Source organism: Burkholderia sp. Ax-1724, assembly GCF_011752995.1.
In the GTDB taxonomy this organism is placed as follows: Bacteria; Pseudomonadota; Gammaproteobacteria; order Burkholderiales; family Burkholderiaceae; genus Paraburkholderia.
Genome location: NZ_VWWL01000017.1, coordinates 1 through 57,671 on the forward strand (window position 1 = coordinate 1; position 57,671 = coordinate 57,671).

A 57,671-nucleotide genomic window follows, 5' to 3' on the forward strand; every position below is an offset into this window, starting at 1 on the left:
TTGGCGCCCGCGCCGGGCGAAGCGGTCGTCGCGCTGCGCGTAACCCAGGATAGCTGGTTCAGCGTGCGCGACAAGGACGGCAAGGAACTGTTCTCCGGTCTCGTGCATGCGGGGGACCCGAAGCAGGTGACGGGTGTTGCGCCGTTCAAGGTGACGCTCGGCAACAAGGCTGGTCTCGAATCGCTGACGCTCGACGGTCAGCCTGTCGATCCGGCGAAATATGCGGCAGCCAGGGGCAACGTGGCGCGTTTTGCGTTGCCTTGACAGATACGGTGTGCGCCGCGGCCAACCGGTCCGCGGCGCTTTTTCAATTCAGGCGCTGCGTTTTTGCGTAGCGTGTGCGGCGTAAATGGGTTTTTCGATGCAATCCGAAGCTCAATCCCAATCCAGTAGCAAGATCGTTTCAGACGAGCCGGTGTTCGGCGGTTCCGCGATGCGGCGCAAGTCGCACGCGGTCAACGTCCGTTGGGGCGGCCAGCTCGTCACCATCGGCGGCGACGCGCCCGTGCGCGTGCAGTCGATGACCAACACCGACACCGCCGACGCGATCGGCACCGCGATCCAGATCAAGGAGCTGGCGCAGGCCGGCTCGGAACTGGTGCGCATCACGGTGAACACACCGGAAGCGGCGGCGGCCGTGCCGGCGATCCGCGAGCAGCTCGACCGCATGGGCGTGATGGTGCCGCTCGTCGGCGACTTCCATTACAACGGCCATCTGTTGCTGCGCGACTATCCCGGCTGCGCGGAAGCGCTGTCGAAGTACCGCATCAACCCGGGCAACGTCGGGCACGGCGCGAAGCGCGACACGCAGTTCGCGCAGATGATCGAAGCGGCGGTCAAGTACGACAAGCCGGTTCGCATCGGCGTGAACTGGGGCAGTCTCGACCAGGACCTGCTCGCGAAGATGATGGACGAGAACGGCTCGCGCGCCACGCCGTGGGAAGCGCAAAGCGTGATGTACGAAGCGCTGATCCAGTCGGCGATCGGCTCGGCCGAACGCGCGGTCGAACTCGGCCTCGGGCGCGACCAGATCATCCTGTCATGCAAGGTCAGCGGCGTGCAGGACCTGATCGCGGTGTACCGCGAACTCGCGCGCCGCTGCGACTTCGCGCTGCATCTGGGCCTGACCGAAGCGGGCATGGGCTCGAAGGGCATTGTCGCGTCGACGGCGGCGCTGTCGGTTCTGCTGCAGCAGGGCATTGGCGACACGATCCGTATTTCGCTGACACCGGAACCGGGCGCGTCGCGCACCGGCGAAGTGATCGTCGGCCAGGAAATCCTGCAGACCATGGGGCTGCGTTCGTTCACGCCGATGGTGATCGCGTGCCCCGGCTGCGGCCGCACCACGAGCACGCTGTTCCAGGAACTCGCCTCGCAGATCCAGACCTATCTGCGTCAGCAGATGCCGGTGTGGCGCGACCAGTATCCCGGCGTCGAACAGATGCACGTCGCGGTGATGGGCTGCATCGTCAACGGCCCGGGCGAGTCGAAGCAGGCCAATATCGGCATCAGCCTGCCGGGCTCCGGCGAAAACCCGGCCGCACCGGTGTTCATCGACGGCGAGAAGGTGAAGACGCTGCGCGGCGAGAACATCGCGCAAGAATTCCAGCAAATCGTGAGCGACTACGTCGAGCGCCGTTATGGCCGCGCCGACGCGCTCAACTAAATAGCGGCGATCGAAATACAGATGACTGAACAGAAGAAAAAGCTCGAGAAGCTGTCCGGTGTGAAGGGCATGAACGACATCCTGCCGCAGGAAGCCGGGCTCTGGGAATTTTTCGAAACCACCGTCAAGTCGATGCTGCGTTCGTACGGATACCAGAATATCCGCACGCCGATCGTCGAGCATACGCAGCTGTTCACGCGCGGTATCGGTGAGGTGACCGACATCGTCGAAAAAGAGATGTACAGCTTTACCGACGCATTGAACGGCGAAAACCTGACCATGCGCCCGGAAAACACGGCGGCGGTCGTGCGTGCGTCGATCGAGCACAACATGCTGTACGACGGTCCGAAGCGCCTGTGGTACGTCGGCCCGATGTTCCGTCACGAGCGTCCGCAGCGCGGCCGTTATCGGCAGTTCCATCAGGTCGGCGTCGAGGCGCTCGGCTTCGCGGGTCCGGACGCGGACGCGGAAATCATCATGATGTGTCAGCGCCTGTGGGACGACCTCGGCCTCACCGGCATCAAGCTCGAAATCAACTCGCTCGGCCTTGCTGAAGAGCGCGCCGCGCATCGCGTCGAACTGATCGCGTACCTCGAAAAGCACATGGACGTGCTCGACGAAGACGCGAAACGCCGTCTCTACACGAACCCGCTGCGCGTGCTCGATACGAAGAACCCGGCGTTGCAGGAAGTCGCGCAGAACGCGCCGAAACTGATCGATTTTCTCGGCGAAGAATCGCGCGCGCACTTCGAAGGCCTGCAGCGTCTGCTGAAAGCGAACAATCTGCCGTTCACGATCAACCCGCGTCTCGTGCGCGGTCTCGATTACTACAATCTGACCGTGTTCGAGTGGGTCACCGACAAGCTCGGCGCGCAAGGCACGGTCGCGGCGGGCGGCCGCTACGATCCGCTGATCGAGCAGCTGGGCGGCAAGCCGACGGCGGCGTGCGGCTGGGCGATGGGCGTCGAGCGCATTCTCGAACTGCTGAAGGAAGAGAACCTCGTGCCCGAAGACGAGGGCTGCGACGTGTACATGGTCCATCAGGGCGACGCGGCGCGCGAGCAGGCCTTCATCATCGCTGAGCGTCTGCGCGATACCGGCCTCGACGTGATCCTGCATTGCAGCGCGGACGGCCAGTCGGCGAGCTTCAAGTCGCAGATGAAGCGCGCCGACGCGAGCGGCGCCGCGTTCGCGGTCGTGCTCGGCGAAGACGAGATCGCCAACGGCACGGTCGGCGTGAAACCGCTGCGCGATACGTCCAACGGCGGTAAGAACGAGCAACAGAACGTGCTGGCCGAAGACTTGACCGAATATCTAATCAATGCGATGGTTGCAACCGCCGAAGACGGCGACGACTGATCGCGATGTCGTCGGGCCGGCTGGCTCGACACGCACACGTAGCAAGAAAGAGGAAATCGCCGGGCGATGAGTTACCACGACGAACAAGAATCGATTGAAAGTCTGAAGGCATGGTGGAATCAGTGGGGCAACGCGACCACGTGGATCGTGCTGGCGGTATTGTTGGCGGGTGCGGGCTGGAACGGCTGGAATTTCTGGCAGCGGCGTGAGGCAGCGCAAGCCGCGGTGCTGTATGACCAGGTGCAGCAGGCCGTGGCAGCGGGCGACAAGGACAAGGTCACCCGCGTGGCCGCCGACATGGAAGACAAGTTCGGCCGCACCGCTTACGCGCAGATGACCGCGCTCGGTGCAGCCAAGGCGCTCTACGCGGCCGGCGACGAAGCTGGCGCGAAGGCGCAACTGCAATGGACCATCGATCACGCGAAGGACGACGAGTTCAAGCAGATCGCGAAGCTGCGCATGGCTTCGCTGCTGCTCGACGACAAGGCTTACGACCAGGGTCTCGCGCTGCTCGCCGAGCCGCAGTCGGATGCCTTCAAGGGTATCGTGGCGGACCGCCGCGGCGATCTGCTCGCTGCTCAAGGCAAGCACGACGATGCGCGCGCGGCCTACAAGATCGCGCTCGACTCGCTGTCGAAGAGCGACAGTTCGGCGCGCCAGTTGATCCAGTTCAAGCTCGATGCGCTCGGCGGCTGAGCGTCTTGCGCGACGCGCCGTGAGCCACGACCGCAAGACGGTTTCCTTTAATTAATCTCCTGAATGCTTCGTCCACCGATGAATCTGCTGAAACGTTACGCTGTGCCCGTTATCTGTGCGATGGCCGTTCTCTCGCTGGCGGCTTGCTCATCCACGAAAGACGTGCGCCGTGTGCCGACGCCGCTCACCGAGTTCAAGCCTGTGCTCGACGTGCAGCAGTCCTGGTCGGCGAGTGTGGGCAAGGCGGGCCGTTACCTGTTCTCGCCGGTCGCGGTCGGCAATGCCGTGTACGCCGCCGGCGCGAACGGCACCGTCGCGAAGATCGACGCGCAAACCGGCAAGGACGTGTGGCGCACCAAGCTGCACGACGACCTCTCGGCGGGCGTCGGCAGCGACGGCACGCTGACGGCGGTCGGCGGCCTGAAGGGCGACGTGTACGTGCTCGGCGCGGACGGCAAGGAACTGTGGACTGCCAAGGCGCCAGGCGAGATCATTTCGCCGCCGCTGGTCGGCAACGGCCTCGTGGTCGTGCGCACGATCGACGGTCAGATTGTCGCGTTCAACGGGCAAACGGGCGAGCAGAAATGGAACTACCGCAACCGCGCGGTGCCGCTCAACCTGCGCGTGTCGTCGGGCATGACGTTCGCGGGCGACGCGGCGGTGCTGGCCGGTTTCCCGGGCGGCTCGTTCTCGGCGATCAATCTGCAAACCGGCGACAACTACTGGCAAACGCCGGTGTCGTATCCGAAGGGCGTGACCGAAGTGGAGCGCATCAACGACGTGACCGGCCCGCCCACGCTGGTCGGCTCGCAGACCTGCGCGGTGACGTTTCAGGGCCAGATTGGCTGTTTCGACGCGAACTCGGGCCGTTCGCTGTGGAGCAAGGCATTCTCGAGCACGAGCGGCCTCGCGCAGGATGATCGCAGCGTGGTCGCCGCCGACGACTGGTCGATCGTCTCCGCGTTCGACGGGAGTAATGGCTCGGTGCTGTGGAAGAACGAGTCGCTGAAGAACCGCGATCTGAGCGTGCCGATGCTGCTCGGCCGCGCGGCCGTATTCGGCGACTACCAGGGTTACGTGCACTTTCTGTCGAACGCCGATGGCGCGCTCGTCGCGCGCATGAAGACCGACGGCAGCGCAATTAGCGCGGCGCCGGTGCTGGCCGGCGACACGCTGGTCGTGCAGACACGCGACGGCGGTCTGTTCGGTTTCCGCCCGCGCTGATCGCAGGGCATGCTGTTTGGCGCGCAGGCCGGTTTTGCCGGCCGCGCGCGTTTTAACTGAGAGTCGGGCTGGGAATCTGGCTGAAAAGCGAGGTTTGAACCGGCGCCTGAACGTGCTGGCGAGTGTCGGGCGCCTTGGGTCGATGGATCGGTCTGTTTGCCGGGTTGCTCGCGCAGACTCAAAAGAAGAAATCCGCCGGACGGGCTGGTCCGGCAAGTCGGATCGGAAGCTGTCCCGCTCGTCATGCGCGGTGGCTCGCGCGCCTCTTTTGCGGCATCGTGAAGAAGAGCGCGATCGCATGCGCAGGCGAGCCGTTGCGCAGCGAAGTCTGAATCCGGCGGCTCCCTGGTGCCGCCCGCAGCCCACCGCCGTCCGCCCGGATGCGCCTATCGAACGCACATCCGGAGCTGGCTGAATTCGTGATAATTTCGTCAAAACGCCGCCGCGCGGCGGCCTGACGTCGCTACGCGTGCGATCGGCTCCGATCCCGCGTTTCACCGTGAACAATATCTGATGAAACCCGTTATTGCCCTCGTCGGGCGCCCCAATGTGGGGAAATCCACGCTGTTCAACCGCCTCACGCGCTCGCGTGACGCACTGGTCGCCGATCTGCCAGGTCTCACGCGCGATCGTCACTATGGCGAAGGGCGCACCGGCGAGCGGCCGTATCTGGTCGTCGACACCGGCGGCTTCGAGCCGGTCGCGAAGGACGGCATCCTGCACGAGATGGCGCGGCAAACGCGCCAGGCGGTCGAGGAATCGGACGTGGTCGTGTTCATCGTCGACGGCCGCAACGGCCTCGCGCCGCAGGACAAGTCGATTGCCGACTATCTGCGCAAGGTCGGCCGGCCGATCTTCCTCGTCGTCAACAAGGCCGAGGGCATGAAGTACACCAACGTCGCCGCCGATTTCTACGAGCTCGGCCTCGGCGACCCGCGCGCGATTTCGGCGGCGCACGGCGATGGTGTTACCGACATGATCGACGAGGCGCTCGAAGTCGCCTACGCCGGTCAGCCTGAAGAGAGCGAGGAAGGCAAGGAAGCGCGCGGCGTGAAGATCGCGATCGTCGGCCGGCCGAACGTCGGCAAGTCGACGCTGATCAACGCGCTGGTCGGCGAGGAGCGCGTGATCGCGTTCGACATGCCGGGCACCACGCGCGATTCGATCTACGTCGACTTCGAGCGCAACGGCAAGCCGTACACGCTGATCGACACGGCCGGTTTGCGCCGCCGCGGCAAGGTGTTCGAAGCGATCGAAAAGTTCTCGGTCGTGAAGACGCTGCAATCGATCTCGGACGCGAACGTCGTGATCCTGCTGCTCGACGCGCGCCAGGATATCTCGGACCAGGACGCGCACATCGCCGGTTTCGTCGTCGAGCAGGGCCGTGCGCTCGTGGTCGGCGTGAACAAATGGGACGGCCTCGATCCGCATGTGCGCGAGCGCACCAAGGGCGATCTCGAGCGCAAACTAAAATTTCTCGACTTCGCCAAATTCCATTTCATTTCCGCCGCGGAAAAAACCGGAATCGGGCCGCTGATGCGCTCGGTCGACGACGCCTACACGGCCGCGATGTCGAAGCTGCCGACGCCGAAACTGACGCGCGCGCTGATCGAGGCGGTCGAATTCCAGCAGCCGCGCCGTCGCGGGCCGGTGCGTCCGAAGCTGCGTTACGCGCACCAGGGCGGCCAGAATCCGCCGATCATCGTGATTCACGGCAATGCGCTCGATGCGATTACCGATACCTATAAGCGCTACCTGGAAAACCGCTTCAGGGAAACTTTCAAGCTGATGGGCACTCCATTGCGAATAGAGTTCAGATCCTCGACGAACCCTTACGCGGACAAAGGCTAAAAGAACGCCGGGTCTCGCGGCGAGCCGGAGCCAGGCCTCGCCGCGAAGCCGGGAGCAGAGCCTGAAACCCGCGTGCGTGCTGGGTTTGGCCGAATGGCTAGGCGCCGCGCGTGGAAATGAAAATCAGCTATAGTGTAGCGGTTGGTGGCGGATCTCTTTTTCTTCGTCGCCAATTCAGTCAACCTGCAAAAAAATACGGAGTTTGCTATGAGCAACAAAGGGCAATTGTTACAAGACCCGTTTTTGAACGCACTGCGTAAAGAGCATGTGCCGGTGTCGATCTATCTGGTCAACGGCATCAAGCTTCAAGGGAACATCGAATCGTTCGACCAGTACGTCGTGTTGCTCCGGAATACGGTCACCCAGATGGTCTACAAGCACGCTATCTCGACAGTCGTGCCGGCCCGTCCGGTGAATTTCCACCCGGATTCCGAACAGTCCTAACCCTCGCCGCGGCCGGCACGATGTCGCCCGTTGGCGATTCTCTTCCGGCCGCGTCATTTTGATACCCTCCAATTTGATCAATGCAGCGCTTGTTGGCATCGACTTCGGCAAGATCGATTTCGAAGCCAGTCTCGAAGAACTCAGCCTGCTCGCGCAAAGCGCGGGCGCGAATCCCGTAGTCACCCTCACCGGACGCCGTTCCAGTCCCGACGCGAAGATGTTCGTCGGCAGCGGCAAGGCGGAAGAACTGCGCCTTGCGTGCGAAGCGAACGACATCGAACTCGTGATCTTCAACCATGCTCTGGCGCCTGCGCAGCAGCGCAATCTGGAGCGGGCGCTTAACCGGCGCGTGGTCGATCGCACGAGTCTCATCCTCGATATTTTTGCGCAGCGCGCCCGCAGCCACGAAGGCAAGCTGCAGGTCGAACTCGCGCAGTTGCAATATCTGTCGACCCGGCTGATTCGCGCGTGGACCCACCTCGAACGCCAGAAGGGCGGTATCGGTTTGCGCGGCCCCGGCGAAACGCAGCTCGAAACCGACCGCCGGCTGATCGGCGAGCGCATCAAGGCGCTCAAGATCCGTCTCGACAAGCTGCGCCGCCAGCATGGCACGCAGCGTCGCGCGCGCAATCGCAACCAGACGATGTCGGTGTCGCTCGTGGGCTATACGAACGCGGGCAAGTCCACGCTCTTCAACGCGCTGACCAAGGCGCAGGCGTACGCGGCCGACCAGCTGTTCGCGACGCTCGACACGACTTCGCGGCGCGTCTATCTCGGCGACGAAGCGGGGCAGGTCGTCGTGTCCGACACGGTCGGCTTCATTCGCGAATTGCCGCACCAGCTGGTCGCGGCGTTTCGCGCGACGCTCGAGGAAACCATTCACGCCGATCTGCTGCTGCACGTGGTCGATGCGTCGAGCGCGGTGCGGCTCGACCAGATCGACCAGGTCAACGAGGTGCTGCACGCGATCGGCGCGGACACGGTCCGGCAGGTGCTCGTGTTCAACAAGATCGACGCGGTGCCCGAGCTGGCGGCCCGTGGCGAGGCGGTCGAGCGGGACGAGTATGGTAATATTTCGCGCGTCTTTTTGAGCGCGCGCACGGGGCAGGGGCTTGATACGTTGCGCGCAGCCATCGCTGAAATCGCTACAGCCGAACCGCTTGCCGACATGCCGTTCGACCCGTCGGAAGACATCCGTACGACAGAACCGCGCGAGAACCACAAGATTCCAGAACTCGGGCACTGACCCGTTCCAATTGCACTGATCCGCTGTCTACTCTGGTGAACGAACACAGGTGAACGATTACAACGAGCGGAGTATCTGGCTGCGTATGCGCGCCTTGCTTTCACTGAACGATCCGCGTTGGGGCCGGGGCGACGGCAATGGCGACCGGCAGCGTCCGAACGATCCAAAGCGTCCGGCTCGCGACGGTGAAGGTCCGCCCGATCTCGACGAAATGTGGCGCGATTTCAACCGCCGCTTGAGCCGGATGTTCGGCCGCAAGGGCGGCGGTGTCGGCGGCGGCCGTCCGGACAACGGGCGTGGCGCACGCATCGGCGTCGGCATCGTGATCGGCGTGCTGATCGCGATCTATCTCGGCAGCGGCGTATTCGTCGTGCAGGACGGTCAGGCCGCCGTCGTCATGCAGTTCGGCAAGTATCGCTATACCGCGGGGCAGGGCGTGCACTGGCGTCTGCCGTATCCGTTCGAAGCGCACGAGTTCGTCAACGTCGGGCAGATCCGCCAGATCGAGATCGGCCGCAGCAACGTGGTGCGTCTCGCGAACGTGAAGGATGCGGCGATGCTCACGCACGACGGCGATATCGTCGACGTGCGCTTTGCGGTGCAATACCAGGTGCGCAAGCCGACCGACTTCCTCTTTCGCGGTGTCGATCCCGACCAGAGCGTGGCGTATGCCGCGCAGGCGGCGGTGCGCGGCATCGTCGGCGCACAGAGCACCGCCGATCTCCTCGCTCAGGATCGCGAAACATTGCGTCAGCAGTTGATGGCCGCGATCCAGCAATTGCTCGACCAGTACGAGTCCGGTCTCGCCGTGACGGGCGTGACGATCCAGAGCGTGCAGGTGCCCGAGCAGGTGCAGTCCGCGTTCGAAGATGCCGCTCGCGTGCGCGACGAAAACGAGCGCGCGAAGCGCGATGCCGAGGCCTATGCGGCCGATCTGCTGCCGCGCGCGCAAGCCGACGTCGTGCGTCAGATCGAGGACGCGAAAACCTATAGCCAGAATACGGTGGCGCAGGCGCAGGCCGAGGCCGAGCGCTTCGGGCAGGTCTACGCGCAATACTCGAAGGCGCCTGCCGTGGTGCGCTTCCGCCTGTACATGGAAACCATGCAGCAGATTTATTCGAATGCGACCAAGGTGTTCGTCGACGCGAAGAACGGCAACAACGTGCTGTATCTGCCGCTCGACAGACTGGTCGAACAGAACCGCGAACGCCAGGCAGCGGCAGCGGCTGCAGCCGCTTCGGCCGCCACCGCTGCGAGCGCGCCGCCGGCGGCGAGCGCGGCGGATGGGGTCGCCGCTTCGGCTGCCTCGGCTCCGGCCGATACCGGCGCCTCGGCCGATACCCCGGCGGCTTCGCCGGCTTCTCCAGCTTCCCCTGCCGCCGCGGCCACGCCCGCGAGCCGAGCCGCCGGTGTGTCGCTGCGTTCGCGCGAAGCCTTCCGCAATCGCATGCGCGAAGACGACGTTCAATAAGGAGCGCGATACATGAACAGAATCATTGCGCTCGTCGTCGCGGTCGTCATCGTGCTGCTCGCGGCTTCGTCGATGGTATTCGTCGTCGATCAACGCCATATGGCCGTGCTGTCTGCGCGCGCCGACGCGGCGCCCACCCTGCTTGGCCCGGGCCTGCACGTCAAGCTGCCGCCGCCGCTGCAAACGGTCACGCTCGTCGACAATCGCATCCAGTCGCTCGACGCGCCGGACGAAGATCATTACGTCACGTCGGATAAAACCGAACTGCTCGTCAACCCGGTCATCAAGTTTCGCGTGACCGATCCGCTCAAGCTGGTCGCCGAAACGAAGGGCGACGTGCAAAGCCTGCCGGACCGGCTCGCGCTGCTGTCGCGCGGCGCGCTCGGCGACGCGTTCGGCAAGTTCACGCTGTCCGATGCGCTTGCCAAACAGCAGGCCGTCGCCGACGAGGCGCGCGGCGCGCTCGATAAGGGCGCTGCATCGCTCGGCGTGTCGGTGGTGGACGTGCAGCTCACGCGCGTGGATTTTCCGGCGGCCATGGCCGACTCGGTCTTCAAGCGCATGATTGCCGCACGCGAACAGGCCGCGGCCGACGAACGCGCGAAGGGCACGGCGCAAGCGGACCAGATCCGCGCGGACGCGCTCGCGAAGCAGCAGGCGGTGCTCGCGGACGGTCTTGCGCAGGCGCAGGGCATTCGCGGCGAAGGCGATGCGAAGGCCGCGGAAATCGCCGCCGAGGCGTTCAACAAGGACCCGCAGTTCTACCAGTTCTATCTGAGCATGCAGGCGTACCGGAAGACCTTCAAGCCGGGCGATCTGATCGTGGTCGATTCGAACAGCGAGTTCTTCCGCTTCATGCGCAGCCCGAGTGGCGGCGCCGCTCCGGACGCTGCCGCGCCGCCCCGCAAACGCTGATTACCGAAGGCCGCGGCATCCGCATCGCGGCCACTTCATTCGCATGGACATAGCCGGCTCGTTACTGCTCGCGATCGCCTTGATGCTGATTATCGAAGGCATGTTTCCCTTCGTTTTTCCGGCCGCCTGGCGCGACACGTTCCGTAAAATAGCGGAGCGGCCACCGCATCACATTCGTGTCGGCGGACTCATCGTGATGCTGCTCGGGCTGATCCTGCTGCTTATCGCGACCTGAAGTAACGGAAGTTTTGCAGGACGTCTGCCGCGCGAGCGGCGGCGCACGAAACGCGGCGCGTCAGCCTCGCACGCCGGCCATGCCGCCGTCCCGTCGATTCTTCACGCGCTTGCGAAACGGGCGCGCTAAGGGACCTAACGAGGGACATGACGGGGGGCCGCCGAGCACCGCCCGAACGCTTGCCCCAGCCGCCAGAATCGAGCCGCTGGACGCCATTCACACTCACTTACCCGGCGCTTCAAGACGCCGTGTTCAACGCCGTAGGACTGTATCGATGTCGACCTGGTTGCTTCCCGAGAATATTGCCGACGTGCTGCCGTCGGAGGCCCGCAAGATCGAAGAATTGCGGCGTCATCTGCTCGATCGTTTTCGCTCGTACGGCTACGAGATGGTCATGCCGCCGCTGCTCGAATACCTCGAGTCGCTCCTGAGCAGCGGCGGCCACGATCTGAACCTGCGCACCTTCAAGCTCGTCGATCAGCTGTCCGGCCGCACGCTCGGCCTGCGCGCCGACATCACGCCGCAGGTCGCGCGTATCGATGCGCATCTGCTGAACCGTCAGGGCGTCACGCGCCTGTGCTATGCGGGCAATGTCGCGCATACGCGGCCGCGCGGTCTGCATGCGACGCGCGAGCAGATCCAGATCGGCGCGGAAATCTACGGTCACGCCGGTCTCGAAGCGGACCTCGAAATCCAGCAACTGATGCTCGACGCACTGCGTCTTGCCGGTCTCGACAAAGTGCGCCTCGACCTCTGCCATGCAGGCGTGCTCGCCGCGCTGATCGAAGCCGAGCCGGCCGCGCAAGCCCTGGGCCAGGCGCTCTACGACGCGCTCGCGGGCAAGGACGTGCCGCGTCTCGTCGAGATGACGGCGCAATTCTCGCCGGTGATTCGCGACGCGCTGCGCGCGCTGCCCACGTTGTACGGCGACGCGTCGGTGCTCGAGGAAGCGCGCGCGCGTCTGCCGAACTCGCCGGCCATCGCCCGCGCGCTCGACGACCTCGCGTTCCTCGCGAGCCAGGTCGAGGGCGCCGAAGTGATGATCGATCTCGCCGATCTGCGCGGCTACGCGTATCACAGCGGCGTGATGTTCTCCGCCTACGTGGACGGCGTGCCGAACGCGGTCGCGCGCGGCGGCCGTTACGACCACGTCGGCCAGGCCTATGGCCGCGCGCGCGCGGCAACCGGCTTCTCGCTCGATCTGCGCGAAGTCGCGCGCATCTCGCCGATCGAAGCGCGCAGCAGCGCGATCCTCGCGCCGTGGCGGCATGACGAGGCGCTGCGTGTCGCGGTCGCCGCGCTGCGCGATACGGGCGAAGTCGTGATCCAGGCGCTGCCTGGCCACAAGCACGATTTCGATGAATTCGCATTCGATCGCATGCTGGTCGAGCGCAACGGCGCCTGGGTTGTCGAACCGCGCGCTTGAGGCATACCTGAGCCGTACCTGGGCGGCGCCCGAGAGCCGTCGCCTGGGTGCGTGCCGAGGGCTCGTCCCCGCGTGCGCGACAGGGCGGCGAAGCCGCCGCCAGAACCCGGCAGCGGCAAGGCCGCTGCAAGCTGCCGCGCAACTTTCCCCATACTCAACATAACGTGCATGCCGTTGAGCGGAAACGGAAAAATTCCGGAAGCTTCCGCGAACCTAGGTAGAATACGTTTTTAACCAGCTTACGAAACAACATGTCTGCCAGCGCAGTGAATGTGAACCCCGGGCGCAACGTCGTCGTCGTGGGTACCCAGTGGGGTGATGAAGGCAAGGGCAAGATCGTCGACTGGCTGACGGACCACGCTCAAGGCGTCGTTCGCTTCCAGGGCGGTCACAATGCCGGTCACACGCTTATCATCGGCGGCAAGAAAACCATCTTGCGTCTGATTCCGTCGGGCATCATGCATCCCGGCGTCGCGTGCTACATCGGCAATGGCGTCGTGTTGTCGCCGGAAGCGCTGTTCAAGGAAATCGGCGAGCTCGAAGCCGCCGGCATCGACGTTCAGAAACGTCTGTTCATTTCCGAAGCCACCACGCTGATCCTGCCGTACCACATCGCGATCGACCAGGGCCGCGAAGCGCGCCGCGGCGCGGGCAAGATCGGCACGACCGGCCGCGGCATCGGCCCGGCCTACGAAGACAAGGTCGCGCGCCGTGGCCTGCGCGTGCAGGACCTGTTCGATCCGCAAGCGTTTTCCGAGCGTCTACGCGAAAACCTCGACTATCACAACTTCGTGCTCACGCAGTACCTCGGCGCCGCCGCAGTCGACTTCCAGCAAACGCTCGACACGATGCTGAGCTACGCCGACCGTCTGAAGCCGATGGTCACCGACGTGTCGCGCCGTCTCTACGACGTCAACGCCAACGGCGGCAATCTGCTGTTCGAAGGCGCGCAGGGCACGCTGCTCGATATCGACCACGGCACCTATCCGTTCGTCACGTCGAGCAACTGCGTCGCGGGTGCGGCGACTGCCGGCGCGGGCGTCGGTCCGCAAAAACTGAACTACATTCTCGGCATCACGAAGGCGTACTGCACGCGCGTCGGTTCGGGTCCGTTCCCGAGCGAACTGTACGACGCCGACAACGCCTCGCGTCAGGACCCGATCGGCCTCGAACTCGCCACCGTCGGCAAGGAATTCGGCTCGGTCACGGGCCGTCCGCGCCGCACCGGCTGGCTCGACGTCGCCGCGCTGCGCCGCTCGATCCAGATCAACGGCGTCTCGGGCCTGTGCATGACCAAGCTCGACGTGCTCGACGGCCTCGATGAAGTGAAGCTGTGCGTCGGCTACACGGTCGACGGCCAGAACGTCGATCTGCTGCCGCGCGGCGCGACCGAAGTCGCGCGCTGCGTGCCCGTCTACGAAATCTTCGCGGGCTGGAAGGAAAGCACGGTCGGCATCAAGGAATGGGACAAGCTGCCGGCCAACGCGCGCGCGTATCTCTCGCGCGTGCAGGAAGTCGCCGGTATTCCTATCGACATGGTTTCCACCGGTCCGGATCGCGAAGAAACGATTCTGTTGCGTCACCCGTTCAAGGTTTGAGTCATGCAGGGCGTACCGATGATCGCGATGAAAGATCCGCGTAACGACGAGAAGAACCTGTGGGTCGGCTGGGACGAGTATCACCGGCTGATCGAACTGCTCGCGCTGACCGTGCACGAGTCGGGCTGGAAGTTCGACAAGATCCTGTGCCTTGCGCGCGGCGGCCTGCGCGTCGGCGACCAGCTCTCGCGCATCTACGATCTGCCGCTGGCGATTCTCGCCACGAGTTCGTATCGCGAAGCGGCCGGCACGGAGCAGGGCGAACTCGACATCGCGCAATACATCACGATGACGCGCGGCGAACTGCAGGGCAATGTGCTGCTCGTCGACGACCTCGTCGATTCGGGCGTCACGCTCGCACGCGTGCAGCAGCATCTGAAGGAGCGCTATCCGGCCATCACCGCGGTGCGCTCGGCCGTGCTGTGGTACAAGGGCTGCTCGAAGGTGAAGCCCGACTATCACGTGCAGTACCTGGCCACGAACCCGTGGATTCATCAGCCGTTCGAGGAATGGGACACGGTGCGTCCGCATAACCTCGGTGCGTGGATCAAGCGCGGCATTGCGCAGGCGCAGGAGTCGTCGGGCCAGTGATGCCTATCCCGCGCCTTACACGTGTTTTACATTCGTGTATCGCGCGGTTTTCATCCAGTGCTCATTGCCGTGTTCATCGCCGTATTCAGAAAACGGAGCCCAGCCGGGCTCCGTTTTTTTTATGGGCGCGGCACGGCGTCGGCTATCCTTCAGCGTATCGCGAAGCCGGTGCGCGAGATGCCGGCCATATGATCCCCAATGCAGCAGACGCGTTCATATCGCAGTGCTACACTGCGCGGACCATCCACGTCGCGTATCCACAACAAGGCGGGCGGCGTCAGATGGGGAGTTTAGAATAGCGGTCGTTTTTTCCGCCTGGGAACGGATCCTCTCGCGTCTATGACAGATAACAATCACGCACACAAGCAGCCGCTGTCTTCCCTTGCGATTGCCGCGATCGGAGTGGTGTTCGGCGACATCGGCACAAGCCCGTTGTATTCGCTTAAAGAGGCTTTCAGTCCGTCGCACGGCATTCCGTTGACCGATCAATCGATTCTCGGCGTGATCTCGCTGCTGTTCTGGGCGATCGTGATCGTGGTCGGCATCAAGTACGTGCTGTTCGTGATGCGGGCCGACAACAACGGCGAAGGCGGCGTGCTCGCGCTGATGGCGCTCGCGTTGCGCTCGCTCGATCAGAAGTCGAAGATGGCCGGCCTGCTGATGATGCTCGGCATCTTCGGCGCCTGCATGTTTTATGGCGACGCGGTAATCACACCGGCCATTTCGGTGATCTCGGCGGTCGAGGGTCTCGAGATTGCCGCGCCGCATCTGTCACACCTGGTGCTGCCGCTCACGATCGTGATCCTGATCGTGCTGTTCTGGATCCAGCGGCATGGCACGGCCACGGTCGGCCGGCTGTTCGGCCCCATCATGGTGCTGTGGTTCATCGTGCTGGCCGCGCTCGGCCTGTGGCACATCATCCAGTCGCCGAGCGTGATCCGCGCGCTCAATCCGTACTACGCCTACACGTTCATGGCCGCGCACGTGCTGCAGGCCTACGTGGTGCTCGGCTCGGTCGTGCTGGTGCTGACCGGCGCCGAAGCGCTCTACGCGGACATGGGCCACTTCGGCGCGAAGCCGATCCGCATGGCCTGGTACATTCTCGTGATGCCGTCGCTGGTGCTCAATTACTTCGGTCAGGGCGCGCTGCTGATGCACGACGCGAAGGCCATCGAAAATCCGTTCTTCCTGCTCGCGCCGGACTGGGCGCTGCTGCCGCTCGTCGTGCTGTCGACGGTGGCGACCGTGATCGCGTCGCAGGCGGTGATTTCGGGCGCGTATTCGCTGACGAGCCAGGCGATTCAGCTCGGCTATGTACCGCGCATGAAGATCCTGCACACGTCGGACCTCGCGATCGGGCAGATCTATGTACCGGTCGTGAACTGGATGCTGCTCTTCATCATCCTGTGCATCGTGATCGCGTTCAAGAGCTCGGATAATCTCGCCGCCGCGTACGGTATCGCGGTGACGGCCACGATGGTGATTACGACCGTGCTCGCGTGCGTGGTGATGGTGAACGTGTGGAACTGGAACAAGCTGCTCGTCGCGCTCATCATCGCCGTGTTCATGGCGGTCGACCTCGGCTTCTTCGGCGCGAATCTGCTGAAGGTCGAAGAGGGCGGCTGGCTGCCGCTCGGCATCGGCGCGCTGCTGTTCTTCCTGCTGATGACGTGGTTCAAGGGCCGCATGCTCGTCAAGGAGCGCACGGCCGCCGACGGTATTCCGCTGATGCCGTTCCTGCAGGGGCTGCTCGCGCATCCGCCGCATCGCGTGTCGGGCACTGCGATCTATCTGACCGGCAGCGATTCGCTGGTGCCGGTGAGCCTGCTGCACAACCTCAAGCACAACAAGGTGCTGCACGAGCGCACGATCTTCCTGACCTTCGTCACGCGCGATATCCCCTACGTGAACGATGCCGAGCGCGTAACGGTCAGGGATATGGAGGGCGGCCTGTGGCTCGTGAAGGCAGCCTACGGCTTCAACGAAACGCCGGACGTGAAGGCGGTGCTGCTCGACGTCGGCCGCACGCACGACATGACCTTCGAGCTGATGGACACGTCGTTCTTCCTCGCGCGCGAAACGGTCGTGCCGACGCAATTGCCGGGCATGTCGGTGTGGCGCGAACGCGTGTTCGCGTGGATGCATCAGAACGCCGCGAAGCCGACGGACTTCTTCAGTATTCCGGCGAACCGCGTCGTGGAATTGGGAACGAAGATCGAGATCTGATTTATCCCGTATCTGACAGGCGGGAGCGCAAACAGAAAACCCACGCATGGCGTGGGTTTTCTGTTTCTGCGCGTCGTTCGCGAGTATGCGGGCATCGAGTTGCCCGTCGCTTGCGACTACGCAAAGAGCGGTGCGAGTCGGGCGAAGCGCGTCCGTCGATCCGACGCGCTCACTCCACTCGTCATGCTCCTCGTACGCTGGCTTGCGCCTGCTTACTTCTGCTTGAGCTTCGCGAAAGCCGCGGCCATTGCGCCCGACGGTTCCGGTTCGCGCGAACGCGGCGGCGCGCCGCGTCCCGCGCCGCCGCGGTTGAAGCCGCCGCCCGAGCCGCGCTCCTGCTGCGCACCGCCGCCGCCGCTGCGTGCGGCCGCCGCGCCCGGTTCGTCGTCGAGGCGCATGGTCAGCGCAATCCGCTGGCGCTTCACGTCGACTTCGAGCACCTTGACCTTGACGATCTGGCCGGCCTTCACGACCTCATGCGGGTCCTTCACGAACTTCGTCGACATCGCCGACACGTGCACGAGGCCGTCCTGATGCACGCCGACGTCGATGAACGCGCCGAATGCGGCAACGTTCGTCACGACGCCTTCGAGCACCATGCCAGGGATCAGATCGCTGACCTTCTCGACCCCTTCACGGAACGTGGCGGTCTTGAACTCGGGACGCGGATCGCGGCCCGGCTTTTCAAGTTCGAGCAGAATGTCGCGCACGGTCGGCAGGCCGAAGCGCTCGTCGACGAATTCGGTCGGCGAGAGCCCGCGCAGCGCATCGCGATTGCCGAGCACTTCGCCGACCTGCCGGCTGATCTTCGCGAGAATCCGCTCGACGACCGGATACGCTTCCGGGTGCACCGACGAACGGTCGAGCGGATTCTCGCCGTTATTGATGCGCAGGAAGCCGGCCGCCTGCTCGAAGGTCTTGTCGCCGAGACGCGGCACTTTACGCAGATGCTCGCGCGACGGGAACGGCCCGTTCGCATCGCGATAGTCGACGATGTTGCGCGCGAGCGTCGCATTCAAACCCGACACGCGCGCGAGCAGCGCGACCGACGCGGTGTTCGCATCGACGCCGACCGCGTTCACGCAGTCCTCGACGACCGCATCGAGCGAGCGCGCGAGTTCGCGCTGATTCACGTCGTGCTGATACTGGCCGACACCGATCGCCTTCGGCTCGATCTTCACGAGTTCGGCGAGCGGGTCCTGCAGACGGCGCGCGATCGACACCGCGCCGCGCAGCGACACGTCCATGTCGGGGAATTCCTTCGCGGCGAGTTCGGACGCCGAATACACCGACGCACCCGCTTCCGACACGACGATCTTTTGCAGCTTCAATTCCGGATGACGCGAGATCAGTTCGCTCGCGAGCTTGTCGGTCTCGCGCGAGGCGGTGCCGTTGCCGATGCTGATCAGCTCGGCCTGGGTCTGCGCGGCGATGCGCGCGAGCTTCGCGAGCGAGCCGTCCCAGTCGCGGCGCGGCTCGTGCGGATAGATCGTGTCGGTCGCGAGCACCTTGCCGGTACGATCGACCACCGCCACCTTCACGCCCGTGCGCAGGCCCGGATCGAGGCCGATCACGGCCTTCGGGCCGGCCGGTGCCGCGAGCAGCAGGTCTTTCAGATTGCGCGCGAACACGCGAATCGCTTCGTGTTCGGCTTCGTCGCGCAGATTGGTCAGCAGTTCGTTTTCGAGGTGCGGCTGCACCTTCACGCGCCAGCACCAGCGGCACACGTCGGAGAGCCACTTGTCGGCGGGGCGGTTCTGATTGGCAATGCCGAAGTGCCGCGCGATCAGCGCTTCGCCCGGATGCGGCACCTGCGCGTCGAGTTCCTCGCCCAAGCCGAGCTTGATCATCAGCACGCCCGCATTGCGGCCGCGGAAGAGGGCCAGCGCGCGATGCGAGGGCACCGTGCGGATCGTTTCGGCGTAGTCGTAGTAGTCGCGGAATTTCTCTTCCTCGGCGGTTTCCTTGCCTTCCACGACCTTCGACGACACCACGCCCTGGTTGAACAGGTAGTCGCGCAGCTTGCCGAGCAGCTCGGCCGTTTCACCGAACTGCTCGGAGAGGATGTCGCGCGCGCCGTCGAGCGCGGCCTTCACGTCGGCGATGCCTTTCTCGGCATCCACGTAGGCCGCGGCTTCGGTTTGCGGATCGAGCAGCGGATTACCGAGCAAGGCGTCCGCGAGCGGCTGCAAACCGGCTTCGCGCGCGATCTGCGCACGCGTGCGGCGCTTCGGCTTGTACGGCAGATAGAGGTCTTCCAGCACCTGCTTGCTGTCGGCGCCTTCGATCGCGGCGCGCAGCTCGTCGGTGAGCTTGCCCTGTTCGTCGATGCTTGAGATGATCGCCGCGCGCCGGTCTTCCAGCTCGCGCAGATACAGCAGGCGTTCCTCGAGGTTGCGCAGTTGCGTGTCGTCGAGATTGCCGGTCACTTCCTTGCGGTAACGGGCGATGAACGGAACGGTCGCGCCTTCGTCGAGAAGTTCCACGGCGGCCGCGACCTGGCGCGGCTGGACGGACAGTTCAGTGGCGATGCGCTGGACGATCTTGAGTGCTACGGTTTCCGTCATAAGGTCTTGGTGTTCCTGCGGACTCAGTGAGGGGCCGCGCGCGGGCGGCAGGTCGGACAGGCCGGGCATGCGCCGCGACCAGGAGCGGGGCATTTTGCCATAAATGCCAGGAGGCTCAACCGCGCGGTGTTAGAATTTCGGGCATGTTCCGTTGACCTTCTACGACGTTGCCAATCTCCTTGTCGCTCAATCGCCTGGTCTCTTTTTTGTCGTCGGGTTCGTCTCCGGGCTTGTCTCGGGATTTGTCTCAATTGCCGCTTTCTTCGCCGCGTTTGGCGGCCGGTTCGCCCGTACCGATGGCGCGTGCCGCAGCGGGCGCGAAGCCTGCTTGCGCGGCTGATTTCGGGGTGATTCGGTTTGCGCCGCGCAGGCTGGCGGCGGTGGGCGCCTCGTGCGTGATCGCCGTGGCGCTCGGCGTGCCCCGGCCGGCTATCGCGCAGGCCGCGCAGCCGGTGGCGACGGCCACCGTCCCGGCAGCCGCTCAGTCGGCAAATCAGCCTGCAAGCACGACGACAGCGACAACAGCAACCGGCGCAACGAGCGCCGACAGTCCGCAGAGCGTGAGCGACGCGGCCGCGCTCGACAAATCGTTCGAGGATCGGCAACAAGTGCTCGACCAGCGCAGCGACGACAACAACTACCAGTACGCGCTCGCGCAGCACAACTGCTACAGCCGCTTTTTCGTCAATCACTGTCTGGACCGCGCGCGCGATTCGATGCGCACGGTGCAGGCGCAAATCCGCAAGGAACAGCTGACGCTCGACGCCGAGCAGCGCGCACAGCGCGCTCGCGAGCGCGACCAGCGCACCGCCTTGCGGCGCGCGCAAAACGAGGCGGAAGCGCCGCAACGGGCCGCCGAAGACGCGCGCAACGAGCAGGCGTATCAGGAGAAGCAGCGCCAGAACGCGCTCGATCAGGCGCAGCGCAACGCCGAGGCGCCGCAGCGCGCGGCCAACGCGCAGGCCTACGAAGACAAGCAGCACCAGCACGCGCTCGATCAGGCACAACGCGGCGTCACGCCGGCGCAGGCGGCGGCCAATCAGCAGGCCTACGACCAGAAGCAGAGCGACTACCAGCGCAAGCTCGAGGAAGCGCGTCAGCAGGGCGTGCAAAAGGCGCAGGAGCGCGAGCAGAAGCAGCAGAATTTCGAGCGCAAGCAGGCCGATGCGGCGCAGCACAAGCTCGACGTCGAAGCCCGCCAGAAGCAGGCCGCCGAGAAGGCCGAGCAGAAGCGTCAGGACCAGTTGAAGCAGCAGCAACTCGAAGAGCAGCAGAAACAGCAACAGCAGCAGGAGTAGTCGCGTGCTGTAGCCGGTGCCGGCTCGTGGCCGGCACCACCGTAGTCGCCGTAACGCGTTTTGAGCCGGACAGCAACCTCAGGCATCGGGCTGCGCGCGCAGTTCATGCCTTCGACGAGAGGAGGCGAGCATGCGCGATCGTCATCACGTCATCGACGGAAACACACTCCGTGACCGCATTCTGCAACTGGAATCGGAGCATAGTGGGCTCGACCGGTTGATCGACCGGATGTCGGATGAGCCCGGCATCGACGACCTTGAGCTGCAGCGCCTGAAAAAGCGCAAGCTCAAAGTCAAGGACACCATCATCTTGCTGCAATTGCAGCTCGAACCGGACGTACGCGCCTGAGTTCGCGGCCTGGCAGGCGCCGGGCGCGCAGCGCGCGAGCCGGACTTCGCAGGAAACGCTTGCCTTGAATTCACCGCATGACACCTCATCCCGGACCGCGCCGGGCGACGCTGCATCCACCGCCGGCGCGCCGGCTCCGGCTCCGCGCGCGGCTGCGTCCGTGGCCGGCGTGACGCTGGACCGACGCCGTGCTGTGGAGCTCGACGATATCTTCGCCGACAACGGCTTGCTCGCGCGCCAGATCGACGGCTACCGGCCGCGCGCATCGCAGATCGAGATGGCGCGTGCCGTCGCCGCGGCGATGGAAGCGTCGGGCCGCGCGCTGCCCGAGCCCGCGATGTTCGAGGCGCAGAAGCGTCCGGCGCGGCGTCTGCAGCAGACAGGTAGCGATGCCGTTGCCGAGACCACCGACAGCGCCGAATCCGACGGCCTCGACGGCGGCGAGAACACGCTGATCGTCGAGGCGGGCACCGGCACCGGCAAGACCTATGCGTACCTCGTGCCGGCCATGCTGTGGGGCGGCAAGGTGATCGTCTCGACGGGCACCAAGCACTTGCAGGACCAGCTGTTCCAGCGCGACATTCCGACCGTGCGCGACGCGCTCGCGGTGCCGGTGTCGGTCGCGATGCTCAAGGGGCGCGCGAACTATCTGTGCCACTACTACCTGCAACGCACGGCCGACAACGGCCGTCTGCCGTCGCGCCAGGAAACCTCGTATCTGCAGGACATCGTGCGCTTCGCGAAGATCACGCGCACTGGCGACAAGGCCGAACTCGCGAGCGTGCCGGAAACGGCGCAGGTGTGGTCGATGGTGACGTCGACGCGCGATAACTGTCTCGGCCAGGAGTGTCCGCACTACAAGGACTGCTTCGTGATGCAGGCGCGCCGCGAAGCGCAGCAGGCCGACATCGTGGTGGTCAACCACCATCTCTTTTTCGCCGACATCATGTTGCGCGATACCGGCATGGCCGAGTTGCTGCCCACGGCCAATACAGTCGTCTTCGACGAAGCGCATCAGTTGCCCGAAACCGCTACGCTGTTCTTCGGCGAGACGCTGTCGACCGCGCAGTTTCTCGAACTCGCGCGCGATTCGGTGGCCGAGGGTTTGGGCCATGCGCGCGATGCGCTCGACTGGGTCAAGCTCGGCGCGACGCTCGAGCGTGCCGCGCGCGACGTGCGGCTCGCGTTCAAGGAAGACACGCTGCGTCTGTCGATCGGCCAGTTGCCCGACGATCATCCGCTGTTCGCGGCGCTCGAAACGCTCGAAACCGAACTCGACGCATTGGCCGCCGCGCTCGCGGGGCAGGCCGAGCGCGCGGAATCGATCGGCGCGTGTCTGCGTCGCGCTCGCGAATTGCAGGACGTGCTGAGCGGCTGGACCACGCCGCCGTCGGCCGCCGAGCGCGACGCGGCCAATCCGCGCGAGGGTGAGGGCGGCGGCGCTGCGGCCGGCGGCAAGACCGGGCACGCCGATCCGAACGAAAAGGTGCGCTGGATCGAAGTGTTCTCGCATACGGTGCAGTTGCACGAAACGCCGCTGTCGGTTGCGCCGATTTTCGCCAAGCAGCGCGCCGGCGTGCCGCGTGCGTGGATCTTCACGTCGGCGACGTTGTCGGTGCGCGGCGACTTCACGCACTATGCGGCACAGATGGGGTTGAACTCGAAACGCTCGATGACCTTGCCGAGCCCGTTCGACTACCCCTCGCAGGGGCTGCTGTATGTGCCGCGCAATCTGCCGCAGCCGTCGTCGCCGATGTTCACGGACGCGGTGTTCGATGCGGCGCTGCCCGCGATCGAAGCGTCGGGCGGCGGCGTCTTCATGCTGTGCACGACGCTGCGCGCGGTGGACCGTATCTCGGCGAAGTTGCGCGACGTGATCGAGGCGCGCGGCTGGGACTATCCGCTGCTCGTGCAGGGCGATGCGAGCCGCACCGAATTGCTCGATCGCTTCCGGGCGTACGGCAACGCGATTCTGGTCGGCAGCCAGAGCTTCTGGGAAGGAGTGGATGTGCGCGGCGATGCGCTGTCGCTCGTCGTGATCGACAAGCTGCCGTTCGCGCCGCCCGACGACCCGGTGCTGTCCGCACGGCTCGATGCGTTGACGAAGAAAGGCTTGAGCCCGTTCGCTGTGCACCAGTTGCCGCAGGCCGTGATTACGCTCAAGCAGGGCGCGGGGCGTTTGATTCGCGCGGAGACCGATCGCGGCGTGCTGATGATCTGCGATACGCGCCTCGTCGACAAGCCGTATGGCCGCCGTATCTGGCAGAGCCTGCCGCCGTTCAAGCGTACCCGCGAGATCGACGTGGTGCGCGAGTTCTTCGAAGAGCGTGCGACGCCGGCTCAATAGCCGACAGAGGCGAAGCGCGCGGGTTCTGCTTAAAAAAATGCCGCTTTAAAAAGCGGCATTTTTTCGACGGTTTTCAGGCTGGCTCTTAAGCAGAACAGCTAAAAAAACCTTGCTGCAAAAACGCAGCCATAAAACAAAACGCCACGGAGATGAATCCGTGGCGTTTTGCCTGACTGCCCGGGAAATCGCGACGATTTCCCGAGGCAGAACCCTACACGACAGCTTACTGGCTTGCGCCCGAAGCCGGAGCAGCAGCCGAAGCCGCAGCGTCCGAAGCGGCAGCGTCCGAAGCAGCAGCCGTAGCCGAAGCAGCAGCGTCGCTCGCAGCAGCAGCAGCACCCGACGCAGCAGCTGCTGCGTCCGAAGCTGCAGCAGCCGGTGCCGAAGCAGCAGCTGCGTCGCTAGCCGGTGCGGCGGCCTGGTCGTTGCTCTTGTTGCATGCAGCCAGTGCCACAGCTGCCAACAGGGATGCTACGAGGAGGGATTTCTTCATGATCACGTCCTTTTATGGTTTAAAGGTAAGCAACAGCGCAAAATAAAACCGGTAATGTGCTCCAACACCGACCTGGGCCGCTGGTGGAGATGCTCTTTTGACGAGCTGAAATCTTCCCTACGGCTTGGGCGGAAATTATATGCACTTTCGTACTGACAGTCGATAAATCCGGGGTCAATACGTTGTCTTTCTCATACAAAATTTCACTGTACGGTATAGCACGCGGGCAGACTTACGCAAGCTCGCCCACCTGTATCCAGCCCGCACAATACCACTCGTGTAGCAGTGCTGTCACCGATGAATCGTGCGAGAGTGTTACAAAGCGTTTCGCACTCATGCACCGTAGATTAGCGAGATCAAACAGCCATTTTTTCGCGCCGTCCCACGACATTTCTTCTCCATTTACGAAGAAAAAACGGCGTTCATACAACAGGTTGGTCTTGCGGTCGAGCCGCAGGCCACGTTTCGACACTTCGCTGACGAAACGGGCCTCGTTGAGCGGCCGTTGCGGCGGATCGAAGACGACGCTCGGCTTGGGTTCACTGAGATACGTGCCAAGGAACGACGCAATGTCCTGCTCATTCCATTTGATTCGAGCAAGGATCGCGCCAACCTTCTCGACGAGCGCCGGCGGCAGCTCGGCCGGACGCTCGACGGCCGGTTGCTGCGGATCGCGGTAAAGCACGCCGGCCTTGCCCGCGGACTCGCCGCGCTCGGCCAGATGGTAGAGAAACTGCGCGGTCAACTCGCTCGCGGAGGGCGCGCGAAAACCGATCGAGCAGGTCATGCATTCGCCTTCGGCAATACCGTCATGCGCGATGTGCGGCGGCAGATACAGCATGTCGCCGGGCTCCAGCACCCACTCCTCTTCGGGCTCGAAGTTCTGTAAAACTTTCAAGGGCAAGCCGGCTTGCAGCGTCAGGTCTTTCTGCGCGCTGATGCGCCAGCGGCGCTTGCCTTTTACTTGCAAAAGAAACACATCGTAGGAATCGAAGTGGGGGCCGACGCCGCCGCCGTCGCTCGCGTACGAGATCATCAGGTCGTCGAGCCGCGCGTCCGGCACGAAGCGGAAGCGGTTCAGCAGGTCGCGGGCGCGATCATTGTGCAGGTCCACGCCTTGCACGAGCAGCGTCCATGCGCGCTGCTTGAGCGACGGCAACTCGTCGGGGGCGAACGGGCCGTGTTCGAGTTGCCACCTGTTGCGGAAGTGGGTGATCAGGCGCGCTTCGACATCGTCCTGATCGGCCAGCTCGAAAAGTTCGTCGCGCGACAGCGGCGCTTCGAGGTCCGGAATCGCCTGGCGGATCAGCAGCGGTTTTTTCTGCCAGTGGCGGCGCATGAATTGCGACGGCGTCAGATTGCCGAGCAATGCGGTCGATATGTCGGGTGAAGGTGGGCGCGTAGGCATTGCGGTGGGCTTCGAAACGGGCTTTGAGGCTGGCTTTGACTCAGGCTTTGACTCAGGCCTTGAGTCGGGCTTCGAAGCTGGCCTCAACTCGGGCTTTGAGTTGGGTTTTGAGTCAGGCTTTGAAGCAGACGAGGAATTGCGTGCCGAAGCTGCATCGGCAGGGAGGTGAGTGGGGCGCCTCGGCATCGTATAATGAGAGCTGTATTCTGGAGAATCGAATGAAAATTGCAAAGAACACCGTCGTGTCGGTCGCCTACAAGCTGTCGGATGCTCAAGGCAATCTGATTGAGGAGAGCGACGAGCCGATGGTCTATCTGCACGGCGGCTATGATGGCACGTTCCCCAAGATCGAGGAAGAGCTCGACGGCCACGAGGCCGGCTTCGAGACCCAGATCCAGCTCGAGCCGCAAGACGCATTCGGCGAGTACGATCCCGAACTCGTGAAGATCGAACCGCGCGATCGTTTCCCGGAACCGCTCGAAGTCGGCATGCAGTTCGAAGGCACGCCGGAAGATGGCGACGAGGAAATCGATGCGCTGGTGTACGTCGTGACCGACGTCGCGGAAGACAAGGTCGTGCTCGACGGTAATCATCCGCTGGCCGGCATGGCACTGCGTTTCGCGCTGACCGTGAAAGACGTGCGCCCCGCGACCGAAGACGAAATCGAACACGAACACGCGCACGGCGCCGACGGCCTCGAAGTTCTCGACGACGACGAGGACGACGAAGAAGACGACTCCAAACCCACTTTGCACTGAGCTTGCCGCTCAGCCGGGTGCGCCTGAAGGCGTGCCCGGCGGCACGCGCGGCGACGTGGCCGGTGCCGACGCAGGCGAGGGTGCCGGCACCGATGGCGAAGCCGGCAGTATCGACCCCGGCGGCATCGAAATCGCCGGCTCATATTCACTACCTTCCTGATCCAGCTGCGGCCCGCCGGGTGTAGCAGGTGCGCCTGGTGCCTGCGGCAGCAGCGGCGGCAATTCCGACGCCGGACCGAAGCCCGGCACATTCGGCATATCGGGCGAGCCCGACATCGACGCACCGGATTCATCGTGCGATTGCAGCGGCGGCGTAGTCGGCAGCGGTATCTGTTTCGGCACGTCGTGCACGCTCACACGGAACGGCGTTTTCCTGCCGAAATCCGCTTCAATCTGAATCCACTGGTTAAAACGATCGCGCGGCGCAAGCCCGATACGCGTGAGATTCGTCACGGCCATGCCCTTGTCGTTGCGTAGCGGCTGATCGATCACGAAGCCGCCGGCCACGCGTTCGTCGTCGGCATGAATCACGACCACGGGCCCGTGAAAAGTCTGCGCGAGCTTGACGAGGCTGCGCTTGAGTTCGAGAAAGCCATCGCGACGCGTGCTGCGCGCGAAATGCAGCCACGCGAACCGCTCGGGCCGCTTGTAGCGCTCCGGATCGAAGTCGCCCTCGATGAACACGACGATCGCACGCGCGTCGCGGCGTTTCGCATATTCGCCCGCGTGTTCGAGCCAGAATGCATTGGCGATCACGCGATCCTCGAACTCGCCGTTGCGGCCGCCCGCGGTCAGATAGTGATTGTTCGGCCCCGGCGCGTTCAGGCCGACGAACACGATGTCGCGGGCCTGATCGGCGGTCCTGTCGTTTGCCTTCTCGTTCGCGCTTTCGCTCATGACCCAGCGCACGTTTTCACGGAACGGACGAAAGCGCGAGACTTCGCTTTCGCGCGTCAAGGCAATCGGGTTCTGGCCCATCGAGGTGGAGTCGGCGAATAGCGTTTGCCGCAGCAGATCGAGCCGCTCGACCGGATCGAAGCCGCCGGCTTCGGCCGTCCCGCAATCGACCCAGTCGTGTTCGCCGGGAATGAAGAAGAGCGGCAGGCGCGAGTTTTCGAGCAGCGCGTAACGGCGCTCGTAAAGCGTGTCGCGGCAGACTTCCTTCGGCCCCTTCAGATTGCCGTCGTAGACAATGAAGCGCACCGCGCGCTCGCGGCCGATCGCATCGAGCAACCGCTGTGTGGAGGCTTCGTCGGCGGGGCTGCGCATCGTGTCCGCGATGACCGCGAACGTGAAACGCGAGGCCTCGGCCCGCGCAGGCGTGGTCCACGCGCACAGTGCCGCGAGCGCGGCGATGCCGCCCACGAGCGCGCGCGCGTGGCTCAGCGCCGCGCAAAACTCGCGCGGCCGTTGGGGATGCCGGTGTGCGTCAACGGTCCGCATCCGGCGCGACGGCCAGTTCATGTAGTTCGTACAGCAGATCGAGTGCTTCGCGCGGCCGCAGATCGTTCGGATCGATGCCGCGCAGACGCTCGACGACGGCCTGCATCGCGGGCGATGCGGGTGACGCATGGGTGTCGGCATCGTTGTCGTCGTCCGCGTCTTCGGCGGGCATCGGCGGCGCGGCGAACAGATCGAGTTGCGGCGCGGGCTGTGCGGCCGATTGCTGTTCGAGATGTGCGAGATGCTTGCGCGCCGCGCGGATCACCGCGTTCGGCACCCCGGCCAGTTGCGCGACCTGCAGACCGTAGCTCTGGTTGGCCGGCCCTTCGTCGACCGCATGCAGGAACACGATGCCATGCCCGTGTTCGACCGCCGACAGATGCACGTTGGCCGCGTGCGGAAATTCCAGCGGCAGTTGCGTCAGCTCGAAGTAGTGCGTTGCGAACAGCGTGTAGCAGCCGTTGTGCGCGAGCAGGTGCCGTGCGATCGCCCAGGCGAGCGCGAGACCGTCGAACGTCGAGGTGCCACGGCCGATCTCATCCATCAGCACGAGGCTGTGCTGTGTCGCGTCGTTGAGGATCGCGGCGGCTTCGGTCATTTCGACCATGAAGGTCGAGCGGCCGCCGGCGAGATCGTCTGCCGCGCCGATGCGCGTGAAGATGCGGTCGATCGGCCCGAAGGCCGCGCGCCGTGCCGGCACGTAGCTGCCCACGTAGGCGAGCAGTGCGATCAGCGCGGTCTGACGCATGAACGTCGATTTACCGCCCATGTTCGGGCCGGTGATCAGCAGTAGCTTGCGCTCGGCGGCGAGCATGCAGTCGTTCGCGATGAACTGCTCGACCTGGGCCTCGACCACCGGATGGCGGCCCTGTTCGATGTCGATGCCGGCATCCGCGGAGAAGGTCGGCGCGACCCAGTCGAGCGCGCGGGCGCGTTCGGCAAAAGCCGCCAGCAGATCGAGTTCGGCCAGTGCCGAGGCGACGCGCTGGCAGTCCGGAATGAACGGCAGGAGTGCTTGCAGCAACGCGTCGTACAACGCGCGCTCGCGCGCAAGCGCACGCTCCTGGGCGGAGAGCGCTTTGTCCTCGAAGGTCTTCAGTTCCGGCGTGATGTAGCGCTCGGCATTCTTCAGCGTCTGACGGCGGCGATAGTCGTCGGGCACCTTGTCGGTTTGGCCGCGCGTGACTTCGATATAGAAGCCGTGCACCTTGTTGTACTCGACGCGCAGATTGCCGATGCCGGTGCGCGCGCGTTCGCGCGTTTCGAGATCGATCAGGAATTGCCCGCAATTCTCCGAAATGTCGCGCAGTTCATCGAGCTCCGCGTCGTAGCCGCGTGCGATCACGCCGCCGTCGCGCACCATCGCGGCCGGCTCCTGCGTGACCGCGTGCCTGAGCAGTTCGACGCACTCGGCTGGCGGCTCCAGCGCCGCGTCGATGCGCGCGAGCGAAGCCGCGTTCGACGACACCGCGGCAAGCTGCGCGCGCAGTGCCGGCAGCGCGATGAACGTATCGCGCAGGCTCGACAGATCGCGCGGCCGCGCCGAGAGCAGGGCGAGACGTCCGGTGATCCGCTCGATATCCGCGATCTGCCGCAATGCCTGGCGCAAGGTATCGAGATCGGCGCCGGGCGGCGCGTCGAGTAGCGCGCCGATGGCCTGCTGACGCGCCTGCGCAACCGCCGATTCGCGCGGCGGATGGTGCAGCCAGTGACGCAGCAGGCGGCTGCCCATTGTCGTGCAGCAGGTGTCGAGCAGCGAGCACAGCGTCGGCGATTCGGTGCCGCGCAGTGTTTCCGTGAGTTCGAGGTTGCGGCGCGTGGCGGGGTCGAGGCCGATATATTCGGACTCGTATTCGACCTTCAGGCTGCGCACGTGTCGCAATTGCTGGCCTTGCGTGGACGCCGCGTAGAGCAGCAACGCACCGGCCGCGCCGCACGCGCAGCCGAGCGAATGCGCGCCGAAGCCGTCGAGGCTTGCCACTTCGAGCTGGTCGCACAGGCGCTTCGTGCCCGACGCGATATCGAAGTGCCAGGCCGGCATGCGCGTGAGTGCGCCCGCGTTGGTGGGCGGCGTCCAGCTTGCCGAATCGGCGCTCGCGTCGGCGACGAGAATTTCAGCGGGGCGAATGCGTTCGAGTGCCGCGGCCACCTGGTCGGGCGCGACTTCCGCGAGACGCAGTGCGCCGCTCGCGAGATTGAGCCATGCGAGGCCGACGCTCGTCGCAACGCCGCGGCGATTGTGCGCGACGCACATCGAGAGCAGGTAAACGTCGCTCTTGTCGGACAGCAGCGCGGCATCCGTCAGCGTGCCCGGTGTGACCACACGGACGACCTTGCGCTCGACCGGCCCTTTCGAGGTGGCCGGGTCGCCGATCTGTTCGCAGATCGCCACGGATTCGCCGAGCTTCACGAGCTTGGCCAGATACTGTTCGACCGCGTGATGCGGCACGCCGGCCATCTTGATCGGATTGCCCGCCGACGCGCCGCGCTGCGTGAGCGTCAGATCGAGCAGCCGCGCGGCTTTCTCCGCGTCGTCGAAAAAGAGTTCGTAGAAGTCGCCCATCCGGTAGAACACGAGCGTGCCCGGATGCTCCGCTTTGATGCGCAAATATTGCTGCATCATTGGAGTGTGTTGTGCGACGTCGTTGGCCGCTGCGGTTTGAATGCCCATCCTTGGTGTCTTCTTGCGGTAGATGCTCAGGGCGTGAGTTTAACCCGCCCGCGCGGCGAACGGACCCTGGCCGAACGGCCGATGCACGACGCAAAACGGCTGTGGCAGCATGAAATCTCCACGGCAGCGCGAACGGGCGGGCTGCGACGATGCGTATCGCCGTGGCGGCGCGCCGAGACGCGCGCTTGCCGGAGTCATCGAGCCACCGAATCACCGAAGGCGAATCGTCATGCATTCATTCCTCGACCATCGCACGCATGTCGACCATGCGCTCGTTCACGGCGCCGCGCCGCATGGCGAGCCACATCAGCAGCGTGATGAAACTGCCGAACACGACGATGATCCACTGCGCGGGCAGCTTCGCGATGAGCAGCAGCGCATACATGCCGAGCATCAGCAGCACGGCGAGGTTCTGGTTGAAGTTCTGCACGGCGATCGAGTGGCCGGGCGACAGCAGCGTCGCGCCGCGATGCTGGAGAAGCGCGTTCATCGGCACGATGAAAAAGCCCGACAGCGCGCCGAGCACGATCATCAGCGGATAGGCGAGCAGGAGATAGGCGGGCGCGACGTGCGAGCCGATGCGCAGGCCCGCGCCGGGCGGGAACAGATCCTTGTTGTAGAACGCCATCGCGATCGCCACCGCGCCGGTCAGCACGCCGACCGGCAGCACGCGCAGCGATTTGCGCAGCGGAATCAACGCGGCGGCGGCCGTCGCGCCGAGCGCGATGCCGATGCCGCTCACGCCCTGCATGACCGCTGCTTTCGACAACGTCAGCCCAAGGTTCACGTTCGCCCATTTGAGCACGAGCAACTGCATCGTCACCGCGGCACCCCACAGCAGCGTCGTGACCCACAGCGCGATCTGCGCGAGCTTGTCGGCCCACAGCACATGAAAGCAGTGATGGAATTCGCCGACCAGCTTCTTCGGCTCCGACAGACGGTTCGGATAGCGCGCGCCGGTGTCGGGAATGAAGACGTTGATCGCGGCGGCGACGGCGTAAGTGACCATCACCGCGAACATCGCGAGATCGGCGGCGGAGCCGATCAGCGGCAGATGCGCGTGCGCGACGAAGTGCCCGATCGACACGCTGATCAGCGCGCCGCCGAGCATCGTGCCGGCGATCGTCGAAAGGACCGTGGCCGATTCGAGCCATGCATTGGCCTGGACGAAGCTTGTCGGCGGGCAGCAGCTCGGTGAGGATGCCGTACTTGGCCGGCGAATAGGCCGCCGCGCCAAAGCCGACCACGCCGTACGCAATCATCGGATGAACGCCGGCGATCATCAGCAGGCAGCCGCTCGCCTTGAGCGCGTTGGAGATGAACATCACGTGGCGCTTTTGCAGCGAGTCCGCGAACGCGCCGACGAAGGGCGCGAGCAGCACGTATGAAATCGTGAAGAAGATTTGCAGCAGCGGGGTGACCCAGGCAGCCGAGCGGATTACCGAAAGCAGCGCGATGGCGGCGATCAGCAGCGCGTTGTCCGCGAGCGACGAAACGAATTGCGCCGCAATGATCGTGTAAAAGCCTTTTTTCATGAAGCGGATGAGAGGCTGCGCGCGAGTCGGGAAGAGGGCGGCGAGGGAGCGGCAACAGGGCGTGGCAGCGGCCCGCACCGACACCGGCAAACCGCGCCGGCAGGAGAGCGCATGGCACCCCGGCTTTGTAGCACGAACGTGTGTACGCTGCAGTGCAGCCAACAAAAAAAGCGGCCGAAGCCGCTTTGCCGTGCGCCGATTACGCGAGTCCGCCCGCAGCCCGCGGCGGCACGCGTCAGGCCGACTGCTGACGCGTGCGGCTGTAGCGCGACAGAACCGGAATCATCTGCGCGTAGACCTTCGGGTTGCCCGCGACGACTTCGCCGACGTGCAGGAAGTCCGAGTCGCCCGTGTAGTTGCCGACCAGACCGCCCGCTTCCGTGATCAGCAGGCTGCCCGCCGCGACGTCCCACGGGTGCAGACCCTGCTCGAAGAAGCCGTCCATGCGGCCGGCGGCGACGTTCGCGAGATCGAGCGCGGCGGCGCCCGGACGGCGCAGGCCCGCGCAGGCTTCGGTCATTTCGGCGAACTGGCGGCCGTACGCTTCGAGGCTGTCCTGCTCGCGGAACGGGAAGCCGGTGCCGATCAGGCAGTCGGCAAGGCGGTCGCGCTTGGCGACGCGGATGCGGCGGTCGTTGAGGAACGCGCCACGGCCGCGCGAGGCAGTGAACAGGTCGTTGCGGTTCGGATCGTAGACGACGGCCTGCGTGACGATACCTTTGTGCGCGAGCGCGATCGACACGCAGTAGTACGGAAAGCCGTGGATGAAGTTGGTGGTGCCGTCGAGCGGATCGATGATCCACTGGTATTCGGAATCGTTGTCCGACTTGCCGGACTCTTCGGCGAGGATCGCGTGATCGGGATAGGCGGTCTTCAGCGTTTCGATGATCGCGGCTTCCGACGCCTTGTCGACCTCCGTGACGAAATCGTTGTGCTGCTTCTTGCTGACCTGGACCAGGTCAAGGTCGAGCGACGCGCGGTTGATGATTTGCGCTGCGCGGCGGGCGGCCTTCACGGCGATATTGAGCATGGGATGCATGAGTCTGGATCCTTGTGCCGGGGCAGCACGGCTGCTTGCCGGAAAATAAGCGCTAAACCTGCGCTAACAGGGTGCCGCGAAGGCGCGGAAACAGCACGGAAAACAAGCCGGGCAAAGCGCTGCTGCGCATTCCTCGTATTGCATTCCGTCGACGGAGACGAATTGGATAAGAACGTGGCGCCCGGTTCGGTGAATGCCTGGGCATTTGCCCGTGCCGGACACGAAACGCAGCATTTTACCTGAGTCCTGGCGCCGCCGCGCATACGGATGATTCGGCGCGGCGGCGGGTTGGCGCTACCATACGCATCTTTAGCCTGCCGAGTTTTATCGTGGAGCACACCCACCATTCCTCCGATCCCGCCGTGGCCGAACTGCGCGGCGGCTTTACGTCGACGCGCTTCGTGCTCGTCGAGCCCAGCCATCCCGGCAACGTCGGCGCCGCGGCGCGCGCGCTGAAGACCATGGGCTTCTCGCGGCTCGTGCTGGTGTCGCCGCGCGTGCCGAACGTGCAGAACGATCCCGAAGCGATCGCGATGGCGAGCGGCGCCGACGACGTGCTCGCCTCGGTGCACATCGTGCCGACGCTCGCCGATGCGCTCGCGGGCGTGCACTGGTCGATCGCGCTGACCGCGCGGCTGCGCGAATACGGCCCGCCGCAATGGACGCCGCGCGCGGCCGCCGCCATCGCGCACGAACAGGCGGTACACGGCGAGATCGCGCTGGTATTCGGCAACGAGCGCACGGGCTTGTCGAACGAGGACGTCGAGCGCTGCAGCGCGCTTGCGCATATTCCGGCCAATCCGGCCTATAGCTCGCTCAATCTCGCCCAGGCGGTGCAGGTGCTCGCGTACGAACTGCGCACCGCCTATCTTGGCACGGACGTCGGCGTCGGCGACCCGGCAGGCGGCGCGCCGCTCCCGCCGCACGCAGGCGTCGGCGCGGCGCAGCGCGAGCCCGCCGGCGCGCGCGCGCAACTGGCGGCCAGCGACGAAATCGAGAGCATGTTCACGCATCTCGAAAGCGCGCTCGTCGCGCTCGAATTTCTCGATCCGGCCAATCCGAAGAAGCTGATGTCGCGGCTGCGGCGGCTGTTCGCGCGTTCGGGGCTCGAGCGCGAAGAGGTCAACATCGTGCGCGGCATCGCCAAGCACATCCTGCTCAAGACGAAGCGAACCGACTGAGCAGCCGGGCAAGGCGTATTACGGCGGCGAAGCACGGCGGCGGACCACGCACATCCCGGCGCCGCCCTCGCCCGCGGACGACCTTGCGGGCAGCGTGGGCTTCCGGCAGGTTTCGCGCAATCGCCCTACAATCCACAAAACATACGAAGCAAAGCGGCCACCGTGCTAAACGGCAGCCGCACCGTCATGCGTAGCGCGCAATGCAGCAGGCAGCGCGCAAAACAACGCGGACGGTTTTTCCCTCACAACACCGTCCCTGCCATGTTCACGAGACTTCGCGAAGATATCGCCACGATCCGCGAGCGCGATCCCGCCGCCCGCAGCGCATGGGAAGTGCTCACGTGTTATCCGGGGCTGCACGCGCTCGTGTTGCACCGCTTCGCGCATGCGTGCTGGCGCGCGAGGCGCCGCTGGCTTGCGCGCTTCGTCTCGCAGATGGCGCGCTTCATGACCGGCATCGAAATCCATCCGGGCGCGACGCTCGGGCGGCGCGTGTTCATCGATCACGGCATGGGCGTCGTGATCGGCGAAACCGCGCAGGTCGGCGACGACTGCACGATCTACCAGGGCGTGACGCTCGGCGGCACGTCGCTCACGCGCGGTGCGAAGCGGCATCCGACGCTCGAGCGCGGCGTGATCGTCGGCGCGGGCGCGAAGGTGCTCGGCGGTTTCACGGTCGGCGCGGAGGCGAAGATCGGCTCGAACGCGGTCGTCACGAAACCGGTGCCCGCACGCGGCACGGCGGTCGGCAATCCGGCGCGGATCATCGTGCCGGCAGCTGCTGCGTCGACGGTCCCGAGCGCGGTCGCCACGCAAGCTGCCGAGTCGAATGGCGCCGCGCGCGACGCCAAACGCGCGGCGGAAAAGAGCGCGTTCTGCGCCTACGGCATCACGCCGAATGCGGACGATCCGGTGTCGCTCGCGATTCACGGCCTGATCGATCATGCGGCCACGCAGTCACGACGCATCGACGAGATCGTCGATGCGCTCGAGCGGCTCGGCACGAGTCTCGAAGGGCTCGAAGGCGCAGACGCGGCGTTGCTCGATTTGCGGCGTTTGTCGGCCGCGATTGCGGGGAAGGTGGAAGGCGCGGTCGCGCAGCGCTGATCGTCGTTCCATGTCCGGTGCCGCGAATGCGCGCCGGACTACGCAGGCTCATCGGGGTTCGCATGGCTTCGCGCCGATTCACGCGAATTCAGCGCGCGTCTGCAACATCGCCGTTTCAATCGAGCGGCAACGCTCGAATCCCGTCGCCATCGATCCGCAGATACCCGCCGCGGCGCGGGCCGTGATCGAGGTCCCAATCCGGCAGAACCCAGCGCGTGCCGCCCGGCTCGCGATGCCGCGCGGGCCGGTGCGTATGCCCATGAATCATCGTCGTCGTTTTCGACGTCTTGAAGAGCGCGGCGACACCTTTGGGCGTCACGTCATACTTGACCGATACCGGCCGCAGCCGGCCATGCTCGCTCTTGGCGCGCATGTTTTCGGCGAGCTTGCGCCGCCAGCGGAACGGCCACGCGAGAAACAGCATCTGCGCGACATGATTGCGCGCGAAACGCCTGAACAGTTGATAGCCGCGATCCGCGGTGCAGAGGCGATCGCCGTGCGCGAGCGCAACGCGCAGGCCGAACGCGGTAATCACGAACGGATCGGGCAGCCAGATCGCGCCGGCCGCTTTCATGAAGCGCTTGCCGAGCAGGAAGTCGCGGTTGCCGTGCATGATGTAGAGCGCGATGCCGCGCTCCGACAGCGTGTGCAGCAAGGCCGTCATGCGCGCGACGAACGGCTCGCCGAGCATGTCGTCGCCGACCCAGTATTCGAACAGGTCGCCGAGAATGAACACCGAGTCCGCCTCCTGGGCGGTCACGCGGATGAAGTGCTCGAACGCGGCGACCGTGTGCGGGATCGCCTCGCTCAGATGCAGATCGGAGATAAAGAAAAACGGGCGTGCGGCGTGCGGGCGTTGGCCCTCGCCAGGCACGCCCGCGGCGACGCTTCGCAGCGGCGTCTCTTGCAGCATTGAAGGTGCCTGATTTCAGTTCAAACGAGTCGATGCCTGAGTGTGATGTCGGCGGCGTTTCAGCCGACCACCACGGCCTTCTCGATCACCACGTCGTCGACCGGCACGTCCTGGTGGAAGCCCTTCGAACCGGTCTTGACCTTCTTGATCTTCTCGACCACGTCCATGCCGTCGACGACCTTGCCGAACACCGCGTAGCCCCAGCCTTGCGGCGTCGGCGACGAGTGGTTCAGGAAGTCGTTGTCGTTCACGTTGATGAAGAATTGCGCGGTCGCCGAATGCGGGTCGTTCGTGCGTGCCATCGCGATCGAGCCGCTGACGTTCTTCAGGCCGTTGTTCGCTTCGTTGTTGATCGGCTCGGCCGTCGGCTTTTGCTTCATGCCGGGTTCGAAGCCGCCGCCCTGGATCATGAAGCCGTCGATCACGCGGTGGAACACCGTGTTGTCGTAGTGGCCGGCCTTCACGTAGTTGAGGAAGTTCTCGACTGACTTGGGCGCTTTTTCAGCGTCGAGTTCGAGTTTGATGACGCCGTGGTTCGTATGCAGTTCAACCATGATGGAATCCTTTGATGAACGGGTTGGAAAAAAGGCGCGGCATGTCGTCAGGCATTGACGCGAGGCCGTGCCGGGGCGTGTGGATTACTTGCTCACGACGGTAGCCGACTGGATCACGACCGGCTTTTGCGGCACGTTGCTCATCGGGCCGCGCGTGGTGGTGGGCGTGGCTTCGATGCGCTTCACGACGTCCATGCCGCTCGTGACCTTGCCGAACACCGCGTAGCCGTTGCCGTCCGGATTCGGGTAGTCGAGATTGGCGTTGTCCACCGTGTTGATGAAGAACTGCGCCGTGGCCGAATTCGGATCGCTCGTGCGCGCCATCGCGATCGTGCCCGTGGTGTTCTTCAGGCCGTTACGGCTTTCGAGCGGAATCGGCGCGCGCGTCGGCTTCTCGGCGAAGCTCTGCGTATAGCCGCCGCCCTGAATCATGAAGCCCGGAATCACGCGATGAAAGATCGTGCCGCTGTACTGCCCGGCCTTCACGTAGTCGAGAAAATTCGCGACCGTTTTCGGCGCTTTCTCGGGATACAGCTCGACGCGGATGTCGCCTTCCGACGTCTTGAGCAGAACGGACGGATGCGCGGCTTGCGCGCCGGCCGGCGACCCGGACTGCGCGAAGACAGGGGCGTTGGCGATCAGGGCGGCGCTGCCGAGCGCCAACATCAACCATTTCATGAAGATCCTCGAGGTTGGAGAAAACGGGCTGCCGGCAGCGAGCCGGTGTTAGCCGGTGTCAGTGCGACGGCGCCATGTACGGCGGCATGGCGAGCGAGCCGTTCGCGCCGCCGAACTGGAAGCTCGGCGTTTGCGTCATGTTCGAGGTGGCGCGCGCGGTGTAGTCGTCAGGCAGCGTGGCGGCGGCCGGCTGCGCCGACTTGCGCGCGGCGGGCGGCGTGATGATCTTCTGGATGTCGGCGAGACGCTGCGTGGTCGTCGCGCTCGCCTTGCCGAGGCCCTGCGCGCGGCGATACGCTTCATTGGCCATGCGCAGATAGACGTCGCCGAGGTTCTCGTAGGCGAGGCCGTAGTTCGGATTGACCTGGACGGCCGTTTCGAGCGCGGCGCGCGCCTCGCTCAGGCGGCCGTGTTTCGCGTACAGCGTGGCGAGGTTGTTGTACGGCTCGGGAAGCTCGGGGTAGAGCTGCGTGAGTTCGATGAACGCGGTGATCGCTTCGTCGTCGCGGCCGAGATGCGCAAGCACCGTGCCGCGTTTGAACCTGGCCTGCGCGTCGTGCGGATTCGAGGCGATGCGCGCATCGAGCTGGGTCAGCGCGGCTTGCCAGTTTTTCTGCTCGATCGAGGTGTCGATTTCCGGCGTGTTGTCGCGCACGGCAGGGCCTTGCGGCATGACCGCGGCCTTCTGCGCATAGGCGCTTGCGAGCGGCACGACGGCGAGCGCCGCAGCCACCGTGACACGCAACGCGAGAGTGCGCGCCGCTTCGAAAGTCGCACCGCCGACAACGCCGCCAAACGTAGACGCGGCGAGGGTCGCAGCGCTGCGCGCGCGGCCGCTGGAGTGTTTCATAGGCTCAGGTCTGGATGTTATACTCCGAGCCATTCTAACAAAAGGTCTGCGCGTTCCGTCGAACCGCCGACTGTCTTTTCGCCACTCGTGGCCGTCTCCGCCTGGTTCGCAGTCTCGTCTGCAGCCTGACCGCCGCACGAGGTGCGCCGGTTTTAGCTGTATGCGACGCACCCGTTGTCCTGTTCGTTCACGGGTCGCGGCGCGCAGAAGCACAATGCGGACTTCTTTCGGCCCACGCACCGCTCTCTATGGAATCTCTGCGCATCTACAACACGCTCGCGCGTGACAAGCAAACTTTCGTGCCGCTGCAGCCGGGCGTCGTGCGGATGTACGTCTGCGGGATGACCGTGTACGACTATTGTCACGTCGGTCATGCGCGGGTCATGGTCGTGTTCGACATCGTGCAGCGCTGGTTGCGCACGCTCGGCTACGACGTGACTTACGTGCGCAATATCACCGACATCGACGACAAGATCATCCGCCGCGCCGTCGAGAACGGCGAGACCATCAAGTCGCTGACCGATCGCTTCATTGCCGCGCTGCACGAAGACGCGGACGCGCTCGGCATCGCGCGTCCCGACATCGAACCGCGCGCGACCGACTTCATTCCGCAGATGCTCGGCATGATCGAGAGGCTTGAGGCGAACGGCTACGCCTACCAGGCGAGCGACGGCGACGTCAACTATGCGGTGCGCAAATTCGCGGGCTACGGCAAGCTTTCGGGCAAGTCGCTCGAAGACCTGCGCGCGGGCGAACGCGTTGCGGCCAACGACGCGAAGGAAGACCCGCTCGACTTCGTGCTGTGGAAGCAGGCGAAGCCGGAAGAACCCGCCGACACCGGCTGGGATTCGAAGTACGGGCGCGGCCGTCCGGGCTGGCATATCGAATGTTCGGCGATGGGCTGCACGCTGCTCGGCGCACAGTTCGATATTCACGGCGGCGGCCAGGACCTGCAGTTTCCGCACCATGAAAACGAGATCGCGCAAAGCGAGGGCGCGACCGGACAAAGGTTCGTCAATTACTGGATGCACAACGGCTACGTGCAGATCGACAATGAGAAGATGTCGAAGTCGTTGAACAATTTTTTTACGATTCGCGAGGTGCTCGCGCAGTACGATGCGGAGGTGGTGCGCTTCTTCATCGCGCGTGCGCATTACCGCTCGCCGCTGAATTACAGCGACGTGCATATCGACGACGCACGCAACGCACTCGCGCGTTTGTACACCGCGTTGAAAGACGTCGCGCCGGATGCGGCGGCGCTCGACTGGAGCGAAGCGCATGCGCAGCGTTTCCAGGCGGCCATGAACGACGACTTCAACACGCCGGTGGCGGTATCGGTGCTGTTCGAACTGGCAACGGAAGTGAATCGCACGCGCGAGCCCGCGCTGGCCCGCCAATTGCGAGCGCTGGGCGCGGTGCTCGGGCTGCTCGGGCGCGAGCCGCGTGCATACCTGCAGCAGGCAGCGGGTGCTGCAGCCGACGGCGCGCTCGAACCCGCCGCGATCGAAGCGAAGATCGCCGCGCGCGTAGCGGCCAAGCAGGCAAAGGACTATGCGGCAGCAGACCGGATCCGGGCCGAGTTGCTCGAGGCCGGTGTTGCCCTTGAAGACAAACCCGGCGGGTTGACCGAGTGGCGGCGCGTGTGAGCGCACCTCGTACTTCCCTCTGATCGACTCGCCAGGCAGGAGGCAGGATGGCAACGGCCACGAAGGCGCCGGCTAAACGGTCTGCGTCTCAAACCAGTGCGGCAGCGTCGGCTGCCGCCGCCAAGCCGGCGCGCACGCCGGCTCGCGCGGGTAGCGGCGCGGTAGAGAAAGCGTCGTCGAAAGCGGGCGCAGCGGCGGCGAAAAGCGGCAGCGCTGCCGCGAGCGGCGCGGCGAAGAAGAGCGCGGCGAAACGCGCGCTCAATGGCGCGACCGATGTGGGGCGGGCGGGCGACGCCGCGCAGGCGCCCGCCGCGAAGCGCGCGAAGACTGCACGCGAGACCGCCCGCACGAAGGGCAATGGCGCGTTGCCGGCCAAACTCGCCGCCGACCTCGCCGGTGGCGCGCAGGAACTCGCGCGCGACACGGGCGCGGGCGAAGTCGTGCGCAAGACACGCGCGTCGGCGGCCGCGGCGAGCGCAGCCAGTGCCAACGGCGAAGCGGCCGGCGCCGGCGCGCTCGCGAGCGAAGTCGCGGTGCCGGTGCAGATCGGCGGTCTCGCGCCCGAAGTCACGCGCCCTGCGTATTGGGACAAGGCATGCGCGGACCTCGTCAAGCGCGATCGCATTCTCAAGAAGCTGATTCCGAAGTTCGGCCCCGTGCATCTGTTGAGCCGCGGCGATCCGTTCGTCACGCTCGCGCGCTCGGTGGTCGGCCAGCAGATTTCGGTTGCGGCCGCGCAGGCCGTGTGGGCGAGAGTCGAAGCCGCGTGTCCGAAGCTCGTGCCGCAGCAGTTCCTCAAGCTCGGTCCCGAAAAGCTGACCGCGTGCGGTCTGTCCAAGCGCAAGGCCGAGTACGTGCTCGATCTCGCGCAGCATTTCGTGTCGGGCGCGTTGCACGTCGGCAAATGGACCTCGATGGACGACGAAGCGGTGATCGCCGAACTCACGCAGATTCGCGGCATCGGCCGCTGGACCGCGGAGATGTTCCTGATCTTCAACCTGTCGCGTCCCGACGTGCTGCCGCTCGACGACCTCGGCCTGATCCGCGCGATTAGCGTCAACTATTTCAGCGGCGAACCGGTCACGCGCAGCGAGGCGCGCGAGGTTGCCGCGAACTGGGAGCCGTGGCGCACTGTCGCGACCTGGTATATGTGGCGTAGTCTCGATCCGTTGCCGGTCGACTACTGAGAAAACAGGAAACGAGGCCGCGTTTCAAAGACTATCGCACAGGCGATATCGATAGTTGCGAAAAGGCTTTGACATCGGCGCGCGCGGTTAGAATACGCGCTGCCCGGCAAGTCCAAGGATTACAACCAATGAAGACCACGTTTCTGGATTTCGAACAGCCGATCGCTGAACTCGAAGCGAAGATCGAAGAATTGCGCTTCGTGCAGGACGACTCGGCCGTCGATATTTCGGAAGAGATCGAGCGGCTGTCCAAGAAGAGCCAGCAGCTCACCAAAGATCTGTACGCGAACCTCACACCGTGGCAGGTTTCGCAAATCGCCCGTCATCCGCAGCGCCCGTACACGTTCGACTACGTGAGCGAGCTGTTCACCGACTTCCATGAACTGCATGGCGACCGCAGCTTCGCGGACGACCTCTCGATCGTCGGCGGCCTTGCGCGTTTCAACGGCCACGCCTGCATGGTGATTGGTCATCAGAAGGGCCGCGACACCAAGGAGCGCGCGCTGCGCAACTTCGGCATGCCGCGTCCGGAAGGCTATCGCAAGGCCGAGCGCCTGATGCGCCTCGCCGAGAAATTCGGCCTGCCGATCTTTACGTTCATCGACACGCCGGGCGCGTATCCCGGCATCGGCGCGGAAGAGCGCGGCCAGTCCGAAGCGATCGGCCGCAATCTGTACGTGATGGCCGAACTGAAGACGCCGCTGATCGCGACGATCATCGGCGAAGGCGGCTCGGGCGGCGCGCTCGCGATCGCGGTGGCCGACAGCGTGCTGATGCTGCAGTTCTCGACCTACTCGGTGATTTCGCCGGAAGGCTGTGCGTCGATCCTGTGGAAGAGTGCCGCCAAGGCGCCGGAAGCGGCCGAAGCGCTGGGCCTGACCGCGCATCGCCTGAAGGCGCTGGGGCTGATCGACAAGATCGTCAACGAGCCGCTCGGCGGCGCGCATCGCGATCCGAAGGGCATGGCCGCGATGCTGCGCCGTGCGCTTGCCGATTCGCTGCGCCAGTTCCAGGGCATGAGCACCCACGACCTGCGCGAACGCCGTTTCGAACGGCTGATGGCGTACGGCAAATTCAAGGAAACGACGCCGGGCGCCTAAGCCCGCGCGCGTTGGCCTGCTTCTTTCGTCAACCTTTTTCGTCCACCGGCGCTTCCCGCGCTCACGACGTGACCACTACCGCCGACTCATCCGCCGAGCGCCTCGTGATCGAGGCGCTCGGCGCGGCGCTGTCCGCGCTTGATGGGCGTGAGGTGTCCCATGCAGCGGACGTATCCCATGGCCGCGCGCGCATCGCCGTCGCATTCAGCGGCGGCGTCGATTCGAGCGTGCTGCTCGATGCGGCAGTGCGCGTCGCGGGTGCGTCGCGGGTGGTCGCATTGCATGTGCATCACGGATTGAGCCCTCGCGCCGATGCATGGCTTGCGCACTGCGAGACGTTTGCGCACGAACGCGGTGTCGAATTCGAAGCACAGCGTGTCGAGGTATCGCGCACGCGGGGCGTGAGCATCGAAGCCGCCGCGCGCGATACGCGTTATCGCGCGCTCGATGCGATGTGCGCGGCGCGTGGCATTCGCACGCTATGGCTCGCGCAGCATGCCGATGACCAGGCCGAGACCGTGTTGCTGCAGTTGCTGCGCGGTGCGGGGCTGGCGGGACTGGCGGCGATGGCGCCGGAGTTTCTGCCGTCGAACGCCGTGGCGACGCGCGTGCGGCCGTTGCTGCATCTGCTGCGCGCGCAGATCGAGCGCTACGCAAGCGCGCGCGGGCTGCGCTGGATCGACGACGAATCGAATGCCGACACGCGTTATGCGCGCAATGCGTTGCGCCATGAAGTGACGCCGGCGCTCGCGGTCCACTTTCCCGGCTTTCGTGACGCGCTGGCCCGCACGGCCGCGCACGCGGCTTCGGCGCAGCGTCTGCTCGATACGCTCGCGCGCATCGACATGGAAACGGCTTCGCGCGACGAGGGACGCGCGCTTGCACAGCACGCGCTGCTCGCACTCGACGACGAGCGCGCGCTGAACTTGTTGCGCTACTGGATGCGCGCGCTCGGTTTCGTCGCGGCATCGAGCGCGCGGCTTGTCGATGCGCTGCGTCAGTTGCGCGAAGCCGGTGCGGGCGAGGACGGGCATCGTCTGCGTGTCGATCATGCGGGGCATGCGTTGCGCAGCTATCGCGGGGTCGTCTACTGGGAAGCGGGCGACAGCAGCGAGCCCGCCGACGAAACCGCGCTCGTCGAGCGCGAGGTCAGCGAACTCGTGTGGCAGGGGCAGGAAGTCTGGTATTTGCCGCAGTGGCGCGGCACCTTCGTGTTCGCCTTGCTGGATGCCACCGCCGATGACGTCACCGCCAACGCCAACGCTTCGAACAACTCAGCCTCGAATAAGCACGTCGAATCCGCGGACATCGTTTCCATCGCCGTGCTTCAGCGCGCTTCGCTCAGCGCGCGGGCGCGCTGCGGCGGAGAGCGTATGCGCATGGGTTCGCCCGCGGCACCCAGCCGAACGCTGAAGAACCTGTTCCAGGAGCGCGGTATTCCCGCATGGAAGCGCGACGTGCCGCTGCTTTACGTCGGCGATGAACTGCTGTTCGTGCCGCACATCGGCGTGAATCGCGCGATCTTGGGCGAAGCTGTGTCTGCGGACGAGGCGCGCGTGCGGATCATCTGGCGCGAAGACCTGCTGATTGCCTGAGCGGTTGGACGATCGCGCGATGGGTGCACGTTGGGTTCGCGAGGGGGCTGCGATTCACGCACGCAAAAGACGAAGTGGTGAAATAGGGCGTAAATCCACGCAAAACAGGCTCCTGCAAGCCCGATTCGACGCATTTGAACGGTCCTCGTCGCTTGTCTTTTTGCGCCTAATCAGGTACTTTAGCTTGTTTGCCCGACCCGATTTCACCGTCGCTTTTGTCGCTGTCACCGGTTTGCGAGCGTGATCCGTCGTTGCCGTCCAGTTCCGACCCGCCATTAGCGATCTCATTCCCGGGCAAATCCGCGCGTGCTGCACGCGCGCTGCATCTACGCCGCCATACACTTGCCGCCGTTCACGAGACGTCGCCCCTGTGCTTTCTGTGCGGTCGTCTCCAGCGCGCCAGCGCGGTTTCTCTTCCAGTTCAGAACGACAATGGCACTCATCGTACATAAATACGGCGGCACCTCGATGGGCTCGGTCGAGCGCATCAAGAACGTCGCCAGGCGCGTCGCGAAATGGCACAAGGCCGGCCACAAGATGGTCGTCGTGCCGTCGGCAATGTCCGGCGAAACCAACCGCTTGCTCGGCCTCGCGAAAGAAATCACGACTCAGGCGAGCCCGCGCGAACTCGACATGATCGCCGCCACGGGCGAGCAGGTCAGCTCGGGTCTGCTCGCGATCGCGCTGCAGGAAGCCGGCGTCGACGCGGTCAGCTATGCAGGCTGGCAGGTGCCGGTCAAGACCGATAGCGCGTTCACGAAGGCGCGCATCAGCGAAATCGACGGCGAGCGCGTGCTGCGCGACCTCGAAGCGGGCAAGGTGGTGGTGATCACCGGCTTCCAGGGTATCGATCCCGAAGGCAATATCACGACGCTCGGCCGCGGCGGCTCGGACACCTCGGCGGTCGCGGTGGCGGCCGCGCTGAAGGCCGACGAGTGCCTGATTTATACCGACGTCGACGGCGTGTACACGACCGACCCGCGCGTGGTCGAAGAAGCGCGCCGGCTCGATCGCGTGACGTTCGAAGAAATGCTGGAAATGGCCAGCCTGGGTTCGAAGGTGCTGCAGATCCGCTCGGTGGAATTCGCCGGCAAATATCAGGTGAAGACGCGCGTGCTGTCGAGCCTGACCGATCCGCTGATGCCGCTCGGCGACGAAATGAAGTCGGGCACCCTGATTACTTTTGAAGAAGACGAGACCATGGAAAAAGCAGTCATCTCGGGCATCGCGTTCCAGCGCGACGAAGCTCGTATCGCCGTGATGGGGGTGCCGGACAAGCCGGGCATCGCGTATCAGATTCTCGGCCCGGTGGCGGACGCGAATATCGACGTCGACATGATCATCCAGAACCAGAGCGTCGACGGCAAGACGGCGTTCACGTTCACGGTCGGCCGCGGCGACTACCAGCGCGCGATCGACATTCTCAGCAACCAGGTGAAGGCGCATGTGCAGGCCGAGCAGGTGCTGGGCGACCCGAAGGTGTCGAAGGTGTCGGTGGTCGGCGTGGGGATGCGCTCGCACGTCGGCATCGCGAGCAAGATGTTCCGCACGCTGTCGGAAGAGGGCATCAACATCCAGATGATCTCGACGTCCGAAATCAAGATTTCGGTGCTGATCGACGAAAAGTATATGGAGCTCGCGGTGCGCGCGCTGCATAAGGCGTTCGAACTGGATCAGGCGTAAATTGCGGAAATAGCGGGGCGCGGAAGCGCCCCGTTTGTTTTGTGCCGCCGATGTGAACAGATTATGTCGCTCATCTCGCTGCTGGCACAAAAAATGTTCTCCAGACATTGACCTTATCGGCACGGCCCGCTATTATCTTGGCTTCGTCGCACTGACTCCCTGTGCGACAGAAAGTTTGGGAGACGTGGCCGAGAGGTCGAAGGCACTCCCCTGCTAAGGGAGCATCTGGGCCAAAACCTGGATCGAGGGTTCGAATCCCTCCGTCTCCGCCAGAAATGGCGGCGAAACCCCGTAAGTTTTAGGACTTACGGGGTTTTTGTTTTCTGGCCTTCATTTTTACCCATAGATGGTCTGGGCTTGCCTGTCCTCATCGACAACGGCTTTCACTGGCGAAGCGGCTCAATCATGGATCGAGTCAGGCGCGAGCGCAGTGGGCCGTCTCCTTGCCTGATAGCAATGCGATGGGACTTCCTCACTGTGTGCCATTGCGCGATACCGCCTGCGAGCTCGTGAAGAAGGCGATGCAGACAGCAAAATACGGCTATCTTTTTCCGGGCGACAAAAAAAGGGCGCTCCGCTATCGAATATGGCGATGGTGGAGTTGCTTGATGGTATGGGTTATACCGACATCACGGTCCACGGTTTTCGCTCCACGTTTCAGGATTGGGCCGAGGAATATGGTGAGTATCCGGAGGTACTTGCCGACAAGGCGATCGCTCACAAGACGCTAACAAGGCGCGGTGTGCATACCAGAGAGGAGACATGCATCTTTGCCGACGCAAATAGATCATCGATCCGGAGCGTATGGGTAGCCGCTTCGTGACTTCGTAACAGACTGGGCACAATCGGCCAGCAGACGACCTTCGCGGGCACCGAGGTTCGGACATCCAGACGTCCGTTGCGTCCTGAAGGCGGCCGTCTAAATCGCGAGTACAGCCCGAGTGCTCCCCGATGGATGGCTGGCAAGCAATGCAGCGCAGCGCTCCCGCAAGAAAGCATGCAACGCGTCAATCGCCGGCGACAGTTGCGCACGGTGTGCACAAATCAGGTGTAGGGGCGCCGGCTCGCAATACTCAGGGGGAAATAGCTGCACCAGTCGACCTGCCTTCAGATCGTCGATGAGGTCTAGCCGCGACTTGTAGACAAGACCTTCCCCAGCTACCGCCCAGCGACGGACTGCATCGGCATCGTCGCTGATGCGATTGCCTGTGACGGCCACGGTGCGCTCGCCGCCAGGCGGGGTAAAGCGCCAGCGTTCATGTATCTGCTCGCTCCAGACGTACCGAAGGCAGTTGTGTCGCCGCAGATCCTCAATTTTGGCCGGTGCGCCATGCCGTTCGAGGTATGACGGCGCGGCACACAATGCGCGTCGATTGTCGTCGACCAGTTTCATGGCCAGAAGAGACGAATCCGGCAGCGCTCCGTAGCGCACGACTGCGTCCAGCGGCTGGCGGATCAGGTCGGCCGCACGGTCGCTTATTTTCACGTGCAGCGATATACCAGGGTGCCGGTGCTGAAATTCATCCAGCCACGGTAACAGCAGGTTTCGACCAAAGTCAGACGGCGCGGACAGCCGCAGCGGCCCGGACAGCGCCCCCCGGCCGTTGGCGAGAGCCTGCTGGCCTTGCTCCAGCGCGCCAATCATGACGCGCGCATGCGGCAGGTAACGCTCCCCGGCCTCCGAGAGTTGCATGCTGCGCGTGGACCGCGTGAACAGGCGCGTGTCCAATGCCTTTTCGAGCCGCTGAACTGACGCACTCGCATGGGCGGGCGCGATATTCAGCTGGCGTGCCGCCTCAGAGAAGCTGCCGTAATCCACCGTGTGCACGAAGATCTGAACGTCATCGAGTCGAATCATTTTCATTGAAATGCCGAAATTGTTTGGGCTCGGCGGGTATTTATCTGTATATCGGCGAAAGATAACATGGTCTCAATCATCCTTGGAGACCACGTTTATGAAAGCCATCGGCTTCTATCAGAACCATCCCATCAGCCACCCGCAGGCGCTGCAGGATATCGAGCTACCGACGCCGGAACTGCGCGACTACGATCTGCTGGTCGAAGTGAAGGCGGTATCGGTCAACCCGGTCGATACCAAAATCCGGCGCGGCGGAGATATTCCGGAAGGCGGTGCGCGCATCGCCGGCTGGGACGCGGCGGGAATCGTCCGCGCGACCGGTCCGCTGGTCACCCGCTTCAAGGCAGGCGACCGTGTCTGGTACGCGGGTGACATCAAGCGGCCCGGCAGCAACAGCGAACTGCACGCCGTAGACGAACGCATCGTCGGACCCATGCCGACCTCACTGGACTTCGCCGCGTCCGCGTCGTTGCCGCTGACGACCATCACTGCGTGGGAGCTGCTGTTCGACCGTCTGCGTGTTCAGACCGCGGACCCGACCGACAACAACGTGCTGCTCGTCATTGGAGCGGCGGGCGGCGTCGGCTCGATTCTGACCCAACTGGCGCGCGAGTTGACCGGCATGACCGTCATCGGCACGGCCTCGCGGCCCGAAACCCGCGAGTGGGTGCTGGCCCATGGCGCACATTACGTCCTCGATCATCATCAGGACTGGGCACCCCAATTGGCCGCCCTCGGCATCGAGCACGTTAGCCACGTCGCCGGGCTGAACAACAGCGCCACCTATGTACCGCAAATTGCCGCCGTGCTGCGCCCGGAAGGCCAGTTTGCACTCATCGACGACCCGGCGGGTCTGGACATCGGGCCGTTCAAGGGGAAATCCATCTCGATTCACTGGGAGCTGATGTTCACCCGCGCGATGTTCACCACCGACACCCTCGCACGGCAACACGCCTTGCTGCGCCGCGCGGCGGAGCTGGTCGATCTGGGCCGCCTCAAGCACACGCTGACCCGACGCATTGACGGCATCAACGCTGCAGGTCTGATCGAGGCGCATGCGCTGGTCGAGGCGGGCAACATGATCGGCAAGGTCGTCGTCGCCAATCGCTGAACCCTTCTGACAACGAGCATAAACATGACATCGCAAATCATCAGCACGACAACGATCAGCCTGGAAGCTGCGCAGGCATTACTGGCAGAAGCGCGACGCGCCTGCGCCGCGCGCGGGTTTGCCGCGACAATCGCCGTGACCGATGCCGGAGGTCACCTGCGCGCTTTCGAGCGCGCGGATACCGCCCCGTTCCTTACCGTCGACGTTGCTATCGACAAGGCATGGACGGCCGCGTCGTTCGGTATGGCCACGCACCAATGGAATCAGTACATGGCCGAGCCCACCGTTGCCCCGCTGGCGCACCATCCGCGCCTGACGCCGGTCGGCGGTGGCGTACCGATCTTCCACGAAGGGCGTCTGGTGGGGGGCATCGGTGTTTCTGGCGGAACATCGGTTCAAGACCACGAGGCAGCTGAGGAAGCGCTGCGTCACGCAGGGTTTGAGCAATAAGCCTGGAGTGTTGAGCGATCGCCTTGCCGTCAATCGACAAACGTCCACAAAAGCGGAACGGTTGCTCGTGAGGGACCGGCCTGGACGGCCGGATCATGCCGATAACTGCCGTTGAAGCTCTGGCGGCTCGAACGGCGGCTTAGGGGCGCGAAGACCCATTCATTGACAGTGAGAAGTGCCATTCGCCGACGCTGGTTTGCGAATGGCAGCAAACCAATCTGCAGCCGACGCACCATTCCTGTCGCCGAACATCGGCTATGGCCGAGTTTGAGATATTCGCCATCCTAAGCGTATGTCCGTCGTATCCCGGACCCGGACGTTGCAGCATTTGCGGTTCCAGGCAACGGCCCACGGATCTCGAGAACAGCGAACGGCCTATGCTCTGCGATCCGGTCAATGATTCAGTTCTTCCAGACGCATGCCATTGGTGCGCGGACCGAATAGTCCAATCGACAGCGCGACCACCAGCATGCAACCCGTGATGCCTGCGAATACGCCCACCACGCCAAAATCGCGCAGCAGCGCCGCGATAAAGAAGCCCGAGAACATGGCACCGATGCGACTCGCCGAGTAGACGAGCCCGTTTGCGCGGCAGCGGATCGCCGTCGGAAACAGCTCGGCCTGGTAGGCGTGGTAGCACACCGAGATCGTCTGTCCTGCGAAGCTGATCAACACGCCCAGCGCGATCAGCAACGGCACCTCGCGCGTCTGCGCGAACGCGATCCCGCACGCGATCACGACCAGCGCGCCGCCGACGATCAGCCACTTTCGCTGGATGCGATCGGCGTAGAGCATCGACAGCAGCGGCCCGAGCGGCAACGCGAACGCAATGATGAACGAATAGAGCAGACTCTTCGTGACCGTGATGCCCTGACCGATCAGCAGCGTCGGCACCCAGTTCGCGAAGCCGTAATAGCCGATCGCCTGACAGAGGTTGAACACGACGAGCATCAGAAAACGCGATCGATACGGCGGCTGCAGCAGTTCGGCGAACGACGCGTGGCGATGCCCGGGCTGCTCGACGACGGGCAGCGGCGGCGGCAACGGTTTGCGCGACTGCTGCGTCACGATCGTCTCGATCCGCGCGACAATCTTTTCGGCGCGTTGCGGCTGTCCATGCGATGCAAGCCAGCGCGGACTTTCCGGCACCGTGCGCCGGATGAACCACACGACGAGCGCGCCCGCCGATCCTGCCAGCACGACGATCCGCCAGCCGTCGATGCCGGACAGGGTGGTCGGTACGAGCCAGTACGACAGGATCGCGGCAATCGGCGCGGCGGTGAACATCACCATCTGGTTGAACGCCATCGCGCGGCCCCGCATATGTTGCGGCACGAGTTCGGTCACGTAACTGTCGATCGTGATGATCTCGACGCCGACGCCGATACCGGTCACGAAGCGCCAGAACAGCATCGCTTCGGGCGAGGTCTGGAAGGCCATGATCGCCGAGCCGATCGAATACCAGAGTAGCGAGACGGTAAACACGCTGCGCCGGCCGAAGCGGTCCGGCAGCCAGCCGAAGCAGAACGTGCCGACGAAGAGTCCGGAGAAGGTCGCGGCGATGAAGCCCGCGATGCCGTTCCAGCCGAACAGTGTGTGCGTGGTGGTCGCGAGCACGCCGCTTTTCGCCATGCCGGGCGCGATGTAGCCGATGAAGATCAGATCGTAGATCTCGAAGAAGCCGCCGAGCGAGATCAGTAGTACGAGCATCCACAGATGCCGCGTGACCGGCAGGCGATCCATGCGCGCCGAGATTTCCGCGCCGGGCTGAACGCCGACGCGAACGGCCGGCGGAACGTGCGGGATGGCGCCCGCGGGAACGGTCTGCTGCATGGTGTCTCCTGATGTTATAAGCGATGGCATGTCTGACGAATGCATCACGGATGCGCTCATGCGCTTATGCGCTCGCGCGCGCCTTCAGCCGCGACAGAATCTCCTGCGTGTGTTCGCCGACTCGCGCGAGCGCCTGACGCACGCCCGGCCGGCGGCCACCTAGCGTGATCGGCAGCAGCACGACGTCGGTGGTGCCGCCATCGTCGGTTTGCATCGGCACGAGACCGCCGCTCGCCTTCAGATGCGGATCGTCCATCAACTGGTCGGGACGCACGATCGGCGCGTACGGAATGCCGGCCGCTTCAAGCTTCGGCGCAAGCTCGTCGACGCGGTGATCCTTCAGGATCGCGCCGAGACAGGCGAGCAGTTCGGGACGCACGGCCACGCGCAATGCGTTGTCGGCGAAGCGCGGTTCCTGCGCGAGTTGCGGGCATTGCAGCACGTCGCACAGCGTGACGAACTGCTTGTCGCTGACCGCGCCGATGAACAGCTGCTCACCGTGCGCCAGCGTGAACACGTCGTAGACGCTCCACGCCGACACGCGCGACGGCATTGGCGGCGGCGGCTCGCCGGTCATCGCGAACTGCTGCATGTGCTGCGACGACAGAAACACGCAGTTCTCGAACAGCGCGCTCTGCACTTCCTGGCCGCGCCCCGTCGATTCGCGTTCGCGCAGCGCCGCCAGTACGCCGATCGCGCCAAACATGCCGCCCATGATGTCGTTCACCGACGTACCCGCACGCAGCGGCCGGCCGGCGGGACCGGTCATGTAGGAGAGACCGCCCATCATCTGCACGACTTCGTCGAGCGCGAGGCGCTTCTCGTACGGCCCCGGCAAAAAGCCCTTGTGCGACACATAGATCAGCCGCGAATTGCACGCCGACAGCGTGTCGTAGTCGAGCCCCATCCTGTGCATCAGACCGGGACGGAAGTTTTCGATCATCACGTCGCAGGTCCCGGCCAGATCGGCTGCGGTTTCGCGGCCTTCCGGCGTGCCGAGATCGATGACGACGCTTTTCTTGCTTCGATTGAACGAGCGGAAAAAGCCGATCCCGAGGCCCGGCAGCTTGCGCGTCCTGTCGCCGTCGGGCGGCTCGATCTTGATCACTTCGGCGCCGAGATCGGCGAGGATCATGCCGCACGTCGGTCGGGTCAGAATTCAATCGGCGTTGACAGGCAATCGCTACTGCGCCCGCCTTGATTTTCATGCATGGCCCAAACGAGGGCGTGCAGCAAAGTGTTAGTGTCGGCGGGGTGTTCGGGGAGATTCAATACGCAGGCCCGTATGGTGATCGATGACGTGCTGTGGACTACACGAGTTCGATGCCGTCGATGTCAACCAACCTTGTCAGTGTGTGGTGTCTACGCGTTACCAATTTTCCTCACGCCTGTAATCACGTGGCTTTCTATATGGTTCTCATTATTCTTAGTCACTGTTTTGCCGCGCCTCTCTTCGCTGGGCAATATTTTAGTGTCTGGACCGGTTTCCTTTTTGCGATGGGGATGTTTCTATTTGCAATGGCAGTTTTGAGTTGAACAGGAAGAAGATTGAAGTTGGCGGAGAGAGGTAGTCACAAGATCAAGTAATGTATTGCATTAAAAGTTTTTCGATAGTGATTTGCATCGTGGTGAGAAAATAATGCTAAAACATACCAATATGCTGCTCACGTTGTGAGTTCAGGCCGTATTGCTACGATTGCAACTTAACATGCGCCGCCCACGCTTCCATCATCGGGCGGCGCTGTTCCAGTAGGTGTAGGCCGCTTCAACCTTGTTCGTGACGGTATGCGCAAGCGAGGTCGCGCGCATACCCGCGCCGCAAGCAATCGCTGCTCGCGGCGTGGCGCATCGCCCGGGCTGACATGGCGACCGCGCCCTGCTGACAGAATCTGACAGGCCTCATCGCTATGATCGAAGCTCGACATTGACAAGGAGACCAGCGATGAGCCATTCCGATTTCGGTTCATTCTTCGCGTTTCGGATCAGGGCTGTGGAAGCCCATGTCAGCGGCGATCCCGCACCGCTCGACCGACTCATGCCCAAGGTCGGCGACGCGAGTCTTCACATCCTGCGCGGTGACAGCGTGTTCGGCGTGGCCGAGATTGGCGCACGCTACATCAGCGACGTAGCCGTATTCGAGGCCGGCGGCAAGAGCCGCTTCGAGGTTCTGCAGCAGTCGGTGGACGACGAGTTGGCGTTCTGGACGGGCTATCAGATTGCGGCCGTCCGGTTGTCGGGGAGGGGGCATCCGATAGAGAGGCGGATTCGTGTCACTGATGTGTTCCGTCGGGTGGATGGCGCGGGAAAGCTGGTGCATCGGCATGCCGACGTTCCGCAGGCGCTTGGCGTGGGAAGCTGACGTCGCGGGGTATGGCCTGAAGAGCTCAACCTGCATCACAAGATAGGGCCGATTCCGTACGAGCGGATGAGGATGGGTTTTCCTTACCACTTCGACAAGACGTTCAGGCCACCTGACTTCGAGCAGTTCGATTCGTTCGGAATGAGCCCCGGCCTCGCTGACGCTGATGTCGGCGAGGCCGGCCGTGAACGACTGGAATTCGAGAGCCGCTTCCTGGTACCGCTGAATCAAGTCTTTCTGGGGAGCGAATCCAGCTTTTCCGCGGATATCGTCGCGTGTTCGGGGGGAATGTGGCATCGAACCACCCTTCGCACGGGCAAAAATTAGATTACTCGCTCAGTAGGCGCTTCAGTTCGTCAAGGAATGACGCAGTCGTGTAACCCCATGGTTCGGGATCGACATAGAGACCATATATTGCATCAAAATTTTCATTCAGATTGCCGGAATGGTCTGATTTAAAACGATCAATCTCTTCCATAACTAATTTATGAAGGGCTTTGTCGCTCTCTTTTTTGAAGCACGAGACAATTTCCGGTACGTTGTCGCCCCATAAGTCAAAATCTTCATTGAAATAGCTATGAATCAAAAAATCCAGATTTGGGTAGGCCGATTCGGTTTTCACAGTAAGCTCAGGGCGTCAGGTAAGCGGTAAGGATGTAGTATGGCATGCCGTTATATTCCTTTCGTATCAAAAACATTTGAACCTTGCTCAAACTTACCATCTCCCCGGTCCTACGAATAACCCCATACCCTACCTTCTTGCCCGCATCGCCAGTTAATTCCAGTCGAACAGAACCAGTATGAGTTCTCGCCCAAGTCGTGATACGGGCCGCGTTGGCTTGCATGATCCTGGAAATAGCCCACTCTGCCGTTTGCAAATCAGTAAACGGCGAAACGACCTGTCGCCTGGGTTCACGCACCAATCTCTCCCGCAACTGTGCCTCAGTGCGCCCTACGTGCTTCTCGAATGTATGTCCGCCAATCCGGCTACCCGGCTTTGCTTCGTGCTTCATCAATCTGATCCGGCCCATCGTGATCTCGGACGCACGCACGGCCTTGATCGATCCGGCTACACCTGCCGACACAGCGATATCAATCGATAACCCGATATTGTTCGCCATGTCGGGACTGACTTTCACCGCTTCGGCCAGCTTTGCCGTGCCCCGCGATGTCAACGTAGCCGTATCCTGGCCTGTCCAGACCTGCCGCAAGCCAGCCGCTGCCGTATCCGAACCATGCACGCCGAACGCGATACATCCTGCCTTGCTCGCCATGGTCGGTTCCGGCAGCACGCAGAGCGTCCCGGCTCCGACCATTTCCAGCACGCCACCGACGATCTGAAGACCGCCCCAGATCCGGTTGAACGACATTTCCGACTGACTGATCGACTGGCGAGCCAGTATCGCGGCCAACTGTGGCGAACTGAGCGCGATGCGCACGCCGTCCGAATCCTGTTGATCCGACATTCCGAATTCCTCTGCAATTGTTTGGGCTACCAATCTGGCAACCGACCACAGGGGTAGGGAATGAGCGAAGGATGATTTCTACTTCCAACGGACAACGAAACGTTAACAAGTGCTTCCTCTGAAGTGCACGCCGTGGTGCGTGTGAACAGAGGGGATAATGCTGATTCAATCCAGCAAAGCCGGCGTTTTGTGGTGCCGTCAGTCAGTGTGCAGATAGGCTTCGCTCACGCCTTCATCATCGGGCGGAACTGTGCCGGCAAGTCAGTGCCGTGATAGAGCGCTTCACTCTTATATGCAACCGTGTGCACGGTTGCCGGCTCTGCAAGATCAAGATCGCGCGCAGTACCTTGCTCGCAGGCACAATCGCGAAACTAGCTCTTAAAACCGTATACGGTTGCCAACGCGCCCCGGCGTATCGCTAGCCGGGGCCGTCGATGTGCCGGGAGCAGGGCGCTTCCAGCAGCGGCAAATACGCATGACGTACATGGCCGTATCTCGGCGGGAGTGAGTTCCTCGCCATCTTTCCGCAGTACTGCGGATGCGACTGAGCGGATGCATAAGTCACGTAACAGCCGAGCAGGTTCGGCACGAACGCGCGGGTTTTATCTTGTACAGAGCACCGCGCGCCGCATCAACTGCTTCAATCGACACCCACGTTAACCGCAATGGATGCGTTGTTACTCGCTCTGTGCCGGCCGTCCCGTCTTGACGGCATCAAGTGCCGAAATTGCGGCAAGCAGCCGTTTCGATGAAGCCGACTCGAGCAATTGCAATCCCGCGCGCAGCAGTTCACTCTTCTTGACCGCGACGCCGGCATCGAGGCATTTCCGCTTGAGCAGGGCGATTCGCTCATAGTCGGCCTTGGGCATCGTGAAGCTGTCGCGAACGACCTTGTCTTTCTTCGCATGCCTGACTTTGCTCTTTCCGCCGGCGTCCTGAGCAGGCGCTGCGGCTGCGGAACGAGTCGGTGCGGCAGCGTTGCTTGCCTTGGATTTCTCGGCCTTGGTCTTGCTGGCGCGGACGGTTTTCGCGGGTGCGGCCGCTTCGGGTTGTTCCTTTGCCGCATCGGTCGACTTAGGGAAATGAAACGTCTTCTTTGTAGATTTGCGTGCAGTGACTGTGGCCATATTGGGCTCCTGGTTGAAAACGATATAAACAGTATATACGGTTTATATCGGTCCGTTGCCAGATTCATGGTGTTTTACGCGCGCCGGCATGGCTGGCGCGTGGCTCAGCGTCTCAGCCGGTATCCGGCGTGTCTCTTGACGAATTCATGGAAGTGGCGATTGCCGATCGCGCTCGCCCAGGCATTGACCCAGTCGGTTGCGATCGCTCTTTCTACTGCGGAATCCGCGCGCATGAGGCGAACGGTCGCGATGCGCAGGCGCAAGAGCGCGTATTCCTTCTTCGTACATTCCCTACGCGAAACGGACGTGTCTTCACGCATCGCAGGCAAGCAAAAGATTCGAAAGAAATTCGGCGGCGTAGAACCGGGTTCGCACACATCGATCTTGTGAGCATAGTAGAGTGGCGACATACCTGTCCAGGTGGGGTTTTCGCGAAGCGCGGCGACCGGTTGAATCCGCAGTCGGCTTCGGTCGTTCGATCACGAATGCGCGAGGCGCTAAACCAGGAGCACTGGCAGTCTTGAGACTGTCTCCGGTGTTGCCACGTTATCGCGCGATACGTCGAAGCGTGTCGTGTTCAACGCATGCCGGCCGTCGAGAAATGCAATGCCGAACTCGCATCCACCAGGCCGCGAATCATAAGGTAAGCGAAGAAACCGCTGGAAGCCCGAGCGCCAGTTCAGGCGCGAGCGCAAACCTCGAAAGACGTTGCACCGCGCAGCGGTCTAGCGTTTCGGCTCGGTAACGAAGCCGATTCTGGTCAGGCCACCCGCATAAGCGGCGGACATCACCTGTGCCACGGATTCGTAGGCGGCCTTGCGATCCGCACTGAGATGCAGTTCCGGCAGCGGATTCCCGCGTGCGGCAGCGGCGATCTTCTCGCGCAGCGCAGCGGGTCCGACCGGCTGGCCGTTCCATAACACGGTGCCGTCGGCCTCGATCGATACCTCGATCTGCGCCGCCTTCGTGTCTTCCTGGCGGCTGCTGGCGTGCGGCAGTTCGATGTTCACCGCGTGGCGTAGCGTGGGGATCGTCACCATGAAGACGATCAGCAGCACCAGCATCACGTCGACGAGCGGCGTCATGTTGATGTCGGCCATCAGGCCGTCGTCTTCGTCGTCGGTAAAAGCGGCGAGTGCCATTTCCGTACCTGGCGGGGATCAGTCGTTGACGGTGGCGAGCCGCAGGCCGGCGCCCTGTTCCGAGGCCGGCAGGCTCGGGTCGCTCACGCAGTACGCGTGAAGCCCATGCGCGAACCGCTTCAGCTTTCCGGCGAGCGCCTTGTTGGCGCGTGTCAGCGCGTTGTAACCCAGCACGGCGGGAATCGCGACAAAGAGGCCGAACGCCGTCATGATCAGCGCCTCGCCGACCGGGCCCGCGACCCGGTCGATCGACGACTCGCCCGCCATGCCGATCGCCAGCAGCGCGTGATAGATACCCCATACCGTACCGAGCAGCCCGACGAACGGCGCGGTACTGCCGACCGACGCGAGGATCGAGAGTCCGCTCTGCAGATGGGCGATGCTTTCGTCCATCGTGTCTTTCAGGCAGCGCGTGATCCAGTCCGACACGTCCACGCGCTCGCGCTGAAGCGGCTGCATCCGGCGATGATGCTCGGCCGCTTCCTTGCCCGCTAGTGCGAGCGCGAGAAACGGATTGGCGCGCAGCATTGCCGCACGGTTTTCCGCCGGCTTCGCGCTGTCAGTAAAGGCATCCAGATGTCGGGTGGCCTGTTCGACGCTGCGGGCCAGCCGCTTGAGCCGGATCACGTTCCAGCCTTTGACGATCATCACGCTCCATGAGAGCACGGACATGACCAGCAGTGCGAGCGCGATGCCGCGCGTCACGAAATCGCCGGCTGTCAGGAAGTGCGCAATACCGTAGTTCTGCATAATAGATTCCTCGTTGAATATCCGCGCTAGTCGTTCAGCGCGAATACGAAAGGAACGGACGTCGGCACACGGCGCGGCGTGCCGTTCTCGAGATAGGGCCGGCAGCTGCTGTCGCGCACGGCGGCCAGCGCCGCTTCGTCGAGACGGCTGTGTCCGCTGCTGCTTTTCAGTTCCACGGACTCAGGCTGGCCCGTCAAGCCCACGATGAACTTCACCGTCACGGAG

At 63.8% G+C, this 57,671-nt stretch carries 51 protein-coding genes, 1 tRNA gene and 2 pseudogenes (1 of these 54 running past the window's edge); 32 read left to right on the forward strand and 22 right to left on the reverse strand.

The features are described from left to right. The 15 genes from F3J19_RS20085 to F3J19_RS20155 form a co-directional block, all read left to right on the forward strand. On the forward strand, positions 1–264 hold a 264-nt coding region (locus F3J19_RS20085), incomplete at its 5' end, for a DUF4115 domain-containing protein (protein ID WP_167044936.1). Positions 265–349: 85 nt separating this feature from the next. Next, positions 350–1,666 (forward strand): flavodoxin-dependent (E)-4-hydroxy-3-methylbut-2-enyl-diphosphate synthase, encoded by a 1,317-nt coding sequence (gene ispG, locus F3J19_RS20090; protein ID WP_167044939.1) that lies wholly within the window; start codon positions 350–352, stop codon positions 1,664–1,666. Positions 1,667–1,687: 21 nt separating this feature from the next. Then, positions 1,688–3,025: a histidine--tRNA ligase gene (gene hisS, locus F3J19_RS20095; RefSeq protein WP_167044942.1), complete on the forward strand. Its 1,338-nt coding sequence runs from the start codon at positions 1,688–1,690 to the stop codon at positions 3,023–3,025. Between the two features lie 66 nt (positions 3,026–3,091). Continuing rightward, positions 3,092–3,721 (forward strand): tetratricopeptide repeat protein, encoded by a 630-nt coding sequence (locus F3J19_RS20100; protein ID WP_167044945.1) that lies wholly within the window; start codon positions 3,092–3,094, stop codon positions 3,719–3,721. A 78-nt stretch (positions 3,722–3,799) separates the two neighbouring features. Further along, positions 3,800–4,945: an outer membrane protein assembly factor BamB gene (bamB, locus tag F3J19_RS20105; protein WP_167044948.1), complete on the forward strand. Its 1,146-nt coding sequence runs from the start codon at positions 3,800–3,802 to the stop codon at positions 4,943–4,945. Between the two features lie 513 nt (positions 4,946–5,458). After that, positions 5,459–6,796 (forward strand): ribosome biogenesis GTPase Der, encoded by a 1,338-nt coding sequence (der, locus tag F3J19_RS20110; RefSeq protein WP_167044951.1) that lies wholly within the window; start codon positions 5,459–5,461, stop codon positions 6,794–6,796. Between the two features lie 207 nt (positions 6,797–7,003). Further along, complete coding sequence (gene hfq, locus F3J19_RS20115; protein WP_006051315.1) at positions 7,004–7,240, forward strand: RNA chaperone Hfq; 237 nt, start codon at positions 7,004–7,006, stop codon at positions 7,238–7,240. Between the two features lie 58 nt (positions 7,241–7,298). Further along, positions 7,299–8,486: a GTPase HflX gene (gene hflX, locus F3J19_RS20120; RefSeq protein WP_167044954.1), complete on the forward strand. Its 1,188-nt coding sequence runs from the start codon at positions 7,299–7,301 to the stop codon at positions 8,484–8,486. 49 nt (positions 8,487–8,535) lie between these two features. Beyond that, positions 8,536–9,957, forward strand: a complete 1,422-nt coding sequence (gene hflK, locus F3J19_RS20125; protein ID WP_167044957.1) for an FtsH protease activity modulator HflK — start codon at positions 8,536–8,538, stop codon at positions 9,955–9,957. Between the two features lie 12 nt (positions 9,958–9,969). Next, positions 9,970–10,872 carry a protease modulator HflC gene (locus F3J19_RS20130; RefSeq protein WP_167044960.1) on the forward strand — a complete coding sequence of 301 codons (903 nt, stop codon included), beginning with the start codon at positions 9,970–9,972 and terminating at the stop codon, positions 10,870–10,872. A 43-nt stretch (positions 10,873–10,915) separates the two neighbouring features. Continuing rightward, a complete protein-coding gene (locus tag F3J19_RS20135; protein WP_167044963.1) occupies positions 10,916–11,107 on the forward strand; it encodes a DUF2065 domain-containing protein in 192 nt (63 codons plus the stop codon). A gap of 274 nt (positions 11,108–11,381) precedes the next feature. Further along, positions 11,382–12,533 (forward strand): ATP phosphoribosyltransferase regulatory subunit, encoded by a 1,152-nt coding sequence (locus tag F3J19_RS20140; protein ID WP_167044965.1) that lies wholly within the window; start codon positions 11,382–11,384, stop codon positions 12,531–12,533. Positions 12,534–12,784: 251 nt separating this feature from the next. Continuing rightward, the gene (locus F3J19_RS20145) at positions 12,785–14,131 is read left to right on the forward strand and encodes an adenylosuccinate synthase (protein WP_167044968.1); all 1,347 of its coding nucleotides are present in this window, start codon (positions 12,785–12,787) and stop codon (positions 14,129–14,131) included. 18 nt (positions 14,132–14,149) lie between these two features. Beyond that, on the forward strand, positions 14,150–14,722 hold the full coding sequence (locus F3J19_RS20150; RefSeq protein ID WP_167045359.1) for a phosphoribosyltransferase: 573 nt from the start codon (positions 14,150–14,152) through the stop codon (positions 14,720–14,722). Positions 14,723–15,061: 339 nt separating this feature from the next. Beyond that, a complete protein-coding gene (locus F3J19_RS20155; protein WP_167044970.1) occupies positions 15,062–16,948 on the forward strand; it encodes a potassium transporter Kup in 1,887 nt (628 codons plus the stop codon). Positions 16,949–17,160: 212 nt separating this feature from the next. Here F3J19_RS20155 and F3J19_RS20160 read toward each other — a convergent pair whose 3' ends face one another. Beyond that, the gene (locus tag F3J19_RS20160) at positions 17,161–19,515 is read right to left on the reverse strand and encodes a Tex family protein (protein ID WP_167044973.1); all 2,355 of its coding nucleotides are present in this window, start codon (positions 19,513–19,515) and stop codon (positions 17,161–17,163) included. 151 nt (positions 19,516–19,666) lie between these two features. On the opposite strand from F3J19_RS20160, the gene F3J19_RS20165 reads away from it, so the two are divergent. From F3J19_RS20165 to F3J19_RS20180, 4 genes are all read left to right on the forward strand, one after another. Next, the gene (locus F3J19_RS20165) at positions 19,667–19,855 is read left to right on the forward strand and encodes a hypothetical protein (protein ID WP_167044976.1); all 189 of its coding nucleotides are present in this window, start codon (positions 19,667–19,669) and stop codon (positions 19,853–19,855) included. Positions 19,856–19,862: 7 nt separating this feature from the next. Further along, positions 19,863–20,813, forward strand: a complete 951-nt coding sequence (locus tag F3J19_RS20170) for a hypothetical protein (protein ID WP_345891060.1) — start codon at positions 19,863–19,865, stop codon at positions 20,811–20,813. A 130-nt stretch (positions 20,814–20,943) separates the two neighbouring features. Beyond that, entirely contained in the window at positions 20,944–21,162 is a 219-nt protein-coding gene (locus F3J19_RS20175; protein ID WP_167044979.1) for a DUF465 domain-containing protein, read from the forward strand. Positions 21,163–21,226: 64 nt separating this feature from the next. Next, positions 21,227–23,509 carry an ATP-dependent DNA helicase gene (locus tag F3J19_RS20180; RefSeq protein WP_167044982.1) on the forward strand — a complete coding sequence of 761 codons (2,283 nt, stop codon included), beginning with the start codon at positions 21,227–21,229 and terminating at the stop codon, positions 23,507–23,509. A 45-nt stretch (positions 23,510–23,554) separates the two neighbouring features. On the opposite strand, the gene F3J19_RS20185 is transcribed toward F3J19_RS20180, so the two are convergent. From F3J19_RS20185 to F3J19_RS20195, 3 genes are all read right to left on the reverse strand, one after another. Beyond that, complete coding sequence (locus tag F3J19_RS20185) at positions 23,555–23,848, reverse strand: hypothetical protein (protein WP_167044933.1); 294 nt, start codon at positions 23,846–23,848, stop codon at positions 23,555–23,557. Continuing rightward, positions 23,733–24,002 (reverse strand): hypothetical protein, encoded by a 270-nt coding sequence (locus F3J19_RS32705; RefSeq protein ID WP_167044985.1) that lies wholly within the window; start codon positions 24,000–24,002, stop codon positions 23,733–23,735. Before F3J19_RS32705 ends, F3J19_RS20185 begins: the two co-directional genes overlap by 116 nt. A gap of 232 nt (positions 24,003–24,234) precedes the next feature. Then, positions 24,235–25,596: a cupin domain-containing protein gene (locus F3J19_RS20195; protein WP_205193068.1), complete on the reverse strand. Its 1,362-nt coding sequence runs from the start codon at positions 25,594–25,596 to the stop codon at positions 24,235–24,237. A gap of 32 nt (positions 25,597–25,628) precedes the next feature. On the opposite strand from F3J19_RS20195, the gene F3J19_RS20200 reads away from it, so the two are divergent. Further along, complete coding sequence (locus F3J19_RS20200) at positions 25,629–26,168, forward strand: peptidylprolyl isomerase (protein ID WP_167044988.1); 540 nt, start codon at positions 25,629–25,631, stop codon at positions 26,166–26,168. Between the two features lie 9 nt (positions 26,169–26,177). On the opposite strand, the gene F3J19_RS20205 is transcribed toward F3J19_RS20200, so the two are convergent. The 4 genes and pseudogenes from F3J19_RS20205 to F3J19_RS20220 all read right to left on the reverse strand — a co-directional run bounded on the left by F3J19_RS20205 (position 26,178) and on the right by F3J19_RS20220 (position 32,856). After that, complete coding sequence (locus F3J19_RS20205; protein WP_205193070.1) at positions 26,178–27,611, reverse strand: hypothetical protein; 1,434 nt, start codon at positions 27,609–27,611, stop codon at positions 26,178–26,180. Further along, positions 27,598–30,282, reverse strand: a complete 2,685-nt coding sequence (gene mutS / locus F3J19_RS20210; RefSeq protein WP_167044994.1) for a DNA mismatch repair protein MutS — start codon at positions 30,280–30,282, stop codon at positions 27,598–27,600. The genes F3J19_RS20205 and mutS overlap by 14 nt, the downstream gene beginning before the upstream one ends. A 235-nt stretch (positions 30,283–30,517) precedes the next feature. Next, positions 30,518–31,817: pseudogene (gene lplT, locus F3J19_RS20215) on the reverse strand (lysophospholipid transporter LplT). 235 nt (positions 31,818–32,052) lie between these two features. Beyond that, complete coding sequence (locus F3J19_RS20220; protein WP_167044997.1) at positions 32,053–32,856, reverse strand: inositol monophosphatase family protein; 804 nt, start codon at positions 32,854–32,856, stop codon at positions 32,053–32,055. A gap of 329 nt (positions 32,857–33,185) precedes the next feature. Between F3J19_RS20220 and F3J19_RS20225 the strand changes: the two genes are divergently transcribed. Further along, positions 33,186–34,037, forward strand: coding sequence for an RNA methyltransferase (locus F3J19_RS20225; RefSeq protein ID WP_167045000.1), 852 nt, complete (start codon positions 33,186–33,188; stop codon positions 34,035–34,037). A 261-nt stretch (positions 34,038–34,298) separates the two neighbouring features. After that, the gene (gene cysE, locus F3J19_RS20230; protein WP_167045002.1) at positions 34,299–35,144 is read left to right on the forward strand and encodes a serine O-acetyltransferase; all 846 of its coding nucleotides are present in this window, start codon (positions 34,299–34,301) and stop codon (positions 35,142–35,144) included. Between the two features lie 115 nt (positions 35,145–35,259). Here cysE and F3J19_RS20235 read toward each other — a convergent pair whose 3' ends face one another. The 4 genes from F3J19_RS20235 to F3J19_RS20250 form a co-directional block, all read right to left on the reverse strand. Beyond that, positions 35,260–36,057: a UDP-2,3-diacylglucosamine diphosphatase gene (locus F3J19_RS20235; RefSeq protein WP_167045005.1), complete on the reverse strand. Its 798-nt coding sequence runs from the start codon at positions 36,055–36,057 to the stop codon at positions 35,260–35,262. Positions 36,058–36,116: 59 nt separating this feature from the next. Continuing rightward, positions 36,117–36,611 carry a peptidylprolyl isomerase gene (locus tag F3J19_RS20240; RefSeq protein ID WP_167045008.1) on the reverse strand — a complete coding sequence of 165 codons (495 nt, stop codon included), beginning with the start codon at positions 36,609–36,611 and terminating at the stop codon, positions 36,117–36,119. An 84-nt stretch (positions 36,612–36,695) separates the two neighbouring features. Next, complete coding sequence (locus F3J19_RS20245) at positions 36,696–37,289, reverse strand: peptidylprolyl isomerase (protein ID WP_167045011.1); 594 nt, start codon at positions 37,287–37,289, stop codon at positions 36,696–36,698. A gap of 58 nt (positions 37,290–37,347) precedes the next feature. Further along, the gene (locus F3J19_RS20250) at positions 37,348–38,139 is read right to left on the reverse strand and encodes a tetratricopeptide repeat protein (RefSeq protein WP_167045014.1); all 792 of its coding nucleotides are present in this window, start codon (positions 38,137–38,139) and stop codon (positions 37,348–37,350) included. Positions 38,140–38,387: 248 nt separating this feature from the next. Here F3J19_RS20250 and cysS point away from each other — a divergent pair, with 248 nt between their 5' ends. From cysS to F3J19_RS20280, 6 genes are all read left to right on the forward strand, one after another. Then, the gene (gene cysS / locus F3J19_RS20255; protein WP_167045017.1) at positions 38,388–39,785 is read left to right on the forward strand and encodes a cysteine--tRNA ligase; all 1,398 of its coding nucleotides are present in this window, start codon (positions 38,388–38,390) and stop codon (positions 39,783–39,785) included. A gap of 47 nt (positions 39,786–39,832) precedes the next feature. Next, positions 39,833–40,972 carry a DNA-3-methyladenine glycosylase gene (locus F3J19_RS20260; protein ID WP_167045020.1) on the forward strand — a complete coding sequence of 380 codons (1,140 nt, stop codon included), beginning with the start codon at positions 39,833–39,835 and terminating at the stop codon, positions 40,970–40,972. 128 nt (positions 40,973–41,100) lie between these two features. Next, on the forward strand, positions 41,101–42,072 hold the full coding sequence (locus F3J19_RS20265; RefSeq protein WP_167045024.1) for an acetyl-CoA carboxylase carboxyltransferase subunit alpha: 972 nt from the start codon (positions 41,101–41,103) through the stop codon (positions 42,070–42,072). Positions 42,073–42,140: 68 nt separating this feature from the next. Next, the gene (gene tilS, locus F3J19_RS20270; protein WP_167045027.1) at positions 42,141–43,667 is read left to right on the forward strand and encodes a tRNA lysidine(34) synthetase TilS; all 1,527 of its coding nucleotides are present in this window, start codon (positions 42,141–42,143) and stop codon (positions 43,665–43,667) included. A 432-nt stretch (positions 43,668–44,099) separates the two neighbouring features. After that, positions 44,100–45,350 (forward strand): aspartate kinase, encoded by a 1,251-nt coding sequence (locus F3J19_RS20275; RefSeq protein ID WP_167045030.1) that lies wholly within the window; start codon positions 44,100–44,102, stop codon positions 45,348–45,350. 178 nt (positions 45,351–45,528) lie between these two features. Further along, positions 45,529–45,622: transfer RNA gene (locus tag F3J19_RS20280), tRNA-Ser, on the forward strand. 647 nt (positions 45,623–46,269) lie between these two features. Here F3J19_RS20280 and F3J19_RS20285 read toward each other — a convergent pair. Continuing rightward, entirely contained in the window at positions 46,270–47,208 is a 939-nt protein-coding gene (locus tag F3J19_RS20285; protein WP_167045368.1) for a LysR family transcriptional regulator, read from the reverse strand. Between the two features lie 97 nt (positions 47,209–47,305). Between F3J19_RS20285 and F3J19_RS20290 the strand changes: the two genes are divergently transcribed. Both F3J19_RS20290 and F3J19_RS20295 read left to right on the forward strand, forming a co-directional pair. Beyond that, on the forward strand, positions 47,306–48,319 hold the full coding sequence (locus F3J19_RS20290) for a zinc-binding alcohol dehydrogenase family protein (RefSeq protein ID WP_167045033.1): 1,014 nt from the start codon (positions 47,306–47,308) through the stop codon (positions 48,317–48,319). A 24-nt stretch (positions 48,320–48,343) separates the two neighbouring features. After that, positions 48,344–48,769 carry a heme-binding protein gene (locus tag F3J19_RS20295; RefSeq protein WP_167045036.1) on the forward strand — a complete coding sequence of 142 codons (426 nt, stop codon included), beginning with the start codon at positions 48,344–48,346 and terminating at the stop codon, positions 48,767–48,769. A gap of 393 nt (positions 48,770–49,162) precedes the next feature. On the opposite strand, the gene F3J19_RS20300 is transcribed toward F3J19_RS20295, so the two are convergent. After that, a complete protein-coding gene (locus tag F3J19_RS20300; protein ID WP_167045039.1) occupies positions 49,163–50,602 on the reverse strand; it encodes an MFS transporter in 1,440 nt (479 codons plus the stop codon). Positions 50,603–50,666: 64 nt separating this feature from the next. Further along, positions 50,667–51,749 (reverse strand): annotated as a pseudogene (locus tag F3J19_RS20305) (CaiB/BaiF CoA-transferase family protein); the annotation flags it as partial. Between the two features lie 795 nt (positions 51,750–52,544). Here F3J19_RS20305 and F3J19_RS20310 point away from each other — a divergent pair. Together F3J19_RS20310 and F3J19_RS20315 are read left to right on the forward strand one after the other, a co-directional pair. Continuing rightward, positions 52,545–52,961 (forward strand): nuclear transport factor 2 family protein, encoded by a 417-nt coding sequence (locus F3J19_RS20310; protein ID WP_167045045.1) that lies wholly within the window; start codon positions 52,545–52,547, stop codon positions 52,959–52,961. 72 nt (positions 52,962–53,033) lie between these two features. Next, on the forward strand, positions 53,034–53,288 hold the full coding sequence (locus F3J19_RS20315; protein WP_167045048.1) for a hypothetical protein: 255 nt from the start codon (positions 53,034–53,036) through the stop codon (positions 53,286–53,288). Between the two features lies 1 nt (position 53,289). Here the strand turns inward: F3J19_RS20315 and F3J19_RS20320 are convergent, their stop codons facing one another. From F3J19_RS20320 to F3J19_RS20350, 7 genes are all read right to left on the reverse strand, one after another. Then, positions 53,290–53,583 (reverse strand): contact-dependent growth inhibition system immunity protein, encoded by a 294-nt coding sequence (locus F3J19_RS20320; RefSeq protein WP_167045051.1) that lies wholly within the window; start codon positions 53,581–53,583, stop codon positions 53,290–53,292. Positions 53,584–53,590: 7 nt separating this feature from the next. Beyond that, the gene (locus tag F3J19_RS20325) at positions 53,591–54,427 is read right to left on the reverse strand and encodes an RNase A-like domain-containing protein (RefSeq protein ID WP_167045054.1); all 837 of its coding nucleotides are present in this window, start codon (positions 54,425–54,427) and stop codon (positions 53,591–53,593) included. A 677-nt stretch (positions 54,428–55,104) separates the two neighbouring features. Then, positions 55,105–55,554 carry a hypothetical protein gene (locus tag F3J19_RS20330; protein WP_167045057.1) on the reverse strand — a complete coding sequence of 150 codons (450 nt, stop codon included), beginning with the start codon at positions 55,552–55,554 and terminating at the stop codon, positions 55,105–55,107. Between the two features lie 104 nt (positions 55,555–55,658). After that, positions 55,659–55,964 (reverse strand): hypothetical protein, encoded by a 306-nt coding sequence (locus F3J19_RS20335; RefSeq protein WP_167045060.1) that lies wholly within the window; start codon positions 55,962–55,964, stop codon positions 55,659–55,661. A 315-nt stretch (positions 55,965–56,279) separates the two neighbouring features. Further along, complete coding sequence (locus tag F3J19_RS20340; protein WP_167045063.1) at positions 56,280–56,696, reverse strand: biopolymer transporter ExbD; 417 nt, start codon at positions 56,694–56,696, stop codon at positions 56,280–56,282. Positions 56,697–56,714: 18 nt separating this feature from the next. Continuing rightward, positions 56,715–57,446, reverse strand: coding sequence for a MotA/TolQ/ExbB proton channel family protein (locus F3J19_RS20345; protein WP_167045066.1), 732 nt, complete (start codon positions 57,444–57,446; stop codon positions 56,715–56,717). A 26-nt stretch (positions 57,447–57,472) separates the two neighbouring features. Beyond that, on the reverse strand, positions 57,473–57,671 hold the end of the coding sequence (locus tag F3J19_RS20350; RefSeq protein ID WP_240159108.1) for a TonB family protein. It continues 638 nt past the right edge of the window; the window shows 199 of its 837 coding nt (coding positions 639–837); its start codon lies beyond the right edge, outside the window; the stop codon is at positions 57,473–57,475.

Excerpts from the sequence above, each read along its gene's own strand:
- F3J19_RS20260 (WP_167045020.1), top strand. The coding sequence starts at position 39,833 with ATGGCAACGGCCACGAAGGCGCCGGCTAAACGGTCTGCGTCTCAAACC.
- mutS (WP_167044994.1), bottom strand. The coding sequence starts at position 30,282 with ATGGGCATTCAAACCGCAGCGGCCAACGACGTCGCACAACACACTCCA.
- F3J19_RS20250 (WP_167045014.1), bottom strand. The coding sequence starts at position 38,139 with ATGAAACACTCCAGCGGCCGCGCGCGCAGCGCTGCGACCCTCGCCGCG.
- F3J19_RS20285 (WP_167045368.1), bottom strand. The coding sequence starts at position 47,208 with ATGATTCGACTCGATGACGTTCAGATCTTCGTGCACACGGTGGATTAC.
- F3J19_RS20200 (WP_167044988.1), top strand. The coding sequence starts at position 25,629 with ATGAAAATTGCAAAGAACACCGTCGTGTCGGTCGCCTACAAGCTGTCG.
- F3J19_RS20325 (WP_167045054.1), bottom strand. The coding sequence starts at position 54,427 with ATGTCGGATCAACAGGATTCGGACGGCGTGCGCATCGCGCTCAGTTCG.
- F3J19_RS32705 (WP_167044985.1), bottom strand. The coding sequence starts at position 24,002 with ATGAAGAAATCCCTCCTCGTAGCATCCCTGTTGGCAGCTGTGGCACTG.
- hfq (WP_006051315.1), top strand. The coding sequence starts at position 7,004 with ATGAGCAACAAAGGGCAATTGTTACAAGACCCGTTTTTGAACGCACTG.
- F3J19_RS20205 (WP_205193070.1), bottom strand. The coding sequence starts at position 27,611 with ATGCGGACCGTTGACGCACACCGGCATCCCCAACGGCCGCGCGAGTTT.
- F3J19_RS20150 (WP_167045359.1), top strand. The coding sequence starts at position 14,150 with ATGATCGCGATGAAAGATCCGCGTAACGACGAGAAGAACCTGTGGGTC.
- F3J19_RS20145 (WP_167044968.1), top strand. The coding sequence starts at position 12,785 with ATGTCTGCCAGCGCAGTGAATGTGAACCCCGGGCGCAACGTCGTCGTC.
- F3J19_RS20310 (WP_167045045.1), top strand. The coding sequence starts at position 52,545 with ATGAGCCATTCCGATTTCGGTTCATTCTTCGCGTTTCGGATCAGGGCT.
- F3J19_RS20195 (WP_205193068.1), bottom strand. The coding sequence starts at position 25,596 with ATGCCGAGGCGCCCCACTCACCTCCCTGCCGATGCAGCTTCGGCACGC.
- ispG (WP_167044939.1), top strand. The coding sequence starts at position 350 with ATGGGTTTTTCGATGCAATCCGAAGCTCAATCCCAATCCAGTAGCAAG.
- F3J19_RS20300 (WP_167045039.1), bottom strand. The coding sequence starts at position 50,602 with ATGCAGCAGACCGTTCCCGCGGGCGCCATCCCGCACGTTCCGCCGGCC.
- F3J19_RS20245 (WP_167045011.1), bottom strand. The coding sequence starts at position 37,289 with ATGAAATGGTTGATGTTGGCGCTCGGCAGCGCCGCCCTGATCGCCAAC.
- cysE (WP_167045002.1), top strand. The coding sequence starts at position 34,299 with ATGTTCACGAGACTTCGCGAAGATATCGCCACGATCCGCGAGCGCGAT.
- F3J19_RS20340 (WP_167045063.1), bottom strand. The coding sequence starts at position 56,696 with ATGGCACTCGCCGCTTTTACCGACGACGAAGACGACGGCCTGATGGCC.
- der (WP_167044951.1), top strand. The coding sequence starts at position 5,459 with ATGAAACCCGTTATTGCCCTCGTCGGGCGCCCCAATGTGGGGAAATCC.
- F3J19_RS20175 (WP_167044979.1), top strand. The coding sequence starts at position 20,944 with ATGCGCGATCGTCATCACGTCATCGACGGAAACACACTCCGTGACCGC.
- bamB (WP_167044948.1), top strand. The coding sequence starts at position 3,800 with ATGAATCTGCTGAAACGTTACGCTGTGCCCGTTATCTGTGCGATGGCC.
- F3J19_RS20235 (WP_167045005.1), bottom strand. The coding sequence starts at position 36,057 with ATGCTGCAAGAGACGCCGCTGCGAAGCGTCGCCGCGGGCGTGCCTGGC.
- F3J19_RS20160 (WP_167044973.1), bottom strand. The coding sequence starts at position 19,515 with ATGACGGAAACCGTAGCACTCAAGATCGTCCAGCGCATCGCCACTGAA.
- F3J19_RS20330 (WP_167045057.1), bottom strand. The coding sequence starts at position 55,554 with ATGGCCACAGTCACTGCACGCAAATCTACAAAGAAGACGTTTCATTTC.
- cysS (WP_167045017.1), top strand. The coding sequence starts at position 38,388 with ATGGAATCTCTGCGCATCTACAACACGCTCGCGCGTGACAAGCAAACT.
- F3J19_RS20135 (WP_167044963.1), top strand. The coding sequence starts at position 10,916 with ATGGACATAGCCGGCTCGTTACTGCTCGCGATCGCCTTGATGCTGATT.
- F3J19_RS20345 (WP_167045066.1), bottom strand. The coding sequence starts at position 57,446 with ATGCAGAACTACGGTATTGCGCACTTCCTGACAGCCGGCGATTTCGTG.
- F3J19_RS20155 (WP_167044970.1), top strand. The coding sequence starts at position 15,062 with ATGACAGATAACAATCACGCACACAAGCAGCCGCTGTCTTCCCTTGCG.
- F3J19_RS20295 (WP_167045036.1), top strand. The coding sequence starts at position 48,344 with ATGACATCGCAAATCATCAGCACGACAACGATCAGCCTGGAAGCTGCG.
- hisS (WP_167044942.1), top strand. The coding sequence starts at position 1,688 with ATGACTGAACAGAAGAAAAAGCTCGAGAAGCTGTCCGGTGTGAAGGGC.
- F3J19_RS20130 (WP_167044960.1), top strand. The coding sequence starts at position 9,970 with ATGAACAGAATCATTGCGCTCGTCGTCGCGGTCGTCATCGTGCTGCTC.
- F3J19_RS20275 (WP_167045030.1), top strand. The coding sequence starts at position 44,100 with ATGGCACTCATCGTACATAAATACGGCGGCACCTCGATGGGCTCGGTC.
- F3J19_RS20315 (WP_167045048.1), top strand. The coding sequence starts at position 53,034 with ATGGGTTTTCCTTACCACTTCGACAAGACGTTCAGGCCACCTGACTTC.
- F3J19_RS20140 (WP_167044965.1), top strand. The coding sequence starts at position 11,382 with ATGTCGACCTGGTTGCTTCCCGAGAATATTGCCGACGTGCTGCCGTCG.
- F3J19_RS20100 (WP_167044945.1), top strand. The coding sequence starts at position 3,092 with ATGAGTTACCACGACGAACAAGAATCGATTGAAAGTCTGAAGGCATGG.
- F3J19_RS20220 (WP_167044997.1), bottom strand. The coding sequence starts at position 32,856 with ATGCATCCCATGCTCAATATCGCCGTGAAGGCCGCCCGCCGCGCAGCG.
- F3J19_RS20290 (WP_167045033.1), top strand. The coding sequence starts at position 47,306 with ATGAAAGCCATCGGCTTCTATCAGAACCATCCCATCAGCCACCCGCAG.
- F3J19_RS20240 (WP_167045008.1), bottom strand. The coding sequence starts at position 36,611 with ATGGTTGAACTGCATACGAACCACGGCGTCATCAAACTCGAACTCGAC.
- F3J19_RS20335 (WP_167045060.1), bottom strand. The coding sequence starts at position 55,964 with ATGTCGCCACTCTACTATGCTCACAAGATCGATGTGTGCGAACCCGGT.
- F3J19_RS20265 (WP_167045024.1), top strand. The coding sequence starts at position 41,101 with ATGAAGACCACGTTTCTGGATTTCGAACAGCCGATCGCTGAACTCGAA.